We start from the raw sequence: 57,671 nt of genomic DNA on the forward strand, positions 1-57,671 counted from the left end.
CTGCGCCTAGCATCATTAAGGTTCCAACAGGATGGGACATCATATAAGCAGGCATCAAATAGTTTCCAACAGCAGCGCCAAGTCGGCTGGCGCCTGTTCCAAAGCCTACCGCTGAAGCTCGTATTTCAGTGGGGAATAGTTCGTTTGGATATAATACTTGAAGTATACCGGAGAGACCATTAGTAATTGCATAAGCCAGGAACATTATCATTATTATGATGGGTCCACCGCTGTTTGGAAGGATTCCAAGCGCGAACAATGCCGCCGTAGATACCACAAAGGAGAAAATCATCAATGGCCGGCGACCTATCAATTTACATAACCATATCGCAAAAACAGTACTTAAAAAAAACATCGTACTGATTACGATATCGACTTTGATAGCCTCCTCCCCGCTCCCGCTGATACCCAAGGCAGCTAAAACTATCGGAGCAAAAGTGAAGAAACAATAAAAGGGTATGCTTTGAACGCCCCAGGTAATCGCAATAAATAATGTTCTTTTTAGATATTGGCGAGAGAATATTTTCCCATATCTGGTTGGTACTACTTTTTCTTGCATATTGAATTCAACATCAGCACCATACAATTGTTTTACAACAGCACGGGCTTCATTGATATGGCCTTTATTCATCAACCAACGAGGAGATTCAGGACTTCCCCTTCGTCCCAGATAAAGTATAGCAGCAAAAATTGCTCCACTTCCCAACATCATCCTCCAATTATCACCCAAAAGATAACCCATACAGTCCGCAGCAACAGCACCCAACATCCAAACCGATGTTACAACTCCTATAGTGGTAGATCTGATTTTTCTAGGTGAAAATTCAATGACTAAACTGGTTGCAATTGGATAGTCAGCTCCAATCACAATTCCGATCAGTAACCTGCCGATGAACAGTTGCGTTGGTGTAACCGCAAACGCCTGAAATAAGGACAGGATTATTATAGCTATGAGATTATAGACAAACATCTTCTGACGGCCATATTTATCAGTTATGTATCCGCCTAAAATACCACCAAAAAACATTCCAATAAGAGCCGCTGCTCCGAGCGCCCCCATCCAATAAGCATCCATTCGAAGTTCTTTAGTTATACTGGCCAGAGCTAAGCCAATGATCGTCATGAGATAGCCATCCAGAAAATAACCACCACTGGAAAATGCAATCATCTTTTTTAAATAAGGGGTTAATGAAAAATCGTCAAATAACATTTTGTCAGAATATCTCCTACTTGATTTTTAAGCTTTGTAGGGCTTGGGCAAACCACCGGCCGGACGGGTGGTTTGCCCATACAAACATACTATTCTACGACTTTTTTAGACTTAGGTGTGAGATCTCTTAGTACGTTTTTTGGATCAAGCGGATCTAAGACAACATCGTCGGTAAGCATGGTCGTACAAGTACGGCCTACCTTTCCGTTAATTTTTGCCAAACAGCCCTGGCATTGGCCAATCCGGCAGGACGCGTAAAACGTCAGGGTGTGATCTAAATTATCGCCAATGTACCTAAGCGCATTATATACGCTATACCCAATCTGCGTCTCGACCTGGAAGGTATCATAATGAGGTTCTAGGTCAGTTGCAGGATCAAATCTGAACACTTTTACATTAACAATTTTCTTTTCATCAGACATATATTAGGCCTCCTCTTTTGGCGGGGTTAGGGACGTGATTATGACCGGTGCAAATGAGCTGGCTATTTTTCCGTTCAGATTTTCGATGATGATATTTTTGTTGATCAAGTACTTGTTATCCGGCAGCGGGAAATCTTTTCTGTTGTGCACGCCACGGCTTTCTCTACGTAGCAGTGCGCTGGTGGCAACAATCTCGGCCAACGTAATCAGGCTTTCAACCTGCAATGCTTCGACCCACTCTCTGTTGTATACCTTATTTTTGGTCATGCATCCAATAAGAGGAAGTTGTTTCTTGAATTCATCGAGTTCTGTAAGTGCTGATATCAGGGAGTCTTCAGTACGAATAACGCACATTTTGTCCCAGGCAAGTTTCTGGATCGCTTTCTTGATTTCGAAAGTGTTTGTCCCCTTCCGTTCAATTGGGGCCATTACGCGGTTGCGAAGTTGAGTTATTTCTTCCCTGGGGAAGTCCTCAAAGGTAGTTCCTTTAACAAAGTCAACAGCACTTTCTGCAGCAATTATACCTTGGACAAAAACCTGTGTGAGGGCATTACCACTCAGACGGTTCCCTCCGTTGGTTCCACCAGTGACCTCACCGGCGGCAAAGAGGCCCGGTACAGAAGTTACGCATTTTTCATCCACCCTGACTCCACCACAGAAGAAATGGCTGGCAACGCCTACCTCAATGGCCCTGCCCTTTTTCATTTCATCTACCAGTTCCTTAAAACTGAAGCCCATGAAGGTGAAATCGTCTGAAACCATGTGTCCTTTTGCTTTCGGCCAGTTATCAACCAGATTATCGGGAAGATGTTTGATGGAATAGTAAACGCCGCCGGCAGGGGAGCCATTCCCTTCGAAGACCTCGTTCATAATACCGCGGGCCAGAACATCACGCGTTACGTGCTCTTTATTCACAGGATCTACTTTTTCCATAAAACGATGGCCAAACTTATCAAACATTCTCACATCCAAACCACCGGCATCAGGTCCGAAGCAATACGGGAAAGAGTGACCTGCCATAGCAGGAGGCTCCATTAAAGTGCCTCCCATAAACTGTATCATTTCCGCGTCTATGAATTCCGCTCCTGCCCGAAACGCCATAGCATGGCCATCACCTGTAAGCTCGTCCGGCGCTGTGGAATACGGATACAGTTGCATACCGCCGCCGGTGGCCAGGATTACAGCTTTGGCGCCGATCTCGACAAATTCACCTGTTGAGAGGTCAAGACCTACAACCCCGACCACTTTTCCATCCTTTTTTACCAGATCTGTGGCCATGAAGTGTTCATAGACGGGGATGCCGGCCTTTTTGACCTGGTTGGCCAAAACACGCATGATTTCCATGCCGCTGGTCATGACGCCTCTTGGATAGGTATGACCTGCTACATGGATTGGGTCTCGATCGAACCTCATACCCCAATCCATAAATTCCTTAACGATCCCCGGGATGCGTTCCACGTGGTTTTCAACAATTTTCTGATTGCTGAGATAGCGTCCTCCGCTGACCGTGTCCTTAAAGAACTGTTCTTTGCTGTCCCTGATGTCTCCATTGAGTCCCAGTACTTCCTTGATGCTTCTCGAATCCACGTCGATATCCGCTCCGGCCGTAACCGTAGCGCCGCATTTACCAATCATGCCTTTGGTAACAATCAAGGGTTCTAACCCCAAGCGTTTGACTTCCAATGCGGCACGGGCGCCTGCGCCCTCGCTTCCAATAATGATGATGTCTGCTTTGAGCATATTATCCCTCCTTTTTTGTGTGCCCATGGAAGTTATGCCCCCCAATGGGCATGTGTAATTCTCCTATTGCAATTGACGTGCCAGATTTTTAGTCAGGTTCAAAATTCACAGATATACCAGAACATTAAGATAATTATGGCCCATAATTCTTGATAAATTTAACGTGATCCAGATGTTTTTTAATAAAAGTGCCTAATATTAGGCACTTTCCCACGCTAGTAACGCATTCTATCTGATCTAAGCTGCCGAATTTTAGGCAGCTTATTGATATAATTTTCACAAAATTTTGCTTAGATTGATAATTGTATCCAATAAATCAATGTGCCCATTATTAGGCACTTCTCCCTCTAAGTGTTGGTTAAACCCTGCCGAATCCCTTTGTCTGGAGTCATGATATAACTGAAATGCTTGGTTTTAACCGCTTATCAAGCAGCAATGTTTCAAAGCGAGAATGGCATACATCTTGCATTTATTAAAGGCAGATGCTTGTTTGCCTGAGCTCCTTGTTCAGAATCCGGGAAGGAGGTTTGACGAACTTATAACTTAATAGACAGAAACACCCCATATTTAGTGTGAGAGGGAGGATTCAAAGGAGGGATAAAGAAACTCATGGCCGGCTGTCTGAATACAAATAAGGAGTTGATCTAATGGTCGAAAAGGTAGTTCGTAAACCCAGCGTATTTGAGGCTTACCTGCCAATCGTATTTATGCTCGTCGTTATCTGTGGCGGAAGTGTTATATTGAAGATGGATGTTAATATTATGCTTGTTTTCTCCATTGCGTTTGCTATGTTTATGTGCTGGCGCTGCAATATAAGCATCAAGGCCATGATTGAGGCTATGAATCGCAAAATCGGATCCATGGGCGTTTTTATTCTTATTTTAATGGGTATTGGCTTTTTAATCGGCAGTCTCATGGTTTCCGGCACTATACCTGTTTTGGTTTCCTGGTTGAGCAACCTGGTTGTTCCGAAATTAGCGCTGCTGTTATGTTTAGTCCTGCCAGCTATTCTGGCCTTCGCCATCGGTTCCAGTTTCGCCGCCTTGGGTACGCTGGGTCTCGTTATGTTCAGTATGGCCACAGTGCAGGGTATGAATCCGGCGATAGCGGCCGCAGCCGTCGTTTGCGGCGCTAATATGGGGCAATATATATCTCCCGTGGCGGACTTGCCAAACTTAACCGCCTCAGCCAACAATACTGACATTTATAAGTTTATGAAGGATTTCTCGCTTCCCTTTGGCATTGCCTTTGTTATTTCCGCCATTTTTTATTTTATTATGGGAAGCGGCTCAGCAGCCACGGGTGGTTTGGACGATGTTAATACCTTGGTCGCCAGCATAAGGGATAATTTCAACACCAATCCGGTGGTGATTCTGCCTATCGTTCTGGCCATCATATTGTCAATCAAGAAAGTTAATACCTTATTCATCTTATATGGCTCCGGCATCTTGGCCCTCATTCTCGGGGTCGTGGTGCAGGGTTTCCCCGTTGCCAAAGTGATCAACACAGCATACAGCGGGTTCTCTACTGCTGTCCTGATGCCCGATGTGAATTTCCCCCCCGTTATCAGTACACTTTTGAACCGCGGCGGCATTGTCACTATGATCGGAGCTTGTACTTTCCTGGTGTTGATCCTGGCCTGCGTAGCCCTGTTTGAGGAAATGGGCGTATTCGAAGTGGTGAAGGAGACTGCCTTCAAGGGGGCTAAAAGTGCCGGACCTCTCGCGGTGGTAACAACTATATTTGGGATATTTTTCGGTCTGGTTACCTGCGAACCGTATAGTGTTGTTATCGTAACTTCGGACGTGGCACGCGATCCTTACGTCAAAGCGGGCTATAACCCGAGAATGATCGGCCCGATTGCTATGGCCTGTGCGCAGCTAACCGGCTATCTTACTCCCTGGTCTGTGTTGGCCATGTTTATTTACAGCGTCTTAGGCGTGAGCGCATTGGAATTTGCCCCTTATGCCCTATTATTTACCCTTTTACCTATCATTATCATAGTCTTAAGCTTCCTGAGCATCGGGAATCTCAAGCTGGTTCCTGAGAGCGCCAAACAAGACATCACTGCTTAGAAAGACTGTATCATATCATTCAACTACTGTAATGAAATATATAACTTAGGCTGTACAGAATGCGGCGCTTTGTGATGCGGGGTAAACCAAGCATCGTAAAGCGCCTGTATTATAATTAACCGGGAAAGGTGTCGTCAGAGCTTGGACTTTACAGATTATTGATATTTAAGCGATGCATCCTATACTGAAGATTGGAACGGCTGATACCAAGAGACTTAGCAGAGTGAGAAATATTCCAGTCATTCTTAATTAAGGTACGTATGATTATATCTTTTTCAATACTGTCAAGTGTTTCTCTGAGTGTAACGTTAGGATTTACCATATGTGGTATTGACTCATATTCCTCCCCGCATAATTTACTTAAGTGTTGTGGGAGATAGTATGAGGATAAATCCTCGCCAGTCTCCAGCATAACTAAGGCACTCTCAATGGTGTGTTGGAGTTCACGTACGTTGCCGGGCCACGTATATTGGTTAAGAGCTTCTATAAAATCAGGGAGGATTTTAATTGGAGGTAAGCCGTATTCCGATGTACATTTCTGTACGAAGTATTTTGCTAATAATACTATGTCGCCTTCTCGTTCACGCAAAGGCGGGATATTAATGGTGATGGTCGAAATACGATAGTAGAGGTCTTCTCTTAACTTGTTTTCTTTGATGCATTCGTGTGCAGGCTTATTCATAGATGTGATGACTCTGCAATTAGTAGGGGTTTCGGTCTTGGCGCCTAATTTGCGAAATGATTTTTCTTGCAGAACGCGTAATATTTTGGCTTGCAGGTTAATGGGCATTGAATTTAATTCATCAAGAAAAAGGGTGCCATCTTTTGCTTGCTCAAATAGACCGGTAATATTTTCGGCACCGGTAAATGCCCCTTTTGTTGAACCAAATAAAATGCTTTCTAAAAGAGAATCCGGAATAGCAGCACAGTTTATGGCGACGAAAGGGCCATCTTTGTGAGGACTTGCATTGTGAATACTCTGGGCGAATAATTCCTTGCCGGTTCCCGTTTCACCGAAAATTAGGACAGGAAGTAAATTAAAGCTGGCTTTTTTGGTTTGGTCTATAGCTGCTTTAACAGCCGAACTACTACCGATAATATCTTCAAAAGAGAAAGATGTATTGTTTTGGTTCTTATTATGTTGTTTGAAAAAATGGTTTTGAAGCTCTATAGTCTTGCTTATCAATCTACTAATACTATCAGGCCATCTTATTACAGCAATTGCCGCTATAGTTTTACCATCTTTTTTGATAGGGTAAGAGCAGCCGAGGATAACGCATTTTTTGCCCTGTTTGGTCGTATAGGTCATTGTACTATCCAAGACAGCTTTACCGGTTTTTAAGGTTTCTAGAATAGCACTGTTCTCATGATCCGGGTATACATCCTTAAAATTCTTACCTAAAACCATACTCTTTGGCATATTATCGTAAATTGCAGCGGGTGTATTAAACAAAATAATTTTTTCATTTTCATCAATGACCATGATCCCTTGATCAGTTATAGAGTCCAAGTATGATTTATAAATAAATAGTTCGTTCTTGTCATTTAGGTATTCAGTTTGATCCTGAATACAGAAAAGTTTATTTGTTTTATCTGATAGAATGCTATCAAATTGTTGAACAGATATAGCCTTGTCATTAATAACTAATGTTGAGGGTTCTTTTCCTTTTATTAATGAAAGCAATTCGGTGATATTATCATTATTTAATATAGAAGTATTTAATAAATGTGCTGCAGCGGAATTAATGAATAATGGAATATTGTTGTTATCGGCGATAATGATGCCGCAAGGAACAAGATCTGCAAGGGTCTGCCATTCGTTTTCTTTTGCCTTCCCCATAATGTATGCTCCTTCCAAATAGTATGGTTAAAATGACCTTACCCCATATTTTATACCTAATAAACTGTTCTTCGGAAAATCTTATTTTCCTGTTTTCCTCCCGGACGATTTAATTATGTCATCCAGACTGACTTATCTGTTGGAACAATTTAAGGGGAGATGGTCATAAAAAGGAGTATAAAAAAAAGCACCCTTGAGATCATGGGCGCCCATAGGAACCTTGTACGTTAATGAAACAGCGTTCCCCAAATCGACAACAGAGTTGACAGAGGGCATTCCTTTTTTCTTGGCTATACGGGTCAACAAAGCTTCTATGGAACACATATATTTATCGGGGTTTATATTAAATTTCTTGAAAAGCGCCACAATAGCAATTTATTTCTTCGCATGCTTAACGGATTTGTTTTCGAAATAAGCTTCGCAGAAATTGATGCTTTTGCAGCAGCATTTCAATTTCAGGTATCTCCTGTGTATTATCAATACCTGATGCCTTAACGACTGCAAAACAAACACCTTTCAATGTTTGAAAACCGATGGTTCAACAATAAAATTCAAAATAAGTTTCCCCTTGGATTTTATAATATTGCTTTTATGATAAACCAAGCAATCGGTACAAATAATGCGGGCAGCATATTCAGCGCATTGCAATCCTTGATTTTCAAAATCGAAAGCCCGGAGCTCAAAATCAGGAATCCGCCGATCAGTGAGATTTCATTGAGTAATTCAGCAGTCAGAAAAGATGATAGATATCCTGAAAAAAGATAGATACTGCCTTGCCATAAAAACAATACTGCCGCAGAAAAAGCAATTCCAATGCCATACACAGACGCTAAAACCAGTGACGTAACGAAATCCAACGTCGCATTGGTATACAAATAAGTGTGGTTGCCATGAAGTGCGCTTTCCATAGGCCCTAAGATAGATAACGTTCCGAAGCAAAATAGCAATATGGCGGTAGAGAGTCCTTGGCCCAAATTCCCTTTGGAGAAACGCTTTGTGAGCCTCTCAAATCGGTCATTCAAATTTATAATAGAGCCAGCCAAACTGCCAATTGCTAAACTGATGATAAACAATACGGGAAAAGTGCTTTTAGGCATGCTTTGGACAATCGCGTTTATTCCCAGGCCACATGCAGCAAGTCCCATAGCGTTATACAATGTGTTTTGATATTTTTCCCCGATGCCCTTTTTAATGCTTCCACCAATCATACTGCCGATTAGAATTGCAAGAGTATTTACAATAGTACCTATCACAACATAACCCCCTTCATCATATAATAATAAACCCTCCAATAGTTGGAGGGTCAAGGTTATTTATATGGAATTTGGATCTCGGTGATGAATTTCGAGGGATCGTTGGTAAGTCCGTAATCAATCAAAGCAAACTCAAAGGAATCTCCTGCCAGCACATACCCTTTTTCTTTCATATATTGAAGCATTTTGATATAGGAAGCCTCCGCTTCTTTATGTGTACCTTTTAAGCGCAAAGTCAGATAATTGCCCCCCGGCAAGCACGATAAGTTCTCATGGCAGTTATCCTCCGGTTCAATGACGACAAAAACGGCAGAAAATTTATCAAAGTTACCTCTTTGAAGATTGGCGCTTAAAATGGAAACACCTACTTTTCCAAGAAACATCACGGCGTGGAGTGAATTGCGTTTTGCCAATTCACGGATCGGTTGTTCCAGATCGTCCGAAATGGAAAGCTCTTTTTTTAGTACAGCTATTTCTCTGTCCTTTAGGGTACGCTCTTCTATTTTATCGAATTCGGTTTGAAAGGCATCTTCAATTTGCAGTAACCTGTTTTCAATTTTCCTTTCGATTCGATCCAGTTGTTTGCGTTCTTCTTCAACTTGCCGTTTTTGCTCCCTGAGAATTTCAAGCATCTTCTTATCATCACGATTTTCAAAAAACTCACGGATTTTGGGCAGAGGCATATTTAAAGATCGAAGATAATGAATTGTATTCAGACATTCAAATTGACGTGTGGAATAATAACGGTATCCGTTTTCTTCATTGACGAATTCGGGCTTTAGTAAAGATATCTTATCGTAATGACGAAGGAGACGAACATCTATATTAAAAAGTTTAGAAATTTCTCCTATTGAAAACAATTCATTCATAATATCCTCCGTTTTTAGACTTATCTGCACGTTATATAAATCTTCACATTAAATTCCTATTTGACATGCTTATAAAAAACTAATTCTTCTTCATTCTCACATTCTATTTCAAAAAAATCAAGAATAGATCCCCAGATGCTCAATGTCAATAACGCATTTTTTCAGCCCATTTTTTACTCCAAAAACATTACATATAGTGATTGACCCGCCTCATTTTCCCTTTAAACCGTATTCGTCTGAATATTCTTGCGCCATTCGTCGAGCAATCCTGTGACATCCGGCCAAAGTTCTTGTCACATGCGGCCACTTCTCTCGCAATATCCGGCCAATAAAATTGGCACCTGAGAAAAATGAACTTCTGTACAATAAAGTCACTATGTGTACGGGAGGAAGAAGATGAGGTGCGAAGAACCAGTGAAAATCATAGAAATCTTGAGACTCACAGAGCAGGGTTATTCTCAATGAGATATTGTTAAAAGTGTAAAATGCGGCAAATCCACAGTCGGAGAAATTCAGAAACGCTGCCGGAATTGTAAACTTCAATACGATGTCGCAGCAAAAATGACCAATGAGGAAATTAAGAGGTTGCTCTATCCAAACAGTTTTAGGATAAAATTTCGCGTCCATAGTTTGGAAAGTGGCTTGGTTACTGATACAGCAATCAACTTTTGCACTACTTCCACTATCTCTTCGCTGGTTATGCCAATACCCGGTCGATACATAGGCTCAATCGGCACAGTTTGTCCATAGATTGAATCCTTAACCAAACGGGCCAGCTGACCTTGGTCCAACTCAACGACTAAAAGTTTCTTAGCGCTTTGGGCCAGCAACCCTGCCATGCCAGTGCCTTGGTTGCCACTGCCGCAAATACATACTTTCATTATATGTTCCTCCTACGGTGCGTTGGCGATTGACATTGACGCGTGTACCTTAGCCTTTGTGAAAAAGCCTCGGTACATGCGTCCGTCTCAGATGCTATAAACTAATCATGCGAGGTTACCTACCGGGTCAGGTACATGCGACTCTACCAGTATCGTACCGGCTCAGACGTGTTTCCTGTAATCGTCCATAATGATGTTACATGCTGGAATGGACAAGGTGTTAACGTAACCCGCTGGCATATTGATAATCCTTGGAATCCCGTTGACGAGGGGGGCTATCGTGGAGACGAAACCGCGATCGGGGGTATAGTGGATGGTGCAGTCGACCATCGGAGTGCCTTTGATATAGATATGGTCAAAGTACTCGTGTTTGGGATCATCCATCATCTCGTCGGTCATGGCGATTTTGCATACACCATTTTCATAGCCTCTCACCGTGCCGTTGAAGCCATAGATAATGCCCTCGTCGTTGATTAAGACATTCTTGTCCAGAGTGACGTTGTCAATCTTCCAGCCCAGATAGCCGCAAATATAAGGGATGGTGTCCTTAAGCTCTTCCTTATCCTTTACCGTGCCGTTGGCGCAGCCCTGTTCATACTGCTCCTTGGTAAGGGTGATGCCGTACTCCGCAGCTTTGGACTCCGCGCTGAATGCAGTGGTATCTGCATGGTGGGTGGTCTCAATGCGCTCTATGTCGGTGCTTCCCTCTGTCAGAGTGATTATGAGGCGCTCCAAGACCTGAAGAGCACCGATACCGAAATAGGTCACGTTGTATTCTTTGCACATCTCGTCGATTTCCTTGGCCGTCTCGGGATCCGTATACCACATATTGGAGGTCTCCGCACAGGCAACCAAAACGTTCATGTGGTTCTCGATGGCCCACTGCATGCGCTCAAAAGTAGCCTTGGCGTTTACGGGGCTACCGACATCGATCGCAACATCCGCCTTCACGTTGTTGTTGATGAGTTCCATGGGATCGTTGACAATTTTGATGCCGATAGGATTTATTCCCGCGACAGTACCGGCATCTTTGCCTACTTTGAAGGGATCGACGGCGCCGACGATCTTGACACCTGTTTTATTGTTTAAGGCTTTGACGATGCTGCTTCCAATGCCGCCAACACCATAAATAATGACTCTAATTTCTTCCATTTTTAAACCCCTTTATTTTTTTTTATAATTTTTTTGGCAGTGTTCAATTTATTGTAAGGTCCACCTTCATATGTGCAATTCCACATCATTATAAACTGAAATTCGCGAAAATTATGCTTCGATTTCTTTAGCCATCACCGTCAGGTCACGTAAAACGACCGTTAAATTGTAGGGCTCAAGCACTACATCTTCGGTGAGCTAGCTCCGCATTTGGAGATTCTACCTTTTGTCAGAATCATCGGCTGATAGCCAAGTTTCTTAACCTTCAGCGCGGCAATTGCTCCGGCGCCTTCGCTGCCGATGATGACGACATCTGCTTTAATCATGCTTTTCCTCCTCTGGTTAAATTTGCCACTGGAATTTGCTTTCAATGAATGACTTCGGGAAACGTCTCATAAGGCTTTTGGGCGTCACCGTTCTTCCCAGCCATCAATCAGCATTAATGCGGTATATTAGTGCATCACCTCCCAGTTAATTTTTTAACAGCAAATGAGTCCAGCGGTCTTTCGCATTCTTAAATTGCAATAATTATGCCAAATCATCGCAATTGAGTTAAGAATCGAGATGACCTAATTCTTGCCTTATGAAATGAGCATTTCACAAACTTTTTAGAATGTTGCCACAAAGATATTCATTTAAAATTAATCAATTAGCCGTGTTAATTTTGGTAGTTGCTGCCCATTATTAGGCACTTTCTTTAACTAACGTTGTACTTGGAATGGGATCCTTAGAATGCCTTCGTCCCTATATTTATGCGCCATTCTTCCTGCGACTCTACTATCAAAAGCACCAGAAATTTAGAGGATCCGATGCCTTTTTGCTCTCATCTAAGGAAATTTGTTCATCATCCGTAAGCTACTCATCCTAATTCGGCGGTCATAGTATAAACCTTAGACCCGTAGCTTTGCGTCACCATCTTTTGACGGGTTTGTTAATGTTATTTAAAAGAAATATAAGTGCTTACTATTTTTTCTTTTTTATTGAAAAAATAATTCTCCAATAAATAAAGGCTGGAATTAGCCTTAGGAAAAATATTCAATTTTTACTTAAACTCCGATGACCCCTTGAAAACACATCCTGCATTCTAATTTTATACGTTTCTGTAAAATGATAGTTACTATCTCCGATGTCATCTATAAAACGGGTAAAAAAATCGGACTGAAAAACGCACTTTTTCAGCCCGATTCTTATTCATTTTTTGCTCCAAAGCCACTATATATAGTGGTCAACTCGTCCTATTTGCCCTTCAAACCACTATTCGTCATCAGAATTATACACTCAACATGCCTTGAGAATACAAAAAAGATGCCGCTTGAACCTGTTGGGTCCTTGACGGCAGGGTATATTTCTGAAACAGTAGCCTGTGGAGGCAATTTTTTAGCGATTCAACGCCTGCTTTCTGCTTACAATCCGAGTAGTAAATTGTAAACGAGATGAGCAGCTGGTCAGGCGGTGATTGAAAAGGTCACCGTCTACGATAATAAACTTACCGTGGAATTCAAGTCCGGCGTGACGGTGGATGTGGAAGCATAACGATAAAACAAGCAATGCACTCTGCAGAATTGGAGCGTAGAGTGCCTTGTTTTGTTGTGTTCAATTTTAAAATAAACTGAAATTTGATGAACTACGGATTATGCTCTTTTGCGTAGTTATTTTTTCTTAACGGGAATCCAAATTTCGCTGTAGTAGTTTTCATCTTGATTCCCTTTCGGATAATCCGCAATATTGGTGTACATTTCAATGTTGTAACCTGCTGCAATTTCATAATCCTTGCAATTAGGCAGCCATTCTGAGAAGATTTTTTGGTTCACATCTTGTAGCGATTTCGGCATTGCGCCTTTGCATGCAAAAATAGCCCAAGCGTGTTTAGGAATAATCTTTGTAACAAAACCATCAGGTATTTCTATTGACGGATTGTAATTGTCTGCAATCAAATATTCGAACTCGTCTGAACCCATGCTCTCATCTATGCATACTCCGTACATTCCGCATACCAATTTCCCCTTTCCTGTTTGATAATGATCTGTCCAAAATTGTGGAATTTCTGTAGTTGCACTATCATATTTGAACACCTTTGATACGCCCATGACAGTAAACGAATCTTTTTCAACAATTTTGTAATCCATAATATAACCGCCTTCCAATGAAAATTTGATTTTTAGCGGAGCAAACGATTTAATCATTGCTCCATCTTTTCGAACAGCAGTAGGTGTGACACCATGAAATCGAATAAAAGCTTTTGTGAAACTATCCGGTGAGTCGTAACCATATTTCAGTGCAATATCAATAATTTTTTCATCAGTGGAAACAAGCTCACTGCCGGCAAGGGTAAGCCTGCGTTGTCTGATATACTCTCCAACCGTAAAACCACAGAGCATTGCAAATCCCTTTTGGAAATAAAACGGGGACACAAATGCTCGCTTTGCAATATTATCAATAGTTAGTTCTTCGGTTATATTATCTTCAATATAGCTGATAGCCTCACTAATACCTTCAACCCATCCCACAATCACCACCCCTTTCTGTGTTTATATCTTATCAATTTTCATATGGTCGAGTCCGATTTTTTATGTTATGTTTTGTCTAATTCGGAAAGAAAATATAAATAATCTAACCTCATAATTTTGTATTATCCCGAACATCCAACCTGCTCTGTCGCCGGACTATGACATCCAATCTGCTCTGTACGCTTCAAAATCCGCCCCTATGGACTTATTCCCACGGGTCAATAAAATAATCACTCCATTATAATTTTACTAACTCTCTTTGCCATAGCCATTATAGTAAGTATGGGCGGATTTCCCAAAGACTCGGGAAACAGCGTTGCATCGGCAACGTACAGGTTTTCAGGTAGCTTAGGATTGTGAAAGGTTTCCGCTTCCTGTCTTGTGAGCGGCAGCATGCCGCCGGGATGTCCGGCATTTATCGTTCCAAGGAAAATATTATCCTTTTTTATACCATACCTGCTAAGTATCTCCTTACAGATCTCGACTCCCTCCTGCAGTCTTTCTTTATCAATACCTGTAAGTGTTTTTTTGATATTTTTGTTATCAATACTTCCGGCACTTGAATCCGCCAGCTTTATCATCAGGGCCAGAGTATCTGAGGCAGGATACCGCCAGCTTTTATTAAAGAAAAAGCTTAGATAATCAAAATATGGGGATAAGATATAATGCTCCCTCTGTACGGCAAAGGGCATGGAAAGCTCTTTGTTCTGAAGGTTTCCCTTCTGCTCGGCAGCTACGCAGAGGACCGGATCAACAAACAGCCTGCTTTCACATTCAATACCCGAATTCTGAAGGATTACAGGGGTTGAAAAGCCGCCTGCCGCCAGTACGACGATATCAGCCGGATAGAAGCCTTTCTGCGCCTGTACTCCCTTGACGGAACCCTTTTCTACAACAACCTTTGAAACCTTACAGCCTGTTACAAGCTTCGCTCCTAAATCCTGTGCAGCCTTCAGAAATTGACGGCTGTCCCATTTCACATCGTACTGACAGCCCAGGACGCATCTTCCGCAGTTGGTGCAGCCCCTGTAATCTCCAAGCTTCGGTATAGGTTGGGGGTTTAGGTCCATTTCCCTGCATATTTCAAACAATTTCTTTGTGGTATCCCGCCATTTATTTTGATGATCATTTGTAACAGGAATTTCCCTATAAAGCTCCTCGAATTCATCATCCAAATCAATTCCAAGCTCCTTAAGCCCTCTGTCCATACGAAGTGCATTTCCTGCAGAAAGCGTGGTAGTCCCGCCCAAGCCGATCCCTCTGACCATAATCATCCTATCTTCGGTTTTACGAACTCTCATTGACGGAAACAGCAGCTGAATTTCCCTTTCATCAAAGAAAAGTCCGGTTTTTTTTAGCTTTTCCAAGGCAGACAAACTAAAGAAAAAAGGATTGAACTCTCTGCCTGCCTCTAGGACGGTCACCTGAAATTTCCCCTGCAGCTTCTTGGCAGCGGCTGCTCCGCCCGCACCGCTACCAACCACTATGACTCTTTTCATTTCACAGCTCCCCGCTAAAATATCCTTTACAGCAGCTGCCGCCTTCAGTGATCCTTTGATTTAAGCACAGCCTGCCACCGCCAGAAAGTCCTGCTGCCAGTCCTTCATCCAGTGAAGAAATAAGCTTGCAAACTTCTCCGGAATAATATTTGCTGAAAAAGCACTGTTTGATTATGATTTCACCCTGCCTGTCAGATTGAAAATCTATCCCAATAAGCTTTTTACCGAAGGCAGATGCGAATGAATGATCAACTGCCCGCCTACATTCAACAAATTGAACTTTCCCATATATTTAGTCAGAAACCAATTGATCGAAGGTTTTACCCTTATAATCTGCATGTTTGACAGTAGTGCTTTGACTAAGGCAATTTTATTCTTAAATTCAGCCATGTGTTAATACCTCATAATCTGAATTTTTAAACATTATAATTCAATTATAATATAAATTTTTCAATGTTCACTATTATTTTATTGTCACTTTATCTTTTTGGCACACTGATAAGCTGCATAAAGAGCACCGGGCACACCCCCGATCTGCACCGCCCAGCAGGAGCCGATATAAAGGTTTTTCACCGGTGTTTCTATATTCACACTCATGCCGCTTTTATAGAACTTTTTCTTAGGATTCCAGCTCCACGCGGAACTTGCTCCATCGGTATTATGGGTGAATCTTTCGTAGGTCAGCGGAGTTGCGGCATCCATATATTCGATAGTTTCCTTCAAGCCGGGAATCAGCCTGGATGCACTGTCTATCATTGCATCCATCGCTTTTTCCTTTAATTGTCTATATACCTTCTTATCTCCGCTGCCCCAGTTGTTCATCCAACGGTAAGGCACCTTGGTCTGAAGCATCAAGGAGGATTTCCCTTCAGGAGCAAGTTTGGGGTTTATCATTGATGGTGAATAAAGTTCAGCAGATGTCTTACTAAAAAACTCTTCATCTTCGGAATTGTAAATGTCGCAACCGGGTTTACTGTCATAAACAAATACATGAGGGACCTTCATATATTTACCAAGTTCTTCGTTGGACCTATTCAACCCCAGATATACCGTGAAGTAGCCCTCCGAAACGAAAGCCCTGTCGATACTATTCCGGAGCGTCTGCGGGATCAGGCTATTGTCGTCCAAAAGCTTCAGTAGGGTTTTCTTATAATCCCCGGCAGAAATAACATAATCTGCGTCATAAACGGTATTTTTACATGAGACTCCTACTGCGGCCCCGTTTTTTGTTATGATCTTGTCGACATAGGATTTCAGCTTCAAATCCCCGCCCAGTTTCTTGAAGTTTTCTGCGAGAATGTCGGCCCATGCTTGCATACCATCCTTCACAGTCCATAATTCTGCGAATATCCCCCATAAACTGCTCCCAACCATCATAGCCGGCATATCCGGATAGCCGATTCCGCTGAACAGCTTGAATAGTTTTGAGTCTTTTTCAAAATATCTTGCGGCAAACTCTGAGGACGTTATGTTGCCATACTGCTTTGACAGTTTCATAAATTTTGGGCCGCTAGCGATGTAGGGGAGCATTGAAGTTAACATTTCAAGCCCACTGTAAAGAAAGGGCATAGGTCTATTCATGCCTCCCATCAGGCTAACTATTTTGTCCAGATTCGAAAAAACCATATCCAGCTTTTCTTTATCGGATGGGAAACCCGAATAAACGATTTTTTTGTAATCGTTATAATTTTCCGGAGTTCCGTCGAAATTCTCAGAAACGACCCGTAGTCTCTGCCTTACAAAGTCTATCTTTTCAAACACCCCGATGTCCTTCATTGCCTTGAACACCGATGCTGAATCTTCAAAGGCTACAGTGCCGCTCTCAAAATAATAGCCTTTCCTGTAAAATCCGGCAGTATAGCCGCCGGGCATGCTGTGAGCTTCAAATAGGGTTACTTTATGTCCCTTCTTTGCCAGAAGGTTGCCGGCCATAAGGCCGCCGATTCCCGAACCGATTATTATTACTTGTTTCACTTGTCAATCCCCCCTTAATCTGAACGAGTTCACTTTATTTTTAGCAATCAGTCAAGCCTTTCATGACAAACTCAGCTAAGTAGTCTAAAACTTGTGGAAAATATTGAATCCCAACTTCTTCCTTATGGGTGTCGATATTTATTAGTGCCGTAAAAATAACCATTATAAGCTCACAATCGATATCGTCCCTCATTTTCCCTTCAGCCTGCCATTTTTTTACTAACTCCAAAAAACTGTTATACAAGAAATCAACATATTTAATTCCGTTTTCTTCGCGGTAATGTTGCTCCAGCTTGCTGAAGACATCCCTGTTATACCATTGCCTCAGTATCGGGTTTGAGTTCATGCCACTGACGTTCAGAAACATTAATTCTTTAATTATCTTTAATGGTTCACCATCCAGGTCGATGGATTCCATAATACTCTTTTTAAGTTTTACGTTTTCTTCTAAAAAAATATCCATGAAAAGCTTCTCTTTCGAGGAATAGTAGTTATAAAACGTGCCAACCGCTATCCCCGCCATTTTGGTAATGTCAGACACATTTGTGTCTTTGAAGCCTTTGGAACTGAATAACTTTTTTCCATAATTAAAGATGTCTGCTTTTTTATCGCTCAATTAACTTACCTCTCAATCTGAATGAATATTTTTTTATTCATTCAGATTGTATCATGACCATATTTGGTCCGTCAAGCTTAATGCCAAGTTTGAGATAAAAAAAGCCCTGCAAATCAGTGACTTGAGCGGTCAATAATGCCGGGTCCCATTTGTTTCAATAATCATTCCTTGAATACCAGATGACTTTTCTAGTTGTTTGAAGCCTTTTTCCGCCCCCATGACAATGATTGCTGTTGTCAAAGCATCCGCCAGTGATATCTGTAATTATTATGAATTAAAACGTGACATGTATCCAAGGCATACATTATAATGGCCATATAAATAATTTTAAACAGCAAAATATTAAAACAGGGGGTATAGGTATGCAGATAAAAGTACACAACAAGCTTATTTTGATATGTCTGCTCTTATGCTCCTTGTTTTTAACAAGTTATATCAGTATTTTAAATACGAATGGCATTATCTCTTCAGACGTGAATGGTTCTGGTATTTCCTTCGTCAGTGGAGGAAGCGAACATTCGTCAATGACCGGGGGAATAAATGCCGGGCATGATGATTTCATGGCCGCCCCTAATACTTCTACAGAATTCTCCATTTCCTCAATAGGGGGATCGCGATGGCTGGGTACTAAAACTAATTTTAATATTTTGCCTGCAATAGTCGCCGTTCAGATGGCTTTTTTGATATATTATTCAAGGGTCTCCGATCAAACCTATACACAGTTGATCTCCAGCATAATAACAGTCTTTCTCCATAAAAAAGACGGTAAGAAATGACATGATTAACTTCATGAAGGGACTTTTAATGTCCCGAAGCAGATAAGTATGCTTAAAATGCGCTTATCCGCAACATTTCATCCGTCTGACCGCGTCACCGTCAAAGGAATGAAGCGTACATGACGGGTTATTTTTGGAGGAATTATTAAATGAATTCTAAACGTATATTTTTTATAACCGTTTTCTTAACGGTTACTTTGTTTTGCATTTCCATGTTGGGTATAAAAATTAGAAACTTTGAAATTAAAGGCGCAGACCAAATGCGTTACGGAATAGATATACGCGGTGGCGTGGAAGCCACCTATGAACCAAAGGATCTGGGACGGGCACCAACAGAAAATGAGCTGGAAGCTGCCAGGGCGATTATTGAAACGCGGATGGACGCCAAAAATATCACGGACCGGGATGTAACCATAGACAAGAATAATGGCAAAATTATTGTCCGCTTTCCCTGGAAATCCGATGAATCAGATTTCAACCCGCAAAAGGCAGTATCCGAGCTTGGGGAAACAGCCAAGTTAACCTTTAGGGATCCGGCCGGTAATATTGTCTTGGAAGGCACCGATGTAGCCAAGAGCTCAGCCCGATTAAGCCAAGAAAACAACAAGCCCGTTGTCGTGCTTGAGTTATCCTCAAAGGCCGCTGCAAAATTTTCAGAGGCGACCGGCAGGCTGATTGGCCAGGAGATCTCTATTTATATGGATGAAACTCCGATTTCCTCGGCCATCGTCAAAACACAGATTACAGGCGGCAATGCGGTGATCGAGAACATGGCAAGCTTAGAATCTGCCTCAGCCCTCTCGAAGAAAATTAATTCAGGCTCCCTGCCGTTCTCGCTGGTAGCAAAGAACTCCAACATTATAAGCCCGACGCTGGGCAGCAACGCCCTTGCCGTCATGGTTATGGCAGGCAAGGTTGCCTTTACACTGGTTTGTTTGTTTATGCTTCTCTATTACCGTATGCCTGGCCTGGTTGCCTGCATCGCTTTGGTTTTACAGGTAACCGGCCAACTATTGGCATTGTCCGTACCGCAGTTTACACTGACTCTGCCTGGCATTGCCGGCGTGATTTTGTCCATCGGTATGGGCGTAGATGCCAATATTATTGTATCTGAGCGGATCAAAGAAGAGATTAATACGGGCAAAACCTTGCGGAGGGCTATAGAAGCAGGCTTTGAAAGAGCCTTTTCCTCCGTTTTTGATGGCAATATTACGGTCATCATCGTAGCCGTCATCCTGATTATTTTCGGTTCCGGCTCCATGCTGTCTTTCGGTTATACGCTTTTATGCGGCGTTATCATGAACTTTATTGCCGGTGTTTCGGCATCACGCCTCATGATACGCTCCCTCAGCAATTTTGGGGTCTTGCGTAGGCCTGAGTATTTTGGTGCAAGGAGGACAGTAAAATGATCAGATTTTATAAACACCGGTATATATTTTTTGCGATTTCGATTTGTCTCATTTTATTCGGGATCATTGCGGCTTTGATCAATGGCATTCAGCTTGATATCCAGTTTAAGGGAGGCACCATTCTCAAATATACCTATACAACCACAATTGACGCCGAGCAGGCGGAGAAAATTGTTGAACAGGCCGTCGGAAGAACGACCAATTGCCAGCTGCAGTCCAATATGGCTAACAACGAGCAAAAACTTATTGTCAGCCTGGCAAGCAATGAAGCACTTTCCTCCCAGGAACAAGAATCCGTCACTTCCACGCTTACCACCGCCTATCCGGATGCCAAGCTGACCTTATCCGAGGCGCTAACCGTTGAACCATTTATCGGCAAACATTTTTTTACCAACGGCATGATTGCCATCGGGCTTTCATTCCTACTCATTCTAGTCTATGTGGGACTCAGGTTTAGGAATATCGGAGGACTTTCTGCCGGCACCATGGCGATTATTGCCTTGTTTCATGACGTACTAATCGTCACCGCGGCTTTTATTATCTTCAAAATTCCCTTAAACGACTCGTTTATTGCAGCCATACTGACTATCATCGGGTTCTCCATCAATGATACGATTGTGATTTACGATCGCATCAGGGAAAATGAACGCCTTTTGGTCAAAAAGATTTCTGCGGAGGAATTGGTTGACACTAGCATCAATCAGTCCATGATGCGCTCCATCAATACAAATATTGCCGTCTTTGCCAGTATTACCGTTGTCTATATCTTTGCCCAGATCTATGATATTGGATCGATCAGGGCATTTGTACTGCCTATGATGTTTGGTACGATTTCCGGTTGCTACTCTACAATCTGCATTGCAGGACCACTGTGGACGATGTGGCAAAATCATAAGAAGAAAGCCAAAAGTGCTGTCAAATCCGCGAATGTATAAAAATAGCCATCCCGTCCGCTAATGCGGACGGGATGGCTATTTTATAATTTCCGATTTGTATCAGAAGTATCTATGTCTATGTTTTTGAAATTGACCTCAACCCCCTTTTCCTTCAGTTGCCGGACGATAGTCAAGGTATCTACGGTATTACAGGCGAAGCACACTCTTCTTGACAGCCGCCTTATCCCCACATTATAATTATTTTATAAAATTTTCCTGATCACTTTTATAATATAACTCCTTGACGCTTTCTTTGTGACGGGGTTTCCTCTTGACTTACAGCAGAAACCGGATTAGATATGATTGCCATCGCTCAAAACGCAGAGCATCCTCATTAATAATTAAAAACTGAATTCTACAAACTCCAACGGAGGTATGACAATGGCCAAGCTGACTAAAGAATTTTTCAGCGACAACGAGGTGTTAATTCTCGGTTATCCGCTCAAGGACGATTCTTCCATGAAAATGATCCTGTCAGCTTTTGTAAGTAACAATATCAAGGTCTACGCCGTGAACTCAAATGCGACTGGCGATCTGGACATCAAAATCTACAATAGCCTTGACGAGCTGCCCAAGGTGCCGAAATGCGCGTACATCTATCTCGAGAAAGACGAGATCACGCCCTGGATCTCCAGGATGAAGGAAAAAGGCGTTCAACGGGTCCTATTCCACAGCAAAAAGGATGTCGAACCGGCGGATGTCGAAGCGTGTAAAAAGGCCGGTCTCGAGACGGCCATTGCCTGCCCGATGATGCTGCTCGGCAAAGGCATTCACAAATTCCACAAATTCCTGGCCGGTGTATAGCCTTGGAGCAAGCTTGTTGTAATTTTTAGAACCTACTCCGTTATAACACGTTCTAAAATAAGACAAATAAATATGTCAACCTCCTAAACGAAAAGGATGCGAAAACAAGAAAACACCGCCTTAAGCGATGCTAATTTTACTCAAATATTCCGAAAAGCCCGATTTTAGCGGGCTTTTATTGTATCAAAATATGAGTACTTATTTGGCGGGACTAATCCTTAATTAATATACAATTTAGCAAAATGCCCTTATATTATTTTTTGCAATTCCTATTTTTATTTTTACTATATTTTTTCGATGCCGACTTACCGACTTTAACCAGCCTATCAAGGCCGCTACTGCCAGGACCGGGACCATATAATACGCAGCTAAGGCCCAGCCGAAGCGGTCCACCAAATTGCCGAACAGCATCGAACCGATGAACTGTCCCAGGTTCATCAACATCCTAACCATGCCAATGCCGGCCAATGCGGGATTGTCTAGCAAAATGTTACAAACTATTGAAATTATTCTTTGATGGTGGTGTTTTGCATTTTTGCAAAGATACTCATCTCTCTTAAGGATCCGTTCTCGCTTATGTTTCCACTTTTGCGTTTTGTAAAAACTACTCATTTAATCCACACTCCCCGATTCCTCCGCATCATCCTATCATCCGGACCATACCTCTTCTGTTCCTCGGCCAGCAACTTTGCCTCATCCTTACACTTCTTCCCGTCCCATCGGCGGCAGTTGGCACAGTTCTCCTTTGCCCCTGCCTCGACAGGCTCATATAATTTACATCCGGCCAAACTGCATCACCGCCTTTATTTCACTTTCCATATTGTGGCATTAGTGTAGGACATGACATAGTATGTACTATCAAAGATAAAGGAGGGGATTCAGATGACACTTGGTGGTGTTGACGGAGTTTTTCACCCTCGACTTCTCACAGGTATTGCGATTGTAGTTGTTATCATTCTTTTGCTTATCGCATTGGGAATCGTATTCTAAATCAGCTCAAAATAAATGATTCCGGGAGGAGGTAAGGGCATGTTCGGAATGGGTACTCTTTTTCCCCCAGTTGGTAGTTGCACAGGAGCTGCGATTATAGCTATTGCTATTTTGATCCTCATTGCTTTAGGAGTAATCTTCTAAAATCAAAGAAGGAAAATGCTTATGATTTGGCGTTTTAGGAGGTTTGGATTCTTTCCTTTTTTCCCATTCTTTTTTCCGTTTTTCTTTCCTTTTTTCTGGTGGTGAACAATACAGGTCAGGCAATATGCCTGGCCTTTCTATGATTATTAAAATAAGGCGCCCCGCTTTGGGTACGCCTTTTACTTAACATAATTTTCGCATTGTAGTAATTTTAACACATAGAAAAGGGATACAACAGGGCACGCAGTCGGGCATAAATCGGACATGGTTTCGGACATTTTATCCCAATGCCTCTGCTCCAAAAAGCATAATCTTAAGCTTATAAATAAGCGGCTCTTGTTCCTTCTGACGGTCTTCTCGTCACATCCAAAGCTTTCAGCAATATCCTCTATCGTCATATTGTCCCAATATTTCATTGCTATTACATCATAATACCGCGGATACCCCCTGCAACTCATCCTTACGCGTTTCTAAATAACATATACCCCCCCTTGAAATCCTTACTCATATGTGCTTGCTAGGAGTAAGTCCTTTAGCCATTTTGGTAAATGGTTTACTTTCTTAAGCTCTAAGATTTTCTTTGCTACTTCTGCGGCATCCTCTTCCCGCCAAAATCGATCCCTTTGATAACATTCCTGGCTGCAGAACTTTCGCCCGTTAACTCCTAGCGATTTGAATTCTTTTCCGCAATACTCGCAAACCAAGCGATATAGGAAGCAAAATACTCACTGAGCACCAGGAGTTTATCTTTATGATAAATTTGGCATAATTTTTTTCAAAGACGAAGTGCCACATCATTTTTTTGATTTCCGTCTGCAAGGTAAGCTTGCCTTTTGTTGCTAAGATAGCTTGCATTAAAGAGGCATTGGCATTGACAAACTCAAATATCGTGATAATGATAGTGCCCGGCATGCGGGGATCATATGTTGGGATAAAGATTCTATCGAAGTTGAAGATAATTATTTGATGATTGAAAATCCCATTCTCTGTATAATTATCCACATATCCCTTTATTCAGTAAAGATAACTGATTTCCTGCCAAAATAAAACAATCTTAATTGTATTATTTATAAGCCCTATCTAAAAAATAAAAAGGCTCCGCATGATGAGTCTTTTAGAATATTCTGTTGAAATCATTAATCTACCTCCGCAAAAACAAATCCCCCACCTTCAGCCCATTCTCCTTAACCAACTGCCGCCAGCCCATTTCCGCCGCAAATTTATAGGCAAACCTCGGAAAATTAGGCACTATAAAAATATTCTCCTCACCAGAATGACCGGCCATATTCCCCGCCACCGTCTCCAATGCCTTGCCCAAATTCTTCTTTGGCCCTTTCCCTACCGGGACATTCTTAATCGACGCAAGCATTCCTCCTGCTCCGATTCCCACGCCCTGCCCCCATAGCCAGCCGGATTTTACGCACCAGTTTTCCACCATTTCAAGGGCCAGCCCACATTGCTCTCCCTCATAAAAGCCGCAGTTCACTAGGCAATAAACCGTCACTTGCGGCTTGGTTTTTTCTTTAAAGTAACTTTCCAGTTGAGCTAAGCAACTCAACACATGGGAGGGAATTCCGTCCACATATAAAGGAAATGCCAAAACCCAAATATCCTGCTCTGCCAGCTGCTCCACTTGCTGCTCACTCAGCTGCGGCTTACGGAAATCAACTTCTGTAATCTGACTATCGCTTAACTGACCATCACCCATAACTTCCCGCAACGCCTGCAAGGCAGCTTCCGAAGAACTGTCCTTCGCCTTGGGACTCCCGTTGATCATCGCTATCTTCAGCATAACCGTCCCTCCAGTTCAGCCAATTCCCGGACAAAAGAAACTTTGACCTTCTGACAGTTCAGGTTGACTACATTCGCCCGGACTAACTTTTCCGCTGTCCGCTTTTCCTTTTCAGTTACCTCACCATAAAACCAGACCGTCAAATCAAAGCTCTGATCATATCTCCGCTTATGGTGCATTTCCCCGTTTCTGATCTCAAAATAAGGATGAATATACGAGATGCTTCGGTCTAACACATTTTTGACAAACGGGCTATACCCGCCGTAGAAGCATTGGCTGACAATTACCAGTTCACTGCTGTGCCCCAAATCCGCTCCCATATCCCCATACGCATCCCGGATTATGCAGACTCCGGGTGTTTTTATCCAGCAGCCAAAGCAGCCGATACAGTGCTGAATCTTCCCGTTATTGGCGATGATTTTGATATCACTGCTCGGCTCGGGCATGATTTCAGCGAATCCTTCCTCATTAAGGTCATGGATCAACAATCTCATAATGTGCTCCTCCCTGAAAAACGGTATCGGTATCCCGGCATAGATACTGAACCGCCTTCCGTCCTGTTTCGGCTGCCACCGGCAGACCGCCGGGCTTCATCAGGCGCTGGCCTGCAAAATAAACATTTTTAATACTTACGGGTTGGGTGGGATAGCTTTCTCCCTTATCCCCTTTTTCCATGATCGACATCCAGGAACCTTTATAGGAGTGGAGATACCGCTCATAGGTCAGCGGCGTCGCCACATCCCAAACCTCAACCTTACCAGCGGTTTCAGGATATTTCTGGGCCAGGATCCGGATAAAGGCCTCCGCCAGTTTTTGCTTTTCAGCCTGATAGGTTCCGTTTTCCCGGCAGGCTTTCCAGTAATCATAGCTGTCACCGTCGATAAAGCAGGTAATGGCGCTGCAGCCTGCCGGCGCATAGCCTTCAAAGCCGGCATAGTTGTTGATGGCGATGAGAGATGACGGGATTCCTCCACAGAGCAGCGGTTCATCCGCAATAAAAGTTAAGCTCTCCGGCCGCTGGGACAGATCCGCCTTTACGCCCACACCGATAAAGGTATCCAGTACAGGTCTGGTGGTGGTACGCATCTTTTGGGCCCAGGGTTCCACAATGGGGGGATCAAACAAATTATCGATGGCAGCCAGGGTATCTTGGGTCACGATTACCGCATCAGCCGGGATTTGCTCACCATCAATCATTACCCCACAGGCAGTGCCGTTTTGTACCACTACCTTGCTGACCAGCTTGCCATATTCGATCCTGCCCCCCAGCTTTTCAAACGTCTTGGCTATCCGCCCGGCCATGGCCAGGGAGCCGCCCTCGGGATAGCCACCGTCACCGGAGGCCAAGGTGGCGATGGTAACCAGCAAACCCACGGCATTATACTCAGCGCCGATCAAATTTTCCAGCATCAGCCGCAAAAGCGGACTTTTAAAGCGCTGGGAATATTCCTTGCAGGTCTGCTTGACATAAAAAGGCAGGCGCAGCAGCGCCGGTAGCATCCCCGCCAGTTCCCCCAAAGACATTGCCGATTTTTGCTTGACCCTCACCCCTTTAACATCTGTAAGCGGCATGCCAAACTTCATGAATTTCCGGAGATCTCTGCACATTCTGTCGATTTCCTTTTCATCCTCCGGAGCGATCTCCGTAAAATGCCGGCGCAGCTTCTCCACATCACGATAGAGATAAGCCGTCTGGCCGTTATATTCAAACTCATTAAAAGGATCCCGGTTATAAATCGTGACCGTATCGTCCAAAGCACCCACTTCACGCCACAGCTTATTAAAGGAAGTCTCAGGCGATGAACCGGTCAGCCAGTGCATGCCGCCCTCGAACAAGTAACCTTTTCTGTGCCAGCTGGTGGATGCTCCGCCGGGGATGACGTGGCTTTCATAAATCGTAACGTCAAACCCGCTTTGTTGTGCGTAGACCCCCGCAGTGAGACCGGCAATTCCTGCGCCGACAATAGCCACTTTTTTCATGATTATTTCCTCCTAATCATATCCACGATCCATTCGCTTTCCGGGCAGGGAATCTCGGGACTCAGCGCTATTTGCTCCGCGATGCCCTGAATGGCGGACCAATAAGCGGTCGCCAAAGCGAGAGGATTTCCGTCCCGGATGGTGCCATTTTCCTGACCTTTTTGAATCAACAGCGTTGTCGGTGTGTAAATGTCGAAACCCTGTAGCATGTCTTTGATCCTCTGGGGCGCTGCCTCGTTATAGTGAGCCTGACTCATCAAGACAAACATCTTGGCAAAAAAGGGTTCCGTTTGGAGAAAGTTAAAAATCTGCCTGGCGACACCCTCAAAAAAAACAAGGGGCTCCTTACCGGCTGGGTCCATCATGTTCATCGGCTCGGAAACGCCTAAGGTGATCAACTCCTCATACAGTTTTTCTTTCGATTCAAAGTAGTGAAATAAAAGACCCACACTCATGCCCACCTGCTGGGCAATATCACTGATTTTGGTTGCGGTATATCCTTTGCGGATAAAGAGATCGAGGCCTGCGGCAAGAATCTCCTGCCTCCGTTTTTCTTTCTGCTCTTCACGTACGCCCATTGATTGAACCTCTATTCATTGAATTTATATTCAATATTTTATGTGAGAATTCTCCTATATGTCAAGAGGTACAAAAATAAACCTCTATGAAATTCTTCGCCACAGCTCATCCATAATGGAAAGTATGCTTTACATTTTTCTCGGCAAGGTATATAACAAATGTAAAGCTAGCTTTCCATTTCGTTATGAAGGGAGTGTCGCAGTGAAAAATCGCTTAGAGGAAATCCGCAAGCAGCGCGGCATCAAACAGGAAGAGCTTGCGGAAGCATTGGAAGTTTCCCGGCAAACGATCGGCTCTTTGGAGAATGGGGCTACAATCCTTCAATCACCTGGCCTTCAAAATCGCCCGCTATTTTCAAATGCCGATTGAGGAGATTTTTATTTACGAGGAGCATTCCTGTAATGAATTAAAATGATCTTTGAAAAAAGAAATACCTCGCTGTACTATTACGAGGTGTCGTCCGTCAAGTCGACCCTTAATTATCTGTACAGGAGGTACTCCCAAATGAATAATAAGCAAAAACAACGAATTAAGCAAGTATCAGAAACAACTCTTATCATTGGTGCAGATATCGCAAAAGAAAAGCATGTAGCCAGAGCTCAGGATTTCAGAGGGATTGAGCTTGGTAAACGGCTTATCTTTCATAACAACGATAGCGGTCTTACCCAACTCGTAAACTGGATTAGGGACTTACAAGCAAAACATGATAAAGAGGATGTCATCTTGGGATTAGAGCCTACGGGCCATTATTGGTTAGCAACAGCTCAGTTTCTTCACCAAAGTGGAATCAAAGTCGTTTTAGTTAACCCCTACCATGTAAAGAAAAGTAAAGAACTTGATGACAACTCACCCACTAAAAATGACATTAAGGATGCCCGTGTCATTGCTCAACTTGTCAAAGATGGAAGGTATACAGAACCTAATTTACTAACAGGAGTCTATGCCGAATTACGAGTCGCAATGGTTCAACGGGAACGGTTAAACAAAGAGTTGAACCGAGTAAAAGGCCGAGTCATCAATTGGCTGGATCGGTTTTTCCCAGAGTACCTACACGTATTCAAAAATTGGGAAGGTAAAGCATCTCTTGTGACGTTAAAGCGATTTCCATTACCGCAAGATATTCTCAAGTTAAAGCCCGAAGAGATTGTGGTTGAGTGGAAGGAAGAGGTTCAACGGGCAGTAGGGATGAAACGGGCTAAGCTGCTTGTTGAGCAGGCAAACGTCTCAATTGGTTTAACATCGGGTCTCACGTCTGCGCGCTATGAGTTAAGGCAGCTTCTTGAGCAGTATGAACTTTTTTCGAGGCAAATGGAAGAACTCATGCTTTACGTTGGGCAATTGCTGAATGAAATCCCGAGTTCAAAGAAAATGATGACTATACCCGGAGTAGGATGGGTAACTGTAGCCGGCTTTTTAGCTGAAGTTGGGGATATAAATGGTTATGAACATCCTCAACAAATCATTAAGTTGGCGGGATTAAATCTTAAAGAGAACAGTTCAGGTAAACACAAAGGGCAAACAACTATAGTTAAACGAGGTCGACCTCAACTTAGGGCCCTACTGTTTAAGTGTGTGTTACCTCTAGTCGCTAAAAATCCTGAATTCAAAGCAATACACCGTTATTTAACCACAAGACAAAATAACCCCCTAAAGAAAAAACAATCACTCATTGCATTATGTGGAAAACTCATACGAATTCTATTTACATTGGGGACAAAAAACCATACCTATAATCCACAAAAGGTTTTAAGTCTAGTTCATTTGGAGCAACATTTAGCAGCTTAATCGGATAGCTCATTAGAACAGATTCAAACTCATTCTTTATATACTTGAGGACAATTGAAGCATGGAGAAGCCGGAGCAATTTTATCCATAAGGGCGTTTGACCCAGCAGAGGAGCTTATCTGGCCTCCACCCCTTGAAAGGTAGAACGAAGGAATGTAAGGGCCGTTTACGGACCCCGTGAGACATGGGAGGGTAAACCGCAAGGGTGATTGTGGAGATCCATTATGCGATCATATTTTAAACTAGAGGCACTAGCCTTTGCTGTAACACAACCCCACCATCCATATAATCACATTGCTTCAATTATAAACCATCAAGCCGATATGCTCTTAAAGTGAAATTCTAAGAATGAGCGAGATATAACGAGAAAATTTCAAATTATAGAGGGAGGATTGACATGAAGAATCGTGTTACCCGCCATATCTTGTTTATCCTGCTGGGCATTGTGCTGATTGCGGCAGGAATTCAAATTATCAGCGAGGAATTAAAGGCTGTTTCCGGTGTATGTATCGGAATTGGCGGCGCATTAATCAGCACTAGTGCAGTAAATTTGCTTATCATCGCTACTATAGTAAAAACCCTGCCCTCAAAAGGCAAAGTGATATCGATGCTAAAGACGAGCGCAATGTTGCCATTGCCAATAAAGCTAAAGCCAAGGCTTTTGACATCCTGATCAAAATTCTGATCATTATTCCCTTCCTGTTGATCCTTGTTGATTTACCCATATGGCTGATCCTCTCCACCATTGCCCTTTACCTGTTGGGCTTTGGCTTGCAAATATATTTTACTAAACGCTTCAGCGAAGTAATGTAAACCGGTCAGCAGTAAAAACGGATCAATAAAGGGATTGCAGCGGACCAATCGGCTCGCGGCAATCCCTTTATGAATTCCCCCAAGTATGTCAACAAATACCAGATTTCAGGAGCTGCTGTTCAACGAATTTAGGGAAACAAGGATGGCGGAAACAGAGTAAACTCATCAGCAACGTTGTTTAGGCTAGAAGTCTCCTACTGTAATCCCGATAGATCAATGCCGAAATTGAAAACCAGACGCTAAAAGTGATGATTTGGGATATGACAGCGTGAGAAGTGCCGTGGCCAAACTTGAAATAGCCTAGATTTTGCTGAATAAAACCCAACAGCACTGCAACCCCGACAAACCCAATTATATAAGGGAGAAGAAATTCGATCTGAGTTTTTCATCCGTAAAAATTATTTATTCATTTGCTGAGCCGAAGCAATTTTCTTTCTATATCCGAACTGACTTTTTCGACTTTCCTGTTCAGTCAACTTAGCCCTTAATAAACTTGGCCACCTTTTTGGGATCCGCCCCGGGATTCAGCCGCTCAACATGTTCCGCAATTTTCGCCGCTGCCTCCTCAGCGGTGAACTTCGCTGCCTGATCAACGATCTCCTGACCGAAGTAATTCTCGACTGTGCAGAATACGGTAGAGGACCAGCCGTTTTCTTCCCCTTTACGGGAAATCTTTTGCTGTCTGCCGCACATGGTTATATACATTTTCATCTGCAGTTCGGACAAAGCCCGTTCAAAGCCGGAGGCCTCCTCTTTGCCAAAGCCGCCGATTTGTTTAATGGCATGGAGGGGCAGAACTTCATTTTCGCTGATCAGGTCATAAATCCGTTTGGCCTGGTGACTCAGCTTACCGGCGGTGTATTCTTCCGCGAAAGTCCGGCTGCCCCGTCTGACCGCTAAAAAATACGGATAACATTCTTTGGTGATGTAACCGCTCTTTTTGAAAAAAAGTTTGGCATAGGCAATATCATCCCGTTCGTCCAAAACTCGCATCCGCCACTCCCAAGGATCGGTTTCCGGGTCCCCGGTATGCCAGCGGACCGGAGTATCATAAGGCGGCTCTTCCTGCCAGGTCCAGGGAACCACTGCGAAAATCCCTTCACTGTTTCCCCCACCCATGGAAAATCCCGCCTCAAGCAGGGTATTCATAAAATCGTTATAGTTCCGGATCATAGCTCCGCCTCCAGTAAATAGTTTCATAATTATTCCATTTATATCTTACCATAAAAATGCCAAAAAGCTGATTGGAATCCAATCAGCTTTTCTCTTTCAGTACAATTTTCAAGCTTAACCGACCAGTGCCCCCTATAGATTCTCCCTATTCTCCTCCCAAAGCCGGATACGTTTTTCATCTGCTCCCCATTACGAGAGTTTCATCACTACTACGGGTTATTCCGCCCCTATACTTCGCATCGGTACTCTCATCCTTGTGGTTCTTCCACTTGGATTTCTCCCTTACCATCGAAGTCGTAGGTTCCCACGTTCCACACCGAAGCCTGTGCTAAGTTCACGCCACCTTCATGCCGGCCACCATCTGGACAGTAAACAGGTTTCCTCCAGACTTATCCCAGGCTAACGACAACCTCCTGGTTTTGATGACATTCCTACGCTTTCGACACGTTATCAGCGGTTCATCTGTATTCGTCTCCATAGCACTTACCTGACGAGATCTAGCCTCGCCTTTTCCTTAACGCTCACTACCGTGGCTTTTGACAAAAGCAGCTTAAGGTGGTTTGGTATCTCTACCTGCATTGCGATTCCGAGGGGCCAGCCCTCATCTTCTGTGCAGCATAGCTGCTGTTCATGCAACAGTTCTTGTCACATAAACGCGCCTTCGTGGCCACGATCGTCAGCATACCGTACTAGTGTACCTAAATGTCCGAATTTCCTTGTCCAGACCTTATCAAAATAATTAAGATATATATTGGAAAGCAACGGCGAAATGACGCCTCCTTGTGGAGCACCAACCGTATTTCTCTCCACAATTCCATTCTCCATTACACCTGCTCTTAACCACTGTCTGATAAGTTCTAGCACGCGTCTGTCTGATATCCTCTGCTCTACCAACACCATTAGTTTTTCATGATTGATGCTTCCAAAATAGTCCCTAATATCAGCATCAATCACCCAAAGTGCTTCCCCTTTGTCTGCTACTTCGAAAATCTTGTCCATAGCTTGCTTCGCACTTCTTTTCGGTCTGAATCCGTACGAGCAGTCCAAGAAGTCTGCCTCAAATACTGGTTCAAGCACTATCTTAGTTGCCATTTGTACAATTCTATCTCTAATTATTGGTATGCCAAGCGGTCTCTTCTTTCCATCAGCTTTCGGGATATATACCCGCCTCACCGGATGTGGACGGTAGTTGTTGTTTCTAAGTACTTCAGATATTTCACCAATCAGTTTATCTTCTCCATATGCTTTAACATCTGCTATACTGACTCGGTCAATTCCACCTACTCCACCATTGGTCTTTACACGTTTCCATGCTTCTGTCAGTATATCTATTCAGTAGATTTTATCGTACATCGCATGGAAACGGCGTTTTCTGTTTACTTTGGCGACAAGGTGTAGTTTCCTTTGGAGTTCTCGTGCTTTTTCATTGGTGTTATTAGTCTTTTGGACATTCACTCGCACTTACCTCCTTTGAAAACGTGAATAAAGTCGTGCCCCTTTCCTATATGCAGTTTTGTTGTTTGCACAATAATCGGTGTAGAGTCGAAGGAGGTCGGCCAAAGCCTTCCTCCGTCCGCTCATTCAAACGGATCGTGCAGTTTTCCCGCAATCCGCTTTCCTTTATGTCATCTTATAGATGCAGTCTTTAAGTTCAAACTTGGAATAAGTGATATAAGATTTACCAATCCATAAGTATTGTAGAGCGATTTTACTGGATATTTCCTCCAGCCATTATTGCGCCACTTTTTACGTTGATGACTCCATAATCTTCGAATAATCCAGCGCTGCAATTTGTTGAACAGTTTCCGCACATGAGCTTTACGGTAGTAGTTTCCCCAACCTCGAATAACCGGATTAATCCAGTCTATGAGATCGAAGAGTTTAAGGGGAATTCTACGTTTTGTTCGTTCACGAATTGTATCCATGAAACGTTTAACTGACTTTTCGGTGGGTATGGCATAGATATTGAGTCTGTTGGGGCCCTTTCTAATCTTATGCTGGGGGAGTTTTAGTCCCTGACCGCGCTTTACTTTGTACCCTAAAAACTCGAAACCTTTATCTACTTTAGTGATGCGGGTCTTTTCTGGATGAAGGGTAAGACCTAGCGCCTCTAAGATAATCCTAGCTTCTTGCAAAGCACGTTGTGCTTCATGCCTTGTTTTGCAAAGGACTACCCAGTCATCTGCAAAACGAGTAATGTTGTACCCTTTCCCCTCCATTTTATGATCAAACGGGTTGAGATAAATGTTACTGAGTAATGGACTGATTACTCCGCCTTGCGGTGTGCCTTTTGGGGTGGGATACTTTTTACCCTTGTCCATGTATCCAGCTTCTAGCATTTGTCTCACCAACTTTAGGACTCTACTATCGCTTACTTTCTCTGCAAGCATGTCTATTAGACGTTCGTGGTGGACGTTTCCAAAGAAGTCTCGTAAATCAGCATCAACTACCCATTCACAGCCGGACATAATTTCATGGTAGATCTTACGCATGGCTTGGTGTGCAGAGCGCCCCGGTCGATAGCCAAAACTGCAATTACTGAATTCAGGTTCGAAGATTGGTTCAAGTCGATTCTTCAGAGCTTGTTGACAGACTCGGTCTCGAATAGACGGAATACCCAACGGTCTCTTCTCATTAGGCTTATTTCGTTTAGGTATATTAACCCTGCGTACAGGCATTGGCCTGTACATTCCTTCTTTGAGTTCCTTGTGAAGCTTCAAGAGTTCATCATTAGCTACTTTCTCAAAGGAGGGAATTCCAACTTTGTCTATTCCTCCACTACCTTTGTTTGCTCTAACTATCTCCCAAGCCATCTTTAGATTAGTTGGATGATAAACCTTGTCAATTAACGAATGAACTTTCTTAACTGTACCATTTTCCATTAACAGATCTCGTCTCCTCCGCTTGCAAGTTCTGGGTCTTTCACAAAGGGAACTATCCTTTCCTTACCGCCTACTCACGAATCCGTTTCTGGCTACTGGTTCCATAAAGCGAGCCGACTTCCCCCTCCGCTCTACCTTTTGGACAGAGGGAGGCCACCCATACTAAGATGGGTGATCCTAGCGTTTCTGTTGTTCGCTGGTTAAAGTACTATTCGGCTCTCCGACTCCTCGCACCACATCAGCTTCCACTTCGGGGTTTCCTTATAGAAAGCCTTACTGAATTACTGCGCTTGTCTTACTGAGATGGCCGTGCGCAACAACCGCCATCTCGGCAATTTTATACACCGGCCCATAGCAGTGTTCTTATTCAGATGATACGAGGTATCCGTGGGTCACTACGTCATCTTCCGCACCGTGCCGCCCGCACACACCTTGGTACGATGGGTGGACTGGAATTGCCTTCGCCTCCATAGTGCAGGCTCGACCTTACCCCATCTTTGGCCGACCGGTTCGCAATTCGGGTGGCCCCGTTTCACTACAGCCCGGTGCTTCTCCTCAAGCCCTTCAGACTCCACTTCACAGTGGACGCCCTGCCCTCTGATGCAAGCGCATCAGCCTCTGAGGAATTACCCCCAGATTTGGATATGAGTCCCCCAATCCGGGACTCAGTGGGACTTTAACCCACCTGATGAACGTGCTGCCATGCACGCACTATGGCTCTGCTGACTCCTCACGATAAATCTTGTTTCAACCAGGTTTCTTACTCTGTTTCCACCTGTCCGTGAGGCCTCCCACGGTAAGACGATTCACTTTCATTCCATGTACCCGCAGCATATACGCTAACGTGTCTGTGTAGCTTTAGGACTTCGGCTTGTTTGGCAGTCTCATCCCACGTTTAACGCCTGATACTGTTCGTGTTCCTCGGGTCGGAACTTTGCCGCTGGCTTCCTTCAGATTCCACCTCACGATGGACACCCTTGCCTTAAGCTAATGGTTGGTCGCTACATACCCCCATAACGGACTTTCACCGTCTAGTTAATCGCCATGCGTGGCGCACCAAAAAAACAGCAGGCGGTAAAACCACCTGCTGTGAAAGACTATTCTGCGTATTTCTTAATTGTCGCCTTTGCTTCGTTTCCAATCCTCGATCATTTGCGTTGTCACTGGATCGCACATATCATAATAATGCTCAATTTTATAGTTTGCCAAATCAAGACATTCTTGCAGCTCCTGAATTCGCGTTTCGATTTCTTGCTTAAGGTTAACAAGAAGTTCTCGTCTGGCTTCTTGAGTGGAATCAGCAGAGTGAGCGAGTCGAATGTACTCTATGATTGTTTCTAAGGATGCGCCCGCTTTCTTGAATTTCAAGATAAACTCGACCCAGTGGATCGCCCGTTCATCATAATCTCGGATACCCGACCTTGTTCTAGGAATAGGAGGTATTACTCCGATGCGTTCATAATAGCGCAAATTATCAATGGATACTCCTGTTCGTTCTGATACCTCTTTTATGGTCACAACAACTTCTACCTCCTTACTTAATTCTTGCACTTATTTTATCACAGAGAGATGGCATTCTATCACACCTATCATAAAAAAGAGAGCTTATTAAGGATGCAAATTTCTAAACACCCAATAAGCTCAAAGTTTTAATATCTCCACTGTCTACTTGACTGGGGGCGGTTCATTTTGCAACGGCCCCTCTATTTTACTTATTCTTTATCAGTTCGTAACTATATGGAATGATCTATCCCAGTAAAGCTCTTTTTACCCATTGTTACACGCTGTACAATTCCCGACATGACAAGAATTAGAAATACAGCAAGGATAAGAAGGACGCTCACTGCGATCCATCCACTCATCTCACCAAAGGTATACATCAATGTACCGGACAGAGGGAGTTCTTCACCACCTGCCACAATATTGTATCGAAGCGCGAACACTCCAATCAGACTTAACAGACCAGAAATCCCAAGTGCTTTCATTGAACGTTTACTCAAAACAAGAATGACCAATGGAATAAACATCCCCATAATCACTTGGACAAAACCGAAAGTGAACTGTTTGGGTCCGACAAACAAATGTTTAACCAAGGCCCGTCCGGCATCGTTCAACATGAAGACAGCGAGGAGATGAAAAGCTAAAAGTAAGACTTCTAATACTACCATCCAGATCTTCATAGAATGGATCGCTGCTTCTGTTCCTTTTCCCACAAGTTGAGTTGCTTTTGGAAAGAAGGTTTGTGCGAAGCTGATTAAGCTGAGTCCAGCCACAGAACCAGAGATAAGGAATAAGACCGGTAACAACGCGGAATTCCATAATGGACGCCCAGGAACTGCGGCCAACAAGAAACCCGTATATAATCCTAAAGCAGCGGCAAAAACAACACCTACTTGACCCCAACGCTTACTCCGTACATCTTCTTTCCAGACGAACCAAGTATAGACCAAACAAACCAATCCATAAACCAAAAGGATAAAGGAACCCCAACTCATAATGGAGAGCGGATTGATACGAAAGAACAGAGTCAGCGCCCGTAAAGGTTGCCCTAAATCCACAATCAAAGCCAACAGTCCGGGGATCAACGTTGCTAGAGCCATTACACTCGCTGGTTTTGCCAAAGGGTTTAACGTTTTCACACCAAAGACCGGACCAAAACTAGAAATTAGGAAAAGTCCTGCACTTAAGCCCGCTAAGAAAAAATAGACGACAATCAGTGGCCCAAAGGCGGCATGATGCTGAACTTGATACACAAATGTCATGTCCACAGTTCTTACCTCCCTTTCACAAGGTTGGCATAGTCCACGCCGACTAACGCATCATCCAACCCAATATAATAGACGCTGGGCTTCGTACCCATTTCCCGCCGTAAAACTTGAGCCGGATGCTCATTTAATAATCGGCTCACGGCACTGTTTGGATCATTGAGGTCCCCAAAGAATCGGGCATGAGCAATACACGTACTTACGCAAGCCGGAAGAAGCCCTCCTTTAACTCGATTAATGCAAAGATCACATTTTTCCGCCGTTCCGTTCTTCGGATGCAAATAACGAGCATCATAGGGGCAGGCCGACATACAATAACGGCAACCTATACATTTTTTTTGATCCACGACAACAATACCGCCTTCGTCACGATGTGTCGCTTTTACTGGACACACTTGTTCACACGGTGCTTGTTCACAGTGGTTACATAAGCGAGGCAATTTAACCCTCGTTACATTAGGATATTTTCCTTTATCCGCTTCAACCACCCAAGAGCGAAAGAATTTCTCTGGAACGTTGTTTTCCATTTTACATGCTGCAGTACAGGCATGGCAGCCCACGCATCGGCGCAGATCAATTACCATTCCGTAATGCGCTTTTAGCTCGGTGCTCATTCGTTCTCCCCCTTTGAATTAAAACCAAGTCATAAATGCAATTTACGCCTTTTCCAACCGATATGCGCCGCCATTCCGACTGGGAATACCCGTACTCATCTCACTAAATCCAAAAATCGTTTTATACGAAGGATCCACTAACCCAATTCCGCTTAACAGGACACCCGTCCCCAGCGTAGGATCTCCTCCGATATTCTTATCCCCTACTTTATGCGCCCTTGCCCCATACTCCCAGTGACCATAGCCGAACGCGACACCAACTGTACCTTCGGCAACACCCGGCCGAACTTTCAGGATACCGACTACTTCTCCGCCTGTTGCAGAAATTAGCTTTACTTTATCTCCATTCTTTAACCCAAAGCGCAAAGCATCGTTGGTATTAATCTCGATGGCATTGGTCGGATTTAAATCGCGCAGCATCGAATTCACTAACATCGTTGCGCTTCTGAACTTCGCTTTAAACGAAGCTCCTCTTAATGGCCATTGTTCTTCTGGGAATGCTTTTCTTAACGGTGTGCCGTCCGCAAAGGCTTCAGGATTCCAGCCGATAACACCGGAGAACGGTTTGCCTGTAAACGAATTCTTGGCAGTCGCTAGTTCTTCACTGTAAATTTGGAAACATCCGGGATTTGCATATTTGTAATTATCCCCTACATATCCAGACCCGTACGATTCAAACCGTCCCCCTCTAGACAGGACATACATTGTCTTAGACAATTCTTCCGGCTTAACACTGTTTTTCCATGTCGCAGCAACGCTATCTAAATCTTGCATTTTGCTCTCTGCCGCTGAAAGATCAGGGACCGGAGTCTCATCATACGCAACATTGGCAACGCCTTTCAGGAAAAAGTCTTCAGGATTATTCAAAGGATACATCTTATTGTCTGGGCCTGGAATAGCTTCATCTCCATAACCTGGAATACCAATCTTTTTCGCGACGTCAATTAAATAATTCTCAAAACAAGCAAAGCGACCGTCTTGCAGTTTAGCGGTCATGGGTTGAACGACAGGCCAACGAACTCCTGTTCCCTTCCCTGCAAAGTTCCCCCAAACGAATGGAAGTCCCCAACTCTCATATTGGGTCGTATCCGGAATAATGTAGTCTGCTAAGACTGATGTTTCCCCCATATAGGCGTCGAAAGCGATAAAGAGCGGGATCCGCTCCACTTTCTTCATTTCATCAACGACTTCTTTGCGTGCCGCTCCCGGCGTGGAGAATAGTGGGTTCGCCATCCACAGCATAAAGACCTTTGCTTGGTACGGATAATTGTGTATCATGGAAAAAACAGCTTGATTATCCGAGTTTCCCCCGACAAAATTCACAGTCCCGAAAGGATACCAAGGAAGTTTAGCCGGGTAGGGGTTTTCACCCTTCGCCACTTTATTTTTAAACTCCGTCGTTTCTTCATAGGCGAGTCCGGTACGGCAAATACTTACCCCTCGGGCCTTTGGAGGACCAATGAGTTTATATTTTGAAAACAGTAAATCGAAAGATGCTCCACCAACGCCGGGAATGAGTCCACCTTTTTTATAGGGAGCCCCGACTAGAGTCGACAATACATGGTGTGCCAAAGCGCCGTCCATTCCGTTTGCGGCTGCGGTGTTCCCCATTCCATCAAGACCGACTTTTGTCCCATGGGAGGTAAACTCTTTGGCAATTTCAATTATAGTATCCTCCGGAATCCCACAATCCTTGGCATAAGCTGAGATTTCTTTGCTGAAAGCACTTTCTTTTAAGAATAGAAAACCGGTTTGTACTTTAATCGCATTCCCGTTTTTATCCTTAACTTCCCCACTAAAGAAAAGATCGCCTTCCGTTGATTGAGTATAGATAGCCGGTTTTCCTTGCGCTTTATCCATGACGATAAAATAGTCCGGTTTCTTAGGAGGCATTCCAGCCGACGGATTGGATTCGGGAAGAGTGGGCAATGGAAGTCCTAGATCTTCAGCCCGAAGAACTTTTCGGTCATTCGGATGGCTTGGGTCATTAATCACAAGGTGACAGGCATTGGTCCAACTGTTAAATCCTCTTTCTTTCGCCACTTTAAGATTAGGTGCCGTGAGGAAAGCTGCATTAAATCGATTTTTCTCGATAATCCAGCGAATCATAGCCATGGCAAAGGCGCCGTCTGTGGCCGGTTTAATGGGAACCCATTTGCCACTGTCCCCGATTGGGGCTATTGCACCGCCATTCATCACGGGATCGACCACAACAAATTTTAGTCTTCCTTCTGCTGCTCCAGCCGTTACTTGGCGGGAAGCTGCCTGAAAAGGTGATCCACTGTGTCCCGGAAACATTCCGAGATAAATAATAAACTCCGCATGGCTCACATCCGGTTTAACGAGATTGCCGCTTGCTACCTGCGCCGCAGGTATTTTGGACCCTCCTCATGTGTAAGCATGGGTATACGTATTACGGGTTCCGAAAGCACCTGCAAATCGAACACCAAAGATCGAACGGCCATCAAAACGACCACCAAGCATAACTAATTGATTCGCTTTTGGACCTAATTCAGGCTGTTTTGGGTCAATAAGCGTATTTAGATCATACACTTGTCTTAATCCTTCAATCGGCGTGGTCTCCCCCAGATGTTGAAAGGGCGTTCCCCCTTCCACGGTTTCTTGTACTGCTTGCTCCCAAGAGATCGGCTGCCATTTTCCGTCCCCACGCTTATCAGCACGTTTAAGGGGGACAAGCACCCGATACGGATCATAATGCGCTTGTAGGGTTGCATTCCCACGAGCACAAAGCGTTGCTCGAGCCTGATGGCCTTTATCTTTATAGTGACTAAACGCAAGGTAACTTTCTGTTAAGGGCGCTTCAATGGGAAGATGAGGTTCTGCATTGGTCGGACTATACGGATTTCCAAAGACCCGCACAATCTGCCCCGTCCGTTTATCAATCTTCACTCGATTACCACAGGAACTGTAACATCCTAAACAAGAACTGTTGCGCATCACAATATTGGGATTGAGTTCAACCTTACCGGTCTTAGGATCGATACGGGCCTCAAGTTCTTGTCCTCCTCCTGTAGCGGATAAAAATTCCGGAGGTTGACCTGCGAAGCTTAGTTTCTCCATTCCTAAACCAGTAACCGCGGCCGCACCGAGAACTGCAGATAATTTAAAAAAATCACGACGTTTCATGGATTGCTTTCACTCCTTCTTCAAGATAAAAAATTAGGTTGAAAAGGCATCGATTCTCTTTTACTCAACTATATCTACATTCCCCCCATCCCTTTAGCGTCACCTTAATACTTTAATGCTTTAATGCTCCTTCATCCCCCCCTTGATTCGCGTCGATTTCAATCTCCCTTAAATCTGACGCGATCCAAATTTCTGCAGCCCGAGCTGCTTGTGCATAGTAACCCGGAGCAAGATCTTGTAAAGCCCGGGCAAAATTTTCTATCCATTGACTCAGGTGTTCGCGTAAGAATTGAAGTTCAAAGGTCTGCCACTTTAAAGCTTCGACCTGATTCTCTTTATCCCAAGCCATTTGTTCCGCAACACAAAGCATCGCCATAAATGCCAACTCAAAACCCACATGATCCGGTAAGGGTATCTCTTTAAGCGGAGTAAATACATTCAGTGCCTGAGGGTGAAAGTCAACAGCAGCATAACATGCAGCGACATGGCTCGCCTCCATGCTATTCAAGGTTCCAAAAGGCTTACGTTCTCCTGTTCTATAGTTCAATAAAGCGGACTCATACGGAGGAACATACTGCCCTGACATTGGAACAAAAAAGCAGTCATAATACTCTTGGCGAAGTCTCTCTATAAATTCGTGGCTATCCTCAGGAATAACTGCACCAAACGTGACTGGATAAGTTTCTACTTCCTTTAATAAATCCTGTAAAGCCTCAATGTACTGTGGAAATTGAGAAACACTCGGTTCTTGAAGAAAGATTTCAGCCAAAAAAGTATATATATTACCCCGAGACTGGGCATGTAGTACCTTATCCTCAAACATAAAGTCACCTATATCCTTTCTTAGCACTTTGCATAAGCTCACACTATCACTAAATACTTTAAATTTTTAACTTCAAAAATGCTTAAGTTTTGTGTCATTAACCATTCTTTACACCCTCCTATTTCCAAATTTCGCCCTAGGCAACAATTAGTTTAATTATATTCTTCAATTACTTAATGTTAGTTCAAAAAAAATTGAACTTCCCTCCTTCACCGGTTTGTGGCTCCATATTATCAATTGCGTTTTGAACCTCGGTGTAAAAAATATTAACTTTTTCTTAATTCATGATTTGTATATTCTCCAGAAATCATTTAATTCCTTCCAATGGCTTTAAATTTTTTTCCAGAGAAAGTTCTGGTTACTTAAACATGAACCGGTAGAACTTCTTCCTAAGAGTACAAAAAAGCACCTCATTAAGCATTAACGAAGCGCTTTCAATCATAACTATTCTAAAAGTGAACGGTTCCGTTTAAAGAACTGGATATAATTTAAAATGAACTTTAGTTCTCCAGCATCTAAGTCGCGTATTGCCCTAAGAACTGCCTGGACACGAGGATCACCCAAAAGAGAAATAACATCTGCATTCAATGAACCAAGCAAATTTTTAACATCCTCTTGTTCCAAGAGAAAATAACAGACTGAGACTCCGAGCGCATTAGCCACGTTTTCCAAGGTGTCCAAAGAGGGTTCAGCCTGGTCATTTTCAATCTGACTAACCATTGCGGGAGTAACTCCAACTTTGTCTGCCAAAGCGGCTCCCGTAAGTCCTTGCTTCTCTCTCTCAAGACGCACCCTTTCTCCGATGGATATTGCATCGGTAGACTTTTCCAGAAAGTAACGTACCGTAACGCTTAACGCTTCTGCAAGCCGCTCCATTATTTCTAAGTCTGGTTCTTCCGACCCTTCTTCAAATGCCTGAATTTGTTCCCCAGGAATCCCTGAGAGTTCACTGAGTTCTTCAATGCTCAAGCTTCGCCCTTGACGTATAAAACGTATTTTTTCTCCATGAATTGCTTCCTTCTCAGGGCTAAATAAATAAGTTGGGGAAATATTGAGCGCTTCGGAAAGTCTTTTTACCATAGCGACTGAAGGCTTTTTAACCCCACGCTCAATCGCACTTAAGAAAGAACATGAAACGCCTAACTGATCCGATAAAACTTGAAGAGTCATCCCCCGTTGTTTTCGGAATTCCCGTATCGTTGTACCTAAAGTCATTATTCTGCCGCCTTCCCAAGAATATTCAATCCGAACAGCAATAGCATAAATTTAGTGAATATTTTTTATTATTTTCGCTAATACATTAGACAAAATAAGTCATAATTCCTCTTTATTCTACGTATTTTCAGGCTTTCTTTTTAAAACGGTAACCTTACTTCTTAATAGGCTCATCATAACAGGGATCCTACGTTCTCATGATCAATGTCTGTGGATTCGTCTTTCTGATTAAACATCTTTTCAATATGAGCTTCCTTACAGACAAATACAAAGGTATGATTGGATTTATATTTATAGCACATAAGGTCATACAATAAATAATAATCTTCAAATCCTATAGTGGCAACATTGAGGCTTTTCCTAATGGAGTATCTCCTTTTATAGTCATCAAGACAAACCTTTTAGATCAGCGGTGTAAGCATATGAATCATACCCACCATTCCCAATTGTTCAAGTTGATCCAGAACATAGTCTCTATAACTTTCACCACAGCCATCCTGTAATCCTCCCATTTGTGCGCCCATCTTAAGTTTATTTATCTCTCCCATAAGCCTAACATTCTATTCCATAAGCTTTTTCTAAAGCGTCAATATATTTCAGTCCCTATATTTATTGCGCTAATACTGGTTGAAAGTCACGACCAAGCTCTGTCAAGGAGTATTGTTAGATGAAAATAATGAAGGGTGTGTTTTATTTGGAAAATACTGCAGGGTTTACAAAATTAACTAAATTAAATTGTCTCTACAATAAAAATATGCACACTTATTGTATGCATATTTTTATTGTAGAATTTTTGGACCAAGTAATCCGGCAACACCCCAAACTGAACTGAATAACCCTTGCATTTTTGCACGTTCTTCCCCAGGATATAGATCGCCAATAATGGTGAATGTCAAGGGCATCACGGCACCTGCGCCGAGACCTTGGAAGGCGCGAAATAAAATTAACTGATGCATCGTCTTGGCCATACCGGAAACCATCGAACCGAGGACGAAAAGCATAACGCCGAAGATAAAAATGAACTTTCTTCCAAACAAGTCCGCAAGTTTACCGTAAATGGGCGTTGTGACCGAGGATGTGAGAAGATAAATCGCAAAAACCCAACTGAGCAAATTCATACCGCTAAGTTGTTGCACAATTTGAGGCATTGCGGTCGTAACGATGGTCGTATCGATTGCAACCAGTAAAATCGAGACAAGCATCGCAAGCGTGACCATTTTACGTTGTGTTGTTTTTTCCATGCTCTAACCTCTTTAAAATGAATTATTCTCTATTTTCTACACAGTCTTACATCCTACCGAACCGATTTTAAGAAAAACAAAGAAACCAATCATGATCGGAACCATCGCCCAGACGTAAATTAACCCATAGCCGGTAATTTCCGCAACCATTCCCCAAAGAATCGACCCAATCCCGATGCCAAGGTCAAAGCCCAGGAAAAATGTAGCATTTGCTGTTCCTCGGCGTGTGGGTTCAACATTTCGAACAGCCATAGCCTGTAAGGAAGGCTGTATCGCTCCGAATCCCAGACCATAAACAAACCCAGCAAACAAGAATGCACCTAAGGAATGGGCAAAATATAAGATAACCATTGCTGCTAGGATTGCTGCGGTGCCGGGGATTACCGCAAAGGAGGTGCCTTTTTGATCCGTGAGTCGACCAAAATATGGACGGGATACGAGTAAAGCAATCGCATAAACGGTAAAGAATAGCCCAATATTTTGAACTTGGCGTTCTTCCGCGTAAAGCGCGATAAAGGATACAACCGCTCCATAACTCATATTTATAAAGAGTATGACTAAACCCGGTAATAAAGCGGATTTTTCAATGAATGATTTCTTTTGGTTCGGTTTCTGTTCGGGTTTTTGCATTTTAATAGGTAGTGCAATTAATATCGCAAGGATGGCAGATAGTGCGGAGAGATTAAATACGGTGGAAAACCCATATCCGGACATGAGGGACAATCCCAGAGCAGGTCCTACAGCCATAGTGAGAGTACTGGTTAAACCAAAGTACCCCATCCCCTCAGCGAATCGTTGTTTAGGGATTAGGTCAGAGGCAATGGTACTCGTCGCTGTGCCGGAAGCCCCCCAACCAAAACCGTGTAGGAAGCGAAGTACTAGGAGAAGTAAAAGGCTAGGTACCCAATTATAGGCTACGGTACAGAGAATAAAGCCTCCTAAACCGTAAAGGAAGACTCCTTTTCGTCCTCTTTGATCAAGCAAACGCCCGGCTATCGGTCTCATGATTACCGCTGAAAAGGTAAAAATGCCCACAACAAGTCCTGCCCACGTATCGGCACCACCCAGTTTTGCTGAGTAAACCGGAAGAACAGGTAAGAGCATTTGGAACCCAAGAAAAATAAACAGATTAGCCACTGTAATCAGGAAGAATTCCTTAGTCCATAAGGATTGCTGCGGTGAAGGCTTTACTTCAGAAACCATAATAACCCTCCTTCAAGCTCACTGTATAATATCTAGATAATACCTACGACTCAAATCCAACATTGGCGGCCATTGTCTTTAAGACTCTGATAAGAGTTTCCTGATCTTGCGGGTCCAAGCCCTTGGATAATATGGAATTCCACTCCCCTAAGACTTTTCTAATTATCGGTAAAACGTTGTAACCTGTTTCCGTTAAGTAAATTCGCCACACCCGTTTATCTTCAGGATCGGGGCTACGTTCTACATACCCTTTTTCTTGCAGCTTGGCCACAGCACGGGCCACATTCGCCCTATCCACTCCTATCGCGGAGAGTTTATCCTGTATGACACCATCGTTTCTTTCTAAGGCAAGTAAGATGGGGTACTGACCGCTTCCTATATTATAGGGAGCCAGCTGCTTGGAGATATGCGCTTGGGATTGACGATACAACACAGAAATAAATCGCCCGATTGAGACTTCTGGGTTCATCTTTGACAAGAGATTGCTCACCTCCGATGTATTCTTATACTTCTACATTATCATATAGTCGTTGCGTACGCAACAAAATTACCGCTTGTGCTGTGTAGAATACTAAAAAAGAAGTAGCAGAAACGCCACTTCCTAAATTACATCAAGCTATCTTCGTACCACTATTAATTATGACCAACTATTTGGTGTGGTACATACGGTTCTTCTAGAGAGGCTATTTCTTCAGGTGTCAACTTAATCGATAGGGCACCTACAGCATCTTCGAGATGAGATATTTTCGTAGCACCGATAATAGGAGCAGTTACTGGTTCTTTCTGTAGCAGCCAAGCCAGTGCGATATGAATACGAGGAACACCACGTTTTTCTGCAATTGCTGCGACTCGCTCCACAACCAATCGGTCAGCACCAGTAGTCGCATCGTATTTAGATTTTTGAGCTTGGTCAGTTTCGGAACGAAGCGTTGTTTCAGACCAATCACGTACCAATCTGCCTGATGCAAGCGGACTATATGGAGTGACTCCGATTTTTTTCTCCCTACAAAGAGGCAACATTTCCCGTTCTTCTTCACGGTATATGAGGTTTAAATGATTCTGCATTGAAACAAACCTGGTCCACCCATTCTTCTCTGCAACATGCAACGCCTTTTGGAACTGCCATGCGTACATGGCTGAGGCACCAAGATACCTTGCCTTACCATCCTTCACAACGTCATGTAATGCTTCCATTGTTTCTTCAATGGGAGTATTATAATCCCAGCGATGAATAATATAAAGGTCCACATAATCGGTTCCAAGGCGTTTAAGACTTTTATCAATTTCGCTCATAATATGCTTTCGGGAAAGACCTTTACCATTTGGGCCTTCATGCATCGGGAAAAAAACTTTGGTTGCTATGACAACTTCATCACGATTGGCATAATCCTTTAAAGCTAGTCCAAGAAATTCCTCGCTGGCACCATTTGAATACACATTTGCCGTATCAAAAAAATTGATTCCAAGATCAAGTGCTTTTTTGATAATAGAACGACTTTGCTCTTCATTAAGTACCCATTTATGAATCCACTTTTCAGCTTCGCCAAAACTCATACAGCCAAGACAAAATTTAGACACATCCAATCCTGTATTTCCAAGTTTCCCATATTCCATTTCTAGTTGTCCTCACTTTCCAATAGCTGTGATATTGACCATTTATCTATAAGCACAAACTAAAATAGGATACTTACAATGGTTAAATGAACTCAATTCCAAGAAACAGATAAAAACGGGTCAAGTCTGGACTTAAATTCCGATTATGACCCGTTTTCACTCTAGATATCCGAATCGTCTTTACTAGCGATTGACGGGCTGCCTATCACTAGTACTGCCAAAAAGATTATTAGGCAGATGCCCCTTGCGGGAATAAGGAGTTAACCTTTTCTGCCACTTCCTTTAATATGCCTTTATATGCTTCATTATCAAGGTATCCGATGCTACCAAAAAATAAATGCCCTACAGGCTCAATCCCTACGAACTCAAAAATACTGGTATCAGACGTGATTTTCAATCCATCGGTCATCCCAGTTTGATCGTAAACTTCTTTTGCTGTTCCATAGGTATTGATAATAAACCCTTTCTTACCTGTCAGCAGCTTAACGGGACCTTCTGCCCCTACACCATAAGCAAAGCCATAAGCAAACACACGATCAACATAACCTTTAAGGATAGCAGGACTTCCAGCCCACCAAATTGGATAAATAAATGTAATAGCATCCGCTTGGGCGATAAATTCTTGTTCTGTTTTAATGTCTTTTGGAGTTTGTCCCGCTTTCATAGCAGCCGTATCTTCTGGTTTTAACACCGGCTGGAAATTAAGTGCATATAAATCCCGTACCACAACTTCATGACCGTTGTTCTTCAAAGCATTAACCGTGGTTTCCAAGATTGAGTGGTTCAGACTTTCAGGGTTTGAGTGAGCATAAACTATAAGATGTTTCATTGGTAAGCCTCCATTTGTTTTCCTTTAGTTATTATTTTAAATTTATAAGATTAGATACATCATTTGAAGTCCATCGCTTACTTCGCCTCGGTCCGTTGCCGGTAGAGGGGATTAAGCATTCTATTCTGAAATTATAGTATTAATGCAGCCGAGAGCATTAAGCGTCCTTGGGAAACCCGTATAGGGTAAACAATGTGTGATTGCTGTAATCAGCGTTTCCTTAGTATTCCCGACATTTATATTGCCCTGAACATGAGCCTTTACTTGGTTTTCACAGCCACCCAATGCACTGACGATACACAGAGTCAGTAATTCCCGCATTTTAAGATCAAGACCGCTTCGGGTATAGAAGTCGCCAAAGCACATGGCAGAGAGATAGTTCTGAATATGTTTCTGATTTACGGGCGCATTCTCATGGTTCTTGTTAATCACATCCCCAAAGATTTCGACCTGAACACTCAAACCTTTGTCAAAGCGTTTTTCCTCTTTAACCTGCCTTTGAGATTCAACCGGCAGGGCAATGTTACGAGATTGGAAGACAGCATTCACTTCGCCCAGAGCATTAAGCGCCTTGGGAAAGCCAATATAGGGAGCGCACTGATAAATAGCCTCTTTTATTTCCACCGGTGTTAGACCTATGTTCAGCGCGGCTCCAACATGCGCCCGAAGCTGCGGCAGAGTCTGATTGACCGTAAGCACAACAAGGGTTATGAGTTCCCGCGTTTTATCCTCTAAATCTCCTTGGTAGAATACTTCACCAAAGATAAACCGGCTCAACATATCTTGAAAATCCGGATCCGTTTCCAACAGAGTCGGACGGGTGTCCCCAAATAATTCTGTATATTTCTTTTCGCTTTGTTCTAAACGGCCCATTCTTATTACCTCCCGTAACGATTATTTAACAGGGATGCTACAATCAATCTAAACCGCTTTAGGCATTTCTTTCAGACAGTAACTGCCCGCCAAAACCGATGTTATCCTGTTCATTTTCCTTTAACAATACAATGAATGCCCCAGCCGGTACATTCATAACTTTTGAAGCTATATTTGTAAGCTCTTTCACTAACTGACTTTTCTGTTCCTTATTTAATTTTCCAGCTTCTAATGTTATTACTGGCATTTTCCTATCTCCTTTCACTAGTTACTTAATAGCTTTTCCCCATTCTCTTTGACTATAAACCCTTAAGTTAACTTAAGGTCAAGTACCTATTTAAAGTCTAAATTTTTTACAATAAACAGTTTATGAAAAATCCCCTCCATGATCGCATTACATCTATACAAATCATGAAGAGGAAACACAAAGCATCAAGAGTTCTCTGGTCTTTTCATCCTTGTAAATCGCTTAGTTTTAACTGACAAAACGATACCTAAATTTCTTCTTTACACTTATTTGTTTTCCACGCTTCTATTAATTCTTTAGTAACAGGTTCGCATTTCTTATCATAAGTATCCAGCTTATAATTGATAACATCCAAACTTTCCTGTATCTCTCTTATTTTTTCTTCCAGACTTTCTTTCGCCTCTAACAGGATTTCCCTCCTGGCCTCCTTGCTTGCTTCGCCCTTCAAAGCCAATTCAATATATTCACGAATAGAATCCAACGACATTCCTGCTCTTTTAAAACGCATGGCAAATTCGATCCAGTGCAATGATATTTCATCATAATCTCTGATTCCCGAGGCAGTCCTTGGAATTTCAGGAATTAGACCTATTCTTTCATAATAGCGAAGATTATCAATAGAAATACCTGTTATCTCCGAAGCTTCTTTTATATTCATATATATAGTCATTCCTTTCGCTTCGCTCAAGGCACAAAACGTCATGAAATACGTTGGCTTTGAACGATTTTTTTATTATTCTAAACTCCTAGGGATAACAGTTAACTACAAATCACGCGGAGGTGAGTGGGCTGCTCCAACCTGGAGTGACCGCATTTATATATGTGTGGATTGCCTTTCCAAGCACAAATAAGTGTGTCTTCCAGCACGCAGACTTATCTTTGTTTAAACATTACTCGTTTATTGCCAGGCAATCAGTCAATGCTGTCTATCCCTGTATTTCTTTGAAAGGAGTTCTCTTATCGCTTTAAAGATCGTTTACCAAGTCTGTTGTGGCATTGATGTCCACAAAGCCTTCGTAGTTGCTTGTATTGCTACTACCAACAAAGGGGTTACCACCTACAAAAGCCATCGCTTTTCTACTACACAAAAGGTCTGAAAGGGCTGTCTCAGTGGCTTTGTAAAAACGACTGCAAGGATGTTTGTATGGAATCCACCGGAAAGTACTGGATTCCCGTGTTTAATGTTCTTGAAGACTCCTGCAACATCGTCCTGGAGCATCCTAAATACGTCAAAGCTATCCGTGGGAAGAAGACTGACAAAAAAGACGCTAAATGGATTGCTGATCTATTCAAGCATGACCTTGTTGCCGGAAGCTTTATGCCTCCTCTTGCTATTAGGCAGCTTCGTGATCTTATGCGCTACCGCTTTAAACTGACTAACTTTATGTCAAGCGAGAAAAACCGTCTGCAAAATTCTTTAACCGTATCCAATATTCAGCTTGGAAATGTTGTTTCTGATACCTTTGGCAAAAGTTCCATGAACGTCATTAACAAGCTTTTAGAGAATCCTTTGGACAAGAGTTTTGACATAGAACCACTCGTTCACGCTTCTATGAAGAATAAACTTCCTGAATTAGAACTCGCAATTGATGGTTTTATCACGCCTGAACAAGCCGAAAAACTTAAGGTCATCAAGCAGCACTACAAAGATCTTGAGTCACGAAAGGTTGATCTAGAAAAAATTATCCTTTCTCTTTCCGAACCCTACGCAGAAGAAATCAATCTGATCTTAACTGTTCCGTCCTTTAAAAACACTTTTTCGGCCATAGCAGTGGTCTCTGAAATCGGTGTTAACATGGACGTGTTCCCGACAGCTAAGCATCTTTGCTCCTGGGCAGGGCTTACACCTACGAATAACGAAAGTGCTGGAAAGAAAAAGTCAGCAAGGATTTCAAGAGCTGGCTGTTATATTAAGCCGCTTCTGGTACAGTGTGCAACCGCCGTTGTTAAAAGCCAGAAGCATCCTGAAATCCGCAACCGCTATTTGAGGCTTAAGCATCGTCGTGGTCATAAAAAAGCGATCATTGCCATTGCAAGAATGCTTCTTACAGCTATCTACAACATCCTGAAAAAGAAAGAAGCGTATAATGCTGAGTTGTATAGAAAGTCAGATGCTCTTCCAGTAAACCGTGAAATCACGGTAGAACAAGCGATTATCTTGGCTAGAACCCAAGGTTACCGCATTCGCGCAGCGTCTTAATTTCTCGTAAACCCAGATCTTTATTAGTCATCAACCGATGGCTTGTTTTGCTGTGTCCACTTTACTTTGCCGGTACTTCTAACTGACTATTTCAGACTTGATACCTCCTTTAATGCATATATTTTGGCAACTATTATTTTTAAGTATTTGTAATATATAACTATAAACCCTGAAGTGAACTTCAGGTCAAGTAGATCTTTCTAAGAAATCAATATCTAAGCCGAGCAAATTCTTCCAGCACTTAAGACTTTGTTATTGTGTTTGTGTTTCTTCAGTCTTCATAATTAATTAATGTGTCAGGCAAAAATAAAGAGGCATATTTTTTAATTTTAAAAACATAGCCCTGTAGTTCCTCAATATTTGAATACTTTCTCTAGATAATAATCCACTATTTTATTTACAAGCTCTTTATGCTTTGAGACTTTTTCTTCCGTTATTGGTAACCGCATCATCCCGAGTCCTAACTTCTTCACAATTTCTTTCCTCCTTCTTTCCTTTTACTCTTGCATAAACTAGAAGCAAAGCAGATCGGAATTTCACCTTTCTCGGACTGGCATTCAGTTTTCTCGTTCAAAGTAGATCCCTATACCTAGTGACTTGAGTTTGCGGACAGTTTCCAAAGTATCAATTTTGTTGTGGGCAAAACGGGAAATGGACTTCGTGATGATTAGATCGAATTTCTTATTCTCGAAGTCTTGACCATGCGCATGAAATCTGGGCGCTTTTCCTTGCTCTTACCGGATATGGCTTTATCAGCGTAAATACCGGCAATAGGCGCAGACTCTGATGCGTTTGAGTTCTACAACCGGGGCTTCAATGGTGCGAATCTTTTTCATGCTACTCCTTTCTGTGTCCGGTAACTAAAATGACGGAATATATTAGTATTAAAAAAATAGCTTACCAAGTGTGGCATGATAGCTCTGTCCTACCCACTTAGCAAGCTAATTCTTCCTATATAAATGCGCCCCGTGTCACAAAAACGATCAGGCTGTACTCTCACACACTAGCCCCTTCTGCCATGCCCATTACCGTGGAATAAATCACCGCGTCATTTGCCATAATTTACATAAAATTCGCATTAACAGTCTTAATGCCCCTTTACACTGAAGCCCAAATTTCCGCAGATTTTACCTGTTAACATGTTCCCATGCTAAACACATGTGGCGATCCTAATGCACACATGCAAAACCCTAAAACCCGCTCTACAAGCGGCTTTCACCTGTCTGTTTTCCGCAGTAGAACCACAGTCTCAACGTGCCTTGAGGATACAAAAAAGATGCCGTTTGAAGCTGGTCGCCCCTTGCCTGCAGGATATAATTCTGAAAAAGTCACTTTTCAAATTTAATTTTTTCAGGTTTTTTACTGTTCGCCATTCAAATTAATACCTACGTTCTCCTATCATTATTTCGGCATTTTCATATATAATTTTGTTAGTATATCCTGATTCCTTTTTATGAATATTAGGTTCAATCAAATTATGCATGTATATCTCTACCTAAATGAATTTTTCTTTCACATAAGTTAGAAATAGGACAATTATCACATAATGGGGTCGTTGGTCGGCAATATTCCCTTCCAATAATCCAAATAGGAGTAGTAAGTTTCCCTGGAAAATCAGGACAAATTTGTTTTGCCACTTCAGTCACTTGCTCTAATGTATCACTCTTAACCAATCCAATTCTTAAGAAGACCCTTCTAATATGTATATCATAAGCAATATCAATATTATGAGCATCCTTTACATTGACGCCTTTATCTCTTACCAATAACATTGTTCCAAGAGCAGCTTTTTTTGAGCTAATACCTTTAAAGGCACATAATCGGCAAATTATTTCTTTAGCACTGTCTGTATTTAACCAAATATTAGCACCATCTGCTTGATAATTATCTATAATATGCTTACTTGCTAAATAAAGATAATTAGCTATTCTTCCTGGATATCTATGTAAAGCTGGCTTATCTTTTATCGCCTTCTCTATTTCATGCTCATATCCCTCACTGCCCATTTTGTGCATATCATAATGACCTAGTCTTTTCTTTAAGTGAAATGGTAAAGACCATGCTAATTCAGCTTTTGTAGATTGATCAGATATTAATCCAAAAATAAATGCATTAGCATTGTTTACAATAAATTTTCTTGCTTCTTCTGAAATCAATGACCCAAGTAAAACACTCTGATCTAAACAAGATTCTTCATAGTAAGCTAACAATTTTTCACTTAAGTTATTTATTCTTAAATATGTTGATTCCATAGTTTTAAATTTGCCCTTCATCTTTCTGCTCCAGTTTAGTAAGTGCCCAATTTTTATTCCTATATTTAGGAACACTTGCATCCGCCCAAGTTTGTCTTCCGCTATATATCTCGGTTTTTATTTCCTCAATCTAACTTTGCTTTTAAAATAAAATAATAATTGCGTATCAGTATACCTTCCAAGTTATCGACTAAGACACTTAGACGATACTTATAATTTTTCAAAAGTATTCTTCAATAACAATGCATCTTTCTCTACCAGAGGTCCCTCTACAATTATACATCCTTTGACGTTATAATCTTTTATGGCTTTTAAACACTCTGAATAGTTGAAATCACTTTCGAATAAGGGAAGATGGTTTTTCTCACCTTTTTCATTGTAGTTTATTCCACCCATGTGGATATGCAAATCATCTAGAGCAGACCTGCCCAACTCATCCAGCACGTATTGCAGTACTTTTACAAAATCATCATAACCTTTTAAGCAGCCATTCTGTCTTGCATGTATATGAGAAAAGTCAATACATAACTTGCAGGAACTTACTTCTTTACAGAGAGAAACTAATTCCTCAAGTGTCCCAAACTGGGTTCTTTTTCCCGTAGTCTCAAGCCTATAATCTATTTCTTTATATGGAAGCTTTAACAAGTTTTCTTTTATAGTATTATAAGCCTCCTCCTTTGAGTCCTTTAAATAAAAACCCGGATGAAATATTAAACTTTTCCCCTTAACCTTTGATAATCCTTCCATTGCATTTATTATTCTTTCCATTGACTGTTCTTGCTTTTCATATTCATCTGCATTTAGATTTATATAATGTGAGCCATGAGCCGACAGATAAAAATCATTGTCTAGCTTAGTTTTTAATATTATATGCTTATTTTTATCTGTCACATTGACACTTCTCACAAAAAGAAGTTCCATTGCATCAAGCCCTATTGATTTTATATAATCGATGCCAGAAGCATAGTTAATTTTTTTTGATCCGCTACCTATTGGTAAGCCTGATATCCCAAACAATAATTTATCCATATTTTTTCCCCTTACACTTTCACTTAATCTACTTTTTGTTATCACTCCTCACTCTCTTATTTTATAATACTTTGGATGCATTTAATTCCGAAACTTATCCCATATTTTTACCATGTATCACTTCTCTATTTCTTTTACAATAGCTTCGAAAACAACTCTCTCTGGATAATCCGACATATCATCACGTCCAGTAGTTGCTTTTCTCCATTTTACCCAGTTGAAACTATTTTTAATAAAAGTCACCCTATTATCCAGTAAGCTTATTAGATTGTCATTATATTCTTTATCATCAATGGCATCTTCAAAGATAGAAGCTTTATTAGAACCATTCCAGCGTATGCAAAAAATCCCGGAGTACAAGATTGGACATTGATCGGATAGTAAAGCCCTTCCAATTTCATTACTCTCCTCTGCCTCAATATTCCTTATAGTAAACATTATTTCATTAGTAAGGATAAAATTATACAAGTAGATACTCTAATCCTTCACAGATACATATTCATTGTCTTCTATATAAAACCTCCAAGGATAATCCTTAGCTTCCTCAGCATGGTCAACTCTCACGCGTTTTGTTATTATTATTTTAAATCTCTCGTTTTTACCTTCCTCAAAATATACTTTATTACCGCACAAATCTATACCGTTGAAGCTTCTGTCTATTGATAATGCACCGCATAATTTTCCTGGACCGCTAGTGAGACCCCTACGCTGGCTCTTTGTCAGCTGCTCATATGACATTCCGAATCGTCTTTGTGCCATCCAGTCGGTTCCTTCCACCGGCTCAGCTGCCCTTATTAAAACTGCTTGAGGGTTCCCTTTTTCCTTTGTTACTATGTTGAAACAGCAGTGCATTCCATAGATCGTAAATATATAAGAAAATCCAGGGTCCCCATACATAACCTCTATTCTGGGTGTCCTTTTTCCGCCGTAGGAATGCGCAGCCTTATCTTCGAAGCCCATATATGCCTCTGCCTCGACAATTTTAGCCGAAATTCTTTGCCCGCCTATTTCGTGTACGAGTACCTTTCCCAAGAGCTCTTTGGCGACGATGATTGAATCCCGGTTATAAAATTCTCTATCAAGTTTTTTCATTCCACTGACCCTCCCTTCAAAATCTTCCCTAATGCATCCTATCCTTGGTGTAGAGTGTTTAGGACACAGCGATTTTTTTACACTGGTAATTATCGCATTTTAATAATGTCATATTTTAAGGCTTTTAACTTTTATATTATCTGCATGAGGCACATTATAATCTCTTCAAAACTCATCCGCTGAGAGCGTCTCTTTCGCGCCCCAAAAATGAATCATGTGCGACTCTAAAATATAGATCCCTAGATTTTATCGACTCTGGTGGATTAACGAACTTCTTCTTGAACTTCAAAAAGGAAAATGTCGATGCCTTCCATGTTTTATTGAGAATCCTTGTTTCTATACTCGTCACGCATACAATATACGATCACAGGTTTGGCACGGTGAAACTGAATGCATACGTAGCATTTTCCATGCCTTTCGCAGTTGGTTTTTGGACAGGGACAATTCACCGCTTCTTGACTGCTTTTCATCATGATTATTCCTCTTCTCTTTTAACAACTTTGATTTTACTCAAAAATCATTACTGAATTTCAGGTTCATATAACAACATTGTTCTCGTGATGGAAATCTCGTACGCCCGTCAACAAGCCAGCCTTCTCAGAGAACTTTGGTCTGACAGTGACACCGACAATAAGCCGCCTGAAAATTGTTCTTGGACAGTACTTCCACGACTTTAACACAAAGTGTCATGATGGTACGAAATAAACTCAATTATCCAAATGGCTTTCTCTGCGAATTACTTTTTTAGGAAAAAGATGTTTTATAATGTTATCAGTTTGGCGTCCCGTTTCAATATTTCAGTAAGCGGTTGTCCCATATACTTCACTTCAATGCCCATTTTCTCCAAAGCTTCGGAAATCCCGTAACTATCAGTACAAGCCTTGCAAGCAACCACTTCTACCCCAGCTTCGAGCATTTTGGCCATATAAGTCTGAAGCTCTTGGTCTTCAGACAAAAGCTTGCTTGAAGGACCCCAAACTATTAGACATACATCTTCCCACCACCCTTTGGTTTTGGCATTGAATGTATACATAAAAACCATTTTTAATGCGACTTCACGGTCTGCACTGGTCCAGAGTACTATCAACTCGCTCGATTGCTGTGGTTTTCCAGAAAAATTCTCCACAATAAATTGCTCCTTTCTGTCTCAGTAATCACTGAATGTCCTTAGAGGTTCACTAACTCGGCCAGATGACCGATTTATCTTCCCTTAAGCACCGGCACAAATGTCGCCAATTCCAGGTCTTCATGATCTATTACCGTTCTACAGAACAAGCCATGAAGAGACGACAACTTCTCCGCCCTTGGAGAGCTCCGAACACATCATCATAGAACAATTCCTTTGAATATTTTTCCTATAGCAGAGTGGTCTTGTACCAAAGAATTAACCAAATATCTAACCAAATCAGTCACGTCAATTAGAACTTTGATATCCTGTTGGCTTTTCATCAAAAGGATTCCGCCTTCGAGCATAGCTACAATCCCATGCGCCAACTTGTCAATCTCTTCAGGCCCTGATTGAGATGATCCTTTAATCATTCCTGCCAGCACCGGTTTCAATTTATCCACCCAAGTTTCGAAAACTGCTTCTATTTTTTGACGGAACCTTTCATCGTGTTCACTCATTTCGATAGCAAGGTTGCCGAACACACAGCCGCATTTCGCCTGGTTAGACATATGATTTTGAACAACCCATTCCAGCATCTCATTGAACTTAATTTTCGGATCTTTCTCAGATCCCAGGATGTCTTCCAAGAGCCGTCGATTCCAATTATCAAAGAAATAATCAATAACTGCCAGGCCAAACTCGTGTTTGGAGGAAAAGTAGTGGTAGAACTGTCCTTTGCCAATCTGGGCCACCTCTAGAATATCGCTGAGTTTGGTGTTTTCATACCCTTTCGAGTGCATCAGAGCTGCCGCTGCTTCTACAATCTCTTGACGTTTATCTATCAAGTTCATCACCTTCCTGTACCTACCGGTTGGTACAACATTAAAATATAATATCATCTAGTGCCGTGTCAAGTTTTTCGTCAAAATCTTATCTCCAAGATCGCTGGCGAAATCAAAAATTAACTACTCTTTAAAGTTGTCGAAAATCAGTTGCAGCCAGTGTTCCAAGTTAAATTTTCGATGAAGGAGGTCCACTATACAAAGTTCTGTACTTTGTATTGAAGAATACTGAAGCCTTATTTTTATTTTTGTTAAGTATCTAACATTTTACTTTTTAACCCTATGTTAAAATAAGACAAGTTAAGTTGTTTGATCCAATAACTTGAGGTATGACATAGCCCAGAGAAGAGGTGATATTAATATGGAGGTGCGCCTAGTCGCCTGTGGTATCTTTCAACTTGAGCTTGAGCGAGTACTAGAGGAAATAAAAGCGGAATGGGCATCTGCTGACGAGTTCAAAGTTACTTATACAGCCCC

General features: G+C 42.4%; 57 protein-coding genes, 2 pseudogenes and 1 riboswitch (2 of these 60 only partly in view). Of the genes and pseudogenes, 10 read left to right on the plus strand and 49 right to left on the minus strand.

Going from position 1 to position 57,671, the window contains the following annotated elements; translation table 11 throughout:
• The 3 genes from ACZ42W_RS16075 to ACZ42W_RS16085 form a co-directional block, all read right to left on the minus strand.
• Window positions 1–1,210: the 5' portion of an MFS transporter gene (locus ACZ42W_RS16075; protein WP_464166289.1), read on the minus strand. The gene continues 83 nt to the left of window position 1, outside the view; only the first 1,210 of its 1,293 coding nucleotides appear in the window; the start codon lies at window positions 1,208–1,210; its stop codon lies off the left edge, out of view.
• An 89-nt stretch (window positions 1,211–1,299) separates the two neighbouring features.
• A complete protein-coding gene (locus tag ACZ42W_RS16080) occupies window positions 1,300–1,632 on the minus strand; it encodes a 2Fe-2S iron-sulfur cluster-binding protein (protein ID WP_464166290.1) in 333 nt (110 codons plus the stop codon).
• Window positions 1,633–1,635: 3 nt separating this feature from the next.
• A complete protein-coding gene (locus tag ACZ42W_RS16085; protein WP_464166291.1) occupies window positions 1,636–3,372 on the minus strand; it encodes an FAD-dependent oxidoreductase in 1,737 nt (578 codons plus the stop codon).
• Window positions 3,373–4,019: 647 nt separating this feature from the next.
• Between ACZ42W_RS16085 and ACZ42W_RS16090 the strand changes: the two genes are divergently transcribed.
• Complete coding sequence (locus ACZ42W_RS16090; protein ID WP_464166292.1) at window positions 4,020–5,447, plus strand: Na+/H+ antiporter NhaC family protein; 1,428 nt, start codon at window positions 4,020–4,022, stop codon at window positions 5,445–5,447.
• A gap of 148 nt (window positions 5,448–5,595) precedes the next feature.
• On the opposite strand, the gene ACZ42W_RS16095 is transcribed toward ACZ42W_RS16090, so the two are convergent.
• From ACZ42W_RS16095 to ACZ42W_RS16150, 12 genes are all read right to left on the minus strand, one after another.
• On the minus strand, window positions 5,596–7,287 hold the full coding sequence (locus ACZ42W_RS16095) for a sigma-54 interaction domain-containing protein (protein ID WP_464166293.1): 1,692 nt from the start codon (window positions 7,285–7,287) through the stop codon (window positions 5,596–5,598).
• Between the two features lie 132 nt (window positions 7,288–7,419).
• On the minus strand, window positions 7,420–7,611 hold the full coding sequence (locus ACZ42W_RS16100; RefSeq protein WP_464171044.1) for a phenylalanine--tRNA ligase beta subunit-related protein: 192 nt from the start codon (window positions 7,609–7,611) through the stop codon (window positions 7,420–7,422).
• 251 nt (window positions 7,612–7,862) lie between these two features.
• Window positions 7,863–8,540 (minus strand): DUF554 domain-containing protein, encoded by a 678-nt coding sequence (locus ACZ42W_RS16105; protein ID WP_464166294.1) that lies wholly within the window; start codon window positions 8,538–8,540, stop codon window positions 7,863–7,865.
• 56 nt (window positions 8,541–8,596) lie between these two features.
• Window positions 8,597–9,409 carry a MerR family transcriptional regulator gene (locus tag ACZ42W_RS16110; RefSeq protein ID WP_464166295.1) on the minus strand — a complete coding sequence of 271 codons (813 nt, stop codon included), beginning with the start codon at window positions 9,407–9,409 and terminating at the stop codon, window positions 8,597–8,599.
• A 590-nt stretch (window positions 9,410–9,999) separates the two neighbouring features.
• Window positions 10,000–10,290 carry a hypothetical protein gene (locus ACZ42W_RS16115; RefSeq protein WP_464166296.1) on the minus strand — a complete coding sequence of 97 codons (291 nt, stop codon included), beginning with the start codon at window positions 10,288–10,290 and terminating at the stop codon, window positions 10,000–10,002.
• Window positions 10,291–10,452: 162 nt separating this feature from the next.
• Window positions 10,453–11,442, minus strand: coding sequence for a hypothetical protein (locus ACZ42W_RS16120; RefSeq protein WP_464166297.1), 990 nt, complete (start codon window positions 11,440–11,442; stop codon window positions 10,453–10,455).
• A 182-nt stretch (window positions 11,443–11,624) separates the two neighbouring features.
• Entirely contained in the window at window positions 11,625–11,768 is a 144-nt protein-coding gene (locus ACZ42W_RS16125; protein ID WP_464166298.1) for a hypothetical protein, read from the minus strand.
• Window positions 11,769–12,302: 534 nt separating this feature from the next.
• Window positions 12,303–12,385: riboswitch (cyclic di-GMP riboswitch) on the minus strand.
• Between the two features lie 706 nt (window positions 12,386–13,091).
• A complete protein-coding gene (locus ACZ42W_RS16130; RefSeq protein ID WP_464166299.1) occupies window positions 13,092–13,949 on the minus strand; it encodes an AraC family transcriptional regulator in 858 nt (285 codons plus the stop codon).
• A 230-nt stretch (window positions 13,950–14,179) separates the two neighbouring features.
• The gene (locus ACZ42W_RS16135) at window positions 14,180–15,448 is read right to left on the minus strand and encodes an FAD-dependent oxidoreductase (RefSeq protein WP_464166300.1); all 1,269 of its coding nucleotides are present in this window, start codon (window positions 15,446–15,448) and stop codon (window positions 14,180–14,182) included.
• Between the two features lie 204 nt (window positions 15,449–15,652).
• Entirely contained in the window at window positions 15,653–15,838 is a 186-nt protein-coding gene (locus ACZ42W_RS16140; protein WP_464166301.1) for a hypothetical protein, read from the minus strand.
• Window positions 15,839–15,922: 84 nt separating this feature from the next.
• Window positions 15,923–17,422: a phytoene desaturase family protein gene (locus ACZ42W_RS16145; protein ID WP_464166302.1), complete on the minus strand. Its 1,500-nt coding sequence runs from the start codon at window positions 17,420–17,422 to the stop codon at window positions 15,923–15,925.
• A 40-nt stretch (window positions 17,423–17,462) separates the two neighbouring features.
• Window positions 17,463–18,038 (minus strand): TetR/AcrR family transcriptional regulator, encoded by a 576-nt coding sequence (locus ACZ42W_RS16150; RefSeq protein ID WP_464166303.1) that lies wholly within the window; start codon window positions 18,036–18,038, stop codon window positions 17,463–17,465.
• Window positions 18,039–18,400: 362 nt separating this feature from the next.
• On the opposite strand from ACZ42W_RS16150, the gene ACZ42W_RS16155 reads away from it, so the two are divergent.
• The 4 genes from ACZ42W_RS16155 to ACZ42W_RS16170 all read left to right on the plus strand — a co-directional run bounded on the left by ACZ42W_RS16155 (window position 18,401) and on the right by ACZ42W_RS16170 (window position 21,962).
• Window positions 18,401–18,814 carry a hypothetical protein gene (locus ACZ42W_RS16155; RefSeq protein ID WP_464166304.1) on the plus strand — a complete coding sequence of 138 codons (414 nt, stop codon included), beginning with the start codon at window positions 18,401–18,403 and terminating at the stop codon, window positions 18,812–18,814.
• A gap of 149 nt (window positions 18,815–18,963) precedes the next feature.
• Window positions 18,964–20,223 (plus strand): protein translocase subunit SecD, encoded by a 1,260-nt coding sequence (secD, locus tag ACZ42W_RS16160; protein ID WP_464166305.1) that lies wholly within the window; start codon window positions 18,964–18,966, stop codon window positions 20,221–20,223.
• Entirely contained in the window at window positions 20,220–21,158 is a 939-nt protein-coding gene (secF, locus tag ACZ42W_RS16165) for a protein translocase subunit SecF (RefSeq protein ID WP_464166306.1), read from the plus strand. The genes secD and secF overlap by 4 nt, the downstream gene beginning before the upstream one ends.
• A 381-nt stretch (window positions 21,159–21,539) precedes the next feature.
• Window positions 21,540–21,962, plus strand: a complete 423-nt coding sequence (locus ACZ42W_RS16170) for a CoA-binding protein (RefSeq protein ID WP_464166307.1) — start codon at window positions 21,540–21,542, stop codon at window positions 21,960–21,962.
• A gap of 234 nt (window positions 21,963–22,196) precedes the next feature.
• Here the strand turns inward: ACZ42W_RS16170 and ACZ42W_RS16175 are convergent, their stop codons facing one another.
• The 7 genes from ACZ42W_RS16175 to ACZ42W_RS16205 all read right to left on the minus strand — a co-directional run bounded on the left by ACZ42W_RS16175 (window position 22,197) and on the right by ACZ42W_RS16205 (window position 27,446).
• Window positions 22,197–22,574 carry a hypothetical protein gene (locus ACZ42W_RS16175; RefSeq protein ID WP_464166308.1) on the minus strand — a complete coding sequence of 126 codons (378 nt, stop codon included), beginning with the start codon at window positions 22,572–22,574 and terminating at the stop codon, window positions 22,197–22,199.
• Window positions 22,571–22,750, minus strand: coding sequence for a hypothetical protein (locus ACZ42W_RS16180; protein WP_464166309.1), 180 nt, complete (start codon window positions 22,748–22,750; stop codon window positions 22,571–22,573). Before ACZ42W_RS16180 ends, ACZ42W_RS16175 begins: the two co-directional genes overlap by 4 nt.
• A 525-nt stretch (window positions 22,751–23,275) precedes the next feature.
• A complete protein-coding gene (locus ACZ42W_RS16185; RefSeq protein ID WP_464166310.1) occupies window positions 23,276–23,554 on the minus strand; it encodes a sigma factor-like helix-turn-helix DNA-binding protein in 279 nt (92 codons plus the stop codon).
• Between the two features lie 683 nt (window positions 23,555–24,237).
• Complete coding sequence (locus ACZ42W_RS16190) at window positions 24,238–24,888, minus strand: NADPH-dependent FMN reductase family protein (protein WP_464166311.1); 651 nt, start codon at window positions 24,886–24,888, stop codon at window positions 24,238–24,240.
• Complete coding sequence (locus ACZ42W_RS16195) at window positions 24,882–25,382, minus strand: flavodoxin family protein (protein WP_464166312.1); 501 nt, start codon at window positions 25,380–25,382, stop codon at window positions 24,882–24,884. The genes ACZ42W_RS16190 and ACZ42W_RS16195 overlap by 7 nt, the downstream gene beginning before the upstream one ends.
• The gene (locus ACZ42W_RS16200; RefSeq protein WP_464166313.1) at window positions 25,363–26,868 is read right to left on the minus strand and encodes a phytoene desaturase family protein; all 1,506 of its coding nucleotides are present in this window, start codon (window positions 26,866–26,868) and stop codon (window positions 25,363–25,365) included. The genes ACZ42W_RS16195 and ACZ42W_RS16200 overlap by 20 nt, the downstream gene beginning before the upstream one ends.
• 2 nt (window positions 26,869–26,870) lie before the next feature.
• A complete protein-coding gene (locus tag ACZ42W_RS16205) occupies window positions 26,871–27,446 on the minus strand; it encodes a TetR/AcrR family transcriptional regulator (RefSeq protein WP_464166314.1) in 576 nt (191 codons plus the stop codon).
• 202 nt (window positions 27,447–27,648) lie between these two features.
• On the opposite strand from ACZ42W_RS16205, the pseudogene ACZ42W_RS16210 reads away from it, so the two are divergent.
• From ACZ42W_RS16210 to ACZ42W_RS16220, 3 genes and pseudogenes are all read left to right on the plus strand, one after another.
• Window positions 27,649–27,862, plus strand: a pseudogene (locus ACZ42W_RS16210) (helix-turn-helix transcriptional regulator).
• Between the two features lie 89 nt (window positions 27,863–27,951).
• Window positions 27,952–29,232, plus strand: a complete 1,281-nt coding sequence (locus tag ACZ42W_RS16215) for an IS110 family RNA-guided transposase (RefSeq protein WP_464166315.1) — start codon at window positions 27,952–27,954, stop codon at window positions 29,230–29,232.
• Window positions 29,233–29,629: 397 nt separating this feature from the next.
• Window positions 29,630–29,905 (plus strand): hypothetical protein, encoded by a 276-nt coding sequence (locus ACZ42W_RS16220; protein WP_464166316.1) that lies wholly within the window; start codon window positions 29,630–29,632, stop codon window positions 29,903–29,905.
• Between the two features lie 617 nt (window positions 29,906–30,522).
• Here the strand turns inward: ACZ42W_RS16220 and ACZ42W_RS16225 are convergent.
• The 20 genes from ACZ42W_RS16225 to ACZ42W_RS16320 all read right to left on the minus strand — a co-directional run bounded on the left by ACZ42W_RS16225 (window position 30,523) and on the right by ACZ42W_RS16320 (window position 49,329).
• A complete protein-coding gene (locus ACZ42W_RS16225) occupies window positions 30,523–31,245 on the minus strand; it encodes an AlkZ-related protein (protein ID WP_464166317.1) in 723 nt (240 codons plus the stop codon).
• Between the two features lie 618 nt (window positions 31,246–31,863).
• A complete protein-coding gene (gene ltrA, locus ACZ42W_RS16230; RefSeq protein WP_464171046.1) occupies window positions 31,864–32,550 on the minus strand; it encodes a group II intron reverse transcriptase/maturase in 687 nt (228 codons plus the stop codon).
• Window positions 32,551–32,673, minus strand: a complete 123-nt coding sequence (locus ACZ42W_RS16235; protein WP_464166318.1) for a hypothetical protein — start codon at window positions 32,671–32,673, stop codon at window positions 32,551–32,553.
• Between the two features lie 170 nt (window positions 32,674–32,843).
• Window positions 32,844–34,100, minus strand: coding sequence for a group II intron reverse transcriptase/maturase (ltrA, locus tag ACZ42W_RS16240; RefSeq protein WP_464166319.1), 1,257 nt, complete (start codon window positions 34,098–34,100; stop codon window positions 32,844–32,846).
• 1,113 nt (window positions 34,101–35,213) lie between these two features.
• Window positions 35,214–35,618 carry a MerR family transcriptional regulator gene (locus tag ACZ42W_RS16245; protein WP_464166320.1) on the minus strand — a complete coding sequence of 135 codons (405 nt, stop codon included), beginning with the start codon at window positions 35,616–35,618 and terminating at the stop codon, window positions 35,214–35,216.
• 215 nt (window positions 35,619–35,833) lie between these two features.
• Window positions 35,834–36,862, minus strand: a complete 1,029-nt coding sequence (nrfD, locus tag ACZ42W_RS16250; RefSeq protein WP_464171048.1) for an NrfD/PsrC family molybdoenzyme membrane anchor subunit — start codon at window positions 36,860–36,862, stop codon at window positions 35,834–35,836.
• 11 nt (window positions 36,863–36,873) lie between these two features.
• Window positions 36,874–37,479: a 4Fe-4S dicluster domain-containing protein gene (locus ACZ42W_RS16255; RefSeq protein WP_464166321.1), complete on the minus strand. Its 606-nt coding sequence runs from the start codon at window positions 37,477–37,479 to the stop codon at window positions 36,874–36,876.
• A 42-nt stretch (window positions 37,480–37,521) separates the two neighbouring features.
• Complete coding sequence (locus tag ACZ42W_RS16260; RefSeq protein ID WP_464166322.1) at window positions 37,522–39,810, minus strand: molybdopterin dinucleotide binding domain-containing protein; 2,289 nt, start codon at window positions 39,808–39,810, stop codon at window positions 37,522–37,524.
• Between the two features lie 57 nt (window positions 39,811–39,867).
• Window positions 39,868–40,626 (minus strand): twin-arginine translocation signal domain-containing protein, encoded by a 759-nt coding sequence (locus ACZ42W_RS16265; RefSeq protein WP_464166323.1) that lies wholly within the window; start codon window positions 40,624–40,626, stop codon window positions 39,868–39,870.
• Window positions 40,627–40,738: 112 nt separating this feature from the next.
• Complete coding sequence (locus tag ACZ42W_RS16270) at window positions 40,739–41,476, minus strand: TorD/DmsD family molecular chaperone (protein WP_464166324.1); 738 nt, start codon at window positions 41,474–41,476, stop codon at window positions 40,739–40,741.
• Between the two features lie 417 nt (window positions 41,477–41,893).
• Entirely contained in the window at window positions 41,894–42,664 is a 771-nt protein-coding gene (locus ACZ42W_RS16275; RefSeq protein ID WP_464166325.1) for a helix-turn-helix domain-containing protein, read from the minus strand.
• 401 nt (window positions 42,665–43,065) lie between these two features.
• Window positions 43,066–43,212: a hypothetical protein gene (locus ACZ42W_RS16280; RefSeq protein ID WP_464166326.1), complete on the minus strand. Its 147-nt coding sequence runs from the start codon at window positions 43,210–43,212 to the stop codon at window positions 43,066–43,068.
• A 231-nt stretch (window positions 43,213–43,443) separates the two neighbouring features.
• Window positions 43,444–43,905: an MFS transporter gene (locus ACZ42W_RS16285; protein WP_464166327.1), complete on the minus strand. Its 462-nt coding sequence runs from the start codon at window positions 43,903–43,905 to the stop codon at window positions 43,444–43,446.
• 36 nt (window positions 43,906–43,941) lie between these two features.
• On the minus strand, window positions 43,942–45,108 hold the full coding sequence (locus ACZ42W_RS16290) for an MFS transporter (RefSeq protein ID WP_464166328.1): 1,167 nt from the start codon (window positions 45,106–45,108) through the stop codon (window positions 43,942–43,944).
• Window positions 45,109–45,151: 43 nt separating this feature from the next.
• Window positions 45,152–45,577: a MarR family winged helix-turn-helix transcriptional regulator gene (locus tag ACZ42W_RS16295; RefSeq protein WP_464171049.1), complete on the minus strand. Its 426-nt coding sequence runs from the start codon at window positions 45,575–45,577 to the stop codon at window positions 45,152–45,154.
• Between the two features lie 164 nt (window positions 45,578–45,741).
• Window positions 45,742–46,722 carry an aldo/keto reductase gene (locus ACZ42W_RS16300; RefSeq protein ID WP_464166329.1) on the minus strand — a complete coding sequence of 327 codons (981 nt, stop codon included), beginning with the start codon at window positions 46,720–46,722 and terminating at the stop codon, window positions 45,742–45,744.
• 229 nt (window positions 46,723–46,951) lie between these two features.
• Entirely contained in the window at window positions 46,952–47,551 is a 600-nt protein-coding gene (locus ACZ42W_RS16305; RefSeq protein WP_464166330.1) for an NAD(P)H-dependent oxidoreductase, read from the minus strand.
• 120 nt (window positions 47,552–47,671) lie between these two features.
• On the minus strand, window positions 47,672–48,424 hold the full coding sequence (locus ACZ42W_RS16310; protein WP_464166331.1) for a carboxymuconolactone decarboxylase family protein: 753 nt from the start codon (window positions 48,422–48,424) through the stop codon (window positions 47,672–47,674).
• Between the two features lie 58 nt (window positions 48,425–48,482).
• Window positions 48,483–48,671 carry a 4-oxalocrotonate tautomerase DmpI gene (dmpI, locus tag ACZ42W_RS16315; protein WP_464166332.1) on the minus strand — a complete coding sequence of 63 codons (189 nt, stop codon included), beginning with the start codon at window positions 48,669–48,671 and terminating at the stop codon, window positions 48,483–48,485.
• A 247-nt stretch (window positions 48,672–48,918) separates the two neighbouring features.
• Complete coding sequence (locus ACZ42W_RS16320) at window positions 48,919–49,329, minus strand: MerR family transcriptional regulator (RefSeq protein ID WP_464166333.1); 411 nt, start codon at window positions 49,327–49,329, stop codon at window positions 48,919–48,921.
• A gap of 301 nt (window positions 49,330–49,630) precedes the next feature.
• Between ACZ42W_RS16320 and ACZ42W_RS16325 the strand changes: the two are divergent.
• A pseudogene (locus ACZ42W_RS16325) lies at window positions 49,631–50,871 on the plus strand (IS110 family RNA-guided transposase).
• Window positions 50,872–52,346: 1,475 nt separating this feature from the next.
• Here ACZ42W_RS16325 and ACZ42W_RS16330 read toward each other — a convergent pair.
• The 7 genes from ACZ42W_RS16330 to ACZ42W_RS16360 all read right to left on the minus strand — a co-directional run bounded on the left by ACZ42W_RS16330 (window position 52,347) and on the right by ACZ42W_RS16360 (window position 57,197).
• On the minus strand, window positions 52,347–53,144 hold the full coding sequence (locus ACZ42W_RS16330; RefSeq protein ID WP_464166334.1) for an endonuclease III domain-containing protein: 798 nt from the start codon (window positions 53,142–53,144) through the stop codon (window positions 52,347–52,349).
• 189 nt (window positions 53,145–53,333) lie between these two features.
• Window positions 53,334–54,152: a TIM barrel protein gene (locus ACZ42W_RS16335; protein WP_464166335.1), complete on the minus strand. Its 819-nt coding sequence runs from the start codon at window positions 54,150–54,152 to the stop codon at window positions 53,334–53,336.
• A gap of 117 nt (window positions 54,153–54,269) precedes the next feature.
• Window positions 54,270–54,620, minus strand: a complete 351-nt coding sequence (locus tag ACZ42W_RS16340) for a hypothetical protein (protein ID WP_464166336.1) — start codon at window positions 54,618–54,620, stop codon at window positions 54,270–54,272.
• 9 nt (window positions 54,621–54,629) lie between these two features.
• Window positions 54,630–55,244 carry a DNA-3-methyladenine glycosylase gene (locus tag ACZ42W_RS16345; RefSeq protein ID WP_464166337.1) on the minus strand — a complete coding sequence of 205 codons (615 nt, stop codon included), beginning with the start codon at window positions 55,242–55,244 and terminating at the stop codon, window positions 54,630–54,632.
• 317 nt (window positions 55,245–55,561) lie between these two features.
• On the minus strand, window positions 55,562–55,717 hold the full coding sequence (locus ACZ42W_RS16350) for a hypothetical protein (protein ID WP_464166338.1): 156 nt from the start codon (window positions 55,715–55,717) through the stop codon (window positions 55,562–55,564).
• 287 nt (window positions 55,718–56,004) lie between these two features.
• The gene (locus ACZ42W_RS16355; RefSeq protein ID WP_464166339.1) at window positions 56,005–56,370 is read right to left on the minus strand and encodes a DsrE family protein; all 366 of its coding nucleotides are present in this window, start codon (window positions 56,368–56,370) and stop codon (window positions 56,005–56,007) included.
• Window positions 56,371–56,570: 200 nt separating this feature from the next.
• Window positions 56,571–57,197, minus strand: a complete 627-nt coding sequence (locus ACZ42W_RS16360; protein WP_464166340.1) for a TetR/AcrR family transcriptional regulator — start codon at window positions 57,195–57,197, stop codon at window positions 56,571–56,573.
• 358 nt (window positions 57,198–57,555) lie between these two features.
• Here ACZ42W_RS16360 and ACZ42W_RS16365 point away from each other — a divergent pair, with 358 nt between their 5' ends.
• On the plus strand, window positions 57,556–57,671 hold the 5' end (the start) of the coding sequence (locus ACZ42W_RS16365) for a DUF1638 domain-containing protein (protein WP_464166341.1). 502 nt of this gene lie beyond the right edge of the window; 116 of the gene's 618 nt are visible here — the first part of the coding sequence; its start codon is at window positions 57,556–57,558; its stop codon lies beyond the right edge, outside the window.

The organism is Desulfitobacterium elongatum, from assembly GCF_055378975.1.

Excerpts from the sequence above, each read along its gene's own strand:
- ACZ42W_RS16280 (WP_464166326.1), bottom strand. The coding sequence starts at position 43,212 with ATGGGAGAGATAAATAAACTTAAGATGGGCGCACAAATGGGAGGATTA.
- ACZ42W_RS16135 (WP_464166300.1), bottom strand. The coding sequence starts at position 15,448 with ATGAAAAGAGTCATAGTGGTTGGTAGCGGTGCGGGCGGAGCAGCCGCT.
- ACZ42W_RS16200 (WP_464166313.1), bottom strand. The coding sequence starts at position 26,868 with ATGAAAAAAGTGGCTATTGTCGGCGCAGGAATTGCCGGTCTCACTGCG.
- ACZ42W_RS16345 (WP_464166337.1), bottom strand. The coding sequence starts at position 55,244 with ATGAAAAAACTTGATAGAGAATTTTATAACCGGGATTCAATCATCGTC.
- ACZ42W_RS16175 (WP_464166308.1), bottom strand. The coding sequence starts at position 22,574 with ATGAGTAGTTTTTACAAAACGCAAAAGTGGAAACATAAGCGAGAACGG.
- ACZ42W_RS16290 (WP_464166328.1), bottom strand. The coding sequence starts at position 45,108 with ATGGTTTCTGAAGTAAAGCCTTCACCGCAGCAATCCTTATGGACTAAG.
- ACZ42W_RS16115 (WP_464166296.1), bottom strand. The coding sequence starts at position 10,290 with ATGAAAGTATGTATTTGCGGCAGTGGCAACCAAGGCACTGGCATGGCA.
- ACZ42W_RS16275 (WP_464166325.1), bottom strand. The coding sequence starts at position 42,664 with ATGACTTTAGGTACAACGATACGGGAATTCCGAAAACAACGGGGGATG.
- secD (WP_464166305.1), top strand. The coding sequence starts at position 18,964 with ATGAATTCTAAACGTATATTTTTTATAACCGTTTTCTTAACGGTTACT.
- ACZ42W_RS16185 (WP_464166310.1), bottom strand. The coding sequence starts at position 23,554 with ATGAGTTGCAGGGGGTATCCGCGGTATTATGATGTAATAGCAATGAAA.
- ACZ42W_RS16330 (WP_464166334.1), bottom strand. The coding sequence starts at position 53,144 with ATGAAGGGCAAATTTAAAACTATGGAATCAACATATTTAAGAATAAAT.
- dmpI (WP_464166332.1), bottom strand. The coding sequence starts at position 48,671 with ATGCCAGTAATAACATTAGAAGCTGGAAAATTAAATAAGGAACAGAAA.
- ACZ42W_RS16170 (WP_464166307.1), top strand. The coding sequence starts at position 21,540 with ATGGCCAAGCTGACTAAAGAATTTTTCAGCGACAACGAGGTGTTAATT.
- ACZ42W_RS16190 (WP_464166311.1), bottom strand. The coding sequence starts at position 24,888 with ATGCTGAAGATAGCGATGATCAACGGGAGTCCCAAGGCGAAGGACAGT.
- ACZ42W_RS16080 (WP_464166290.1), bottom strand. The coding sequence starts at position 1,632 with ATGTCTGATGAAAAGAAAATTGTTAATGTAAAAGTGTTCAGATTTGAT.
- ACZ42W_RS16140 (WP_464166301.1), bottom strand. The coding sequence starts at position 15,838 with ATGGCTGAATTTAAGAATAAAATTGCCTTAGTCAAAGCACTACTGTCA.
- ACZ42W_RS16095 (WP_464166293.1), bottom strand. The coding sequence starts at position 7,287 with ATGGGGAAGGCAAAAGAAAACGAATGGCAGACCCTTGCAGATCTTGTT.
- nrfD (WP_464171048.1), bottom strand. The coding sequence starts at position 36,862 with ATGACATTTGTGTATCAAGTTCAGCATCATGCCGCCTTTGGGCCACTG.
- ACZ42W_RS16125 (WP_464166298.1), bottom strand. The coding sequence starts at position 11,768 with ATGATTAAAGCAGATGTCGTCATCATCGGCAGCGAAGGCGCCGGAGCA.
- ACZ42W_RS16220 (WP_464166316.1), top strand. The coding sequence starts at position 29,630 with ATGAAGAATCGTGTTACCCGCCATATCTTGTTTATCCTGCTGGGCATT.
- ACZ42W_RS16155 (WP_464166304.1), top strand. The coding sequence starts at position 18,401 with ATGCAGATAAAAGTACACAACAAGCTTATTTTGATATGTCTGCTCTTA.
- ACZ42W_RS16300 (WP_464166329.1), bottom strand. The coding sequence starts at position 46,722 with ATGGAATATGGGAAACTTGGAAATACAGGATTGGATGTGTCTAAATTT.
- ACZ42W_RS16255 (WP_464166321.1), bottom strand. The coding sequence starts at position 37,479 with ATGAGCACCGAGCTAAAAGCGCATTACGGAATGGTAATTGATCTGCGC.
- ACZ42W_RS16110 (WP_464166295.1), bottom strand. The coding sequence starts at position 9,409 with ATGAATGAATTGTTTTCAATAGGAGAAATTTCTAAACTTTTTAATATA.
- ACZ42W_RS16310 (WP_464166331.1), bottom strand. The coding sequence starts at position 48,424 with ATGGGCCGTTTAGAACAAAGCGAAAAGAAATATACAGAATTATTTGGG.
- ACZ42W_RS16350 (WP_464166338.1), bottom strand. The coding sequence starts at position 55,717 with ATGATGAAAAGCAGTCAAGAAGCGGTGAATTGTCCCTGTCCAAAAACC.
- ACZ42W_RS16205 (WP_464166314.1), bottom strand. The coding sequence starts at position 27,446 with ATGGGCGTACGTGAAGAGCAGAAAGAAAAACGGAGGCAGGAGATTCTT.
- ACZ42W_RS16195 (WP_464166312.1), bottom strand. The coding sequence starts at position 25,382 with ATGAGATTGTTGATCCATGACCTTAATGAGGAAGGATTCGCTGAAATC.
- ACZ42W_RS16090 (WP_464166292.1), top strand. The coding sequence starts at position 4,020 with ATGGTCGAAAAGGTAGTTCGTAAACCCAGCGTATTTGAGGCTTACCTG.
- ACZ42W_RS16225 (WP_464166317.1), bottom strand. The coding sequence starts at position 31,245 with ATGAAACTATTTACTGGAGGCGGAGCTATGATCCGGAACTATAACGAT.
- ACZ42W_RS16215 (WP_464166315.1), top strand. The coding sequence starts at position 27,952 with ATGAATAATAAGCAAAAACAACGAATTAAGCAAGTATCAGAAACAACT.
- ACZ42W_RS16335 (WP_464166335.1), bottom strand. The coding sequence starts at position 54,152 with ATGGATAAATTATTGTTTGGGATATCAGGCTTACCAATAGGTAGCGGA.
- ACZ42W_RS16295 (WP_464171049.1), bottom strand. The coding sequence starts at position 45,577 with ATGAACCCAGAAGTCTCAATCGGGCGATTTATTTCTGTGTTGTATCGT.
- ACZ42W_RS16305 (WP_464166330.1), bottom strand. The coding sequence starts at position 47,551 with ATGAAACATCTTATAGTTTATGCTCACTCAAACCCTGAAAGTCTGAAC.
- ACZ42W_RS16120 (WP_464166297.1), bottom strand. The coding sequence starts at position 11,442 with ATGGAAGAAATTAGAGTCATTATTTATGGTGTTGGCGGCATTGGAAGC.
- ACZ42W_RS16320 (WP_464166333.1), bottom strand. The coding sequence starts at position 49,329 with ATGAATATAAAAGAAGCTTCGGAGATAACAGGTATTTCTATTGATAAT.
- ACZ42W_RS16085 (WP_464166291.1), bottom strand. The coding sequence starts at position 3,372 with ATGCTCAAAGCAGACATCATCATTATTGGAAGCGAGGGCGCAGGCGCC.
- ACZ42W_RS16265 (WP_464166323.1), bottom strand. The coding sequence starts at position 40,626 with ATGAAACGTCGTGATTTTTTTAAATTATCTGCAGTTCTCGGTGCGGCC.
- ACZ42W_RS16285 (WP_464166327.1), bottom strand. The coding sequence starts at position 43,905 with ATGGAAAAAACAACACAACGTAAAATGGTCACGCTTGCGATGCTTGTC.
- ltrA (WP_464166319.1), bottom strand. The coding sequence starts at position 34,100 with ATGGAAAATGGTACAGTTAAGAAAGTTCATTCGTTAATTGACAAGGTT.
- secF (WP_464166306.1), top strand. The coding sequence starts at position 20,220 with ATGATCAGATTTTATAAACACCGGTATATATTTTTTGCGATTTCGATT.
- ACZ42W_RS16100 (WP_464171044.1), bottom strand. The coding sequence starts at position 7,611 with ATGTGTTCCATAGAAGCTTTGTTGACCCGTATAGCCAAGAAAAAAGGA.